50 protein-coding genes and 1 tRNA gene (1 of these 51 running past the window's edge) are annotated in these 57671 nt (G+C 57.1%); 27 read left to right on the forward strand and 24 right to left on the reverse strand.

Translation table 11 applies throughout. The features are described from left to right. Positions 1-273: 273 nt before the first annotated feature. Both NC979_RS13740 and NC979_RS13745 read right to left on the reverse strand, forming a co-directional pair. Positions 274-1920 (reverse strand): alpha-amylase family protein, encoded by a 1647-nt coding sequence (locus NC979_RS13740; RefSeq protein WP_190514935.1) that lies wholly within the window; start codon positions 1918-1920, stop codon positions 274-276. Positions 1921-2041: 121 nt separating this feature from the next. Beyond that, positions 2042-3001 carry a TIGR03885 family FMN-dependent LLM class oxidoreductase gene (locus NC979_RS13745; protein ID WP_190514936.1) on the reverse strand — a complete coding sequence of 320 codons (960 nt, stop codon included), beginning with the start codon at positions 2999-3001 and terminating at the stop codon, positions 2042-2044. 375 nt (positions 3002-3376) lie between these two features. On the opposite strand from NC979_RS13745, the gene NC979_RS13750 reads away from it, so the two are divergent. The 3 genes from NC979_RS13750 to NC979_RS13760 all read left to right on the forward strand — a co-directional run bounded on the left by NC979_RS13750 (position 3377) and on the right by NC979_RS13760 (position 6966). Continuing rightward, complete coding sequence (locus tag NC979_RS13750) at positions 3377-4717, forward strand: histidine phosphatase family protein (RefSeq protein WP_431191070.1); 1341 nt, start codon at positions 3377-3379, stop codon at positions 4715-4717. Next, entirely contained in the window at positions 4714-6036 is a 1323-nt protein-coding gene (locus tag NC979_RS13755; protein WP_347403885.1) for a dihydroorotase, read from the forward strand. Before NC979_RS13750 ends, NC979_RS13755 begins: the two co-directional genes overlap by 4 nt. 318 nt (positions 6037-6354) lie before the next feature. Then, the gene (locus tag NC979_RS13760; protein ID WP_348253712.1) at positions 6355-6966 is read left to right on the forward strand and encodes a hypothetical protein; all 612 of its coding nucleotides are present in this window, start codon (positions 6355-6357) and stop codon (positions 6964-6966) included. Positions 6967-7123: 157 nt separating this feature from the next. On the opposite strand, the gene NC979_RS13765 is transcribed toward NC979_RS13760, so the two are convergent. The 3 genes from NC979_RS13765 to NC979_RS13775 form a co-directional block, all read right to left on the reverse strand. Beyond that, entirely contained in the window at positions 7124-8566 is a 1443-nt protein-coding gene (locus tag NC979_RS13765; RefSeq protein ID WP_190514938.1) for a carotenoid oxygenase family protein, read from the reverse strand. Between the two features lie 109 nt (positions 8567-8675). After that, positions 8676-9485, reverse strand: a complete 810-nt coding sequence (locus NC979_RS13770; protein ID WP_190514939.1) for an anti-sigma factor — start codon at positions 9483-9485, stop codon at positions 8676-8678. Positions 9486-9556: 71 nt separating this feature from the next. Then, positions 9557-10114, reverse strand: coding sequence for a sigma-70 family RNA polymerase sigma factor (locus NC979_RS13775; RefSeq protein WP_242023851.1), 558 nt, complete (start codon positions 10112-10114; stop codon positions 9557-9559). Positions 10115-10339: 225 nt separating this feature from the next. Between NC979_RS13775 and NC979_RS13780 the strand changes: the two genes are divergently transcribed. Continuing rightward, positions 10340-11041 (forward strand): DUF4439 domain-containing protein, encoded by a 702-nt coding sequence (locus tag NC979_RS13780; protein WP_190514941.1) that lies wholly within the window; start codon positions 10340-10342, stop codon positions 11039-11041. Between the two features lie 165 nt (positions 11042-11206). Here NC979_RS13780 and NC979_RS13785 read toward each other — a convergent pair whose 3' ends face one another. Further along, the gene (locus tag NC979_RS13785; protein WP_190514942.1) at positions 11207-14905 is read right to left on the reverse strand and encodes a substrate-binding domain-containing protein; all 3699 of its coding nucleotides are present in this window, start codon (positions 14903-14905) and stop codon (positions 11207-11209) included. A 137-nt stretch (positions 14906-15042) separates the two neighbouring features. Here NC979_RS13785 and NC979_RS13790 point away from each other — a divergent pair, with 137 nt between their 5' ends. Together NC979_RS13790 and NC979_RS13795 are read left to right on the forward strand one after the other, a co-directional pair. Beyond that, positions 15043-15360 carry a hypothetical protein gene (locus tag NC979_RS13790; RefSeq protein ID WP_190514943.1) on the forward strand — a complete coding sequence of 106 codons (318 nt, stop codon included), beginning with the start codon at positions 15043-15045 and terminating at the stop codon, positions 15358-15360. 110 nt (positions 15361-15470) lie between these two features. Next, complete coding sequence (locus NC979_RS13795; RefSeq protein WP_190514944.1) at positions 15471-15926, forward strand: hypothetical protein; 456 nt, start codon at positions 15471-15473, stop codon at positions 15924-15926. Positions 15927-15993: 67 nt separating this feature from the next. Here NC979_RS13795 and NC979_RS13800 read toward each other — a convergent pair whose 3' ends face one another. Then, the gene (locus NC979_RS13800) at positions 15994-17850 is read right to left on the reverse strand and encodes a protein kinase domain-containing protein (protein WP_190514945.1); all 1857 of its coding nucleotides are present in this window, start codon (positions 17848-17850) and stop codon (positions 15994-15996) included. Between the two features lie 132 nt (positions 17851-17982). Then, positions 17983-18231, reverse strand: a complete 249-nt coding sequence (locus NC979_RS13805) for a Ycf34 family protein (RefSeq protein WP_190514946.1) — start codon at positions 18229-18231, stop codon at positions 17983-17985. A gap of 307 nt (positions 18232-18538) precedes the next feature. Between NC979_RS13805 and NC979_RS13810 the strand changes: the two genes are divergently transcribed. Next, on the forward strand, positions 18539-19798 hold the full coding sequence (locus NC979_RS13810) for a tRNA nucleotidyltransferase/poly(A) polymerase-related protein (RefSeq protein WP_347403886.1): 1260 nt from the start codon (positions 18539-18541) through the stop codon (positions 19796-19798). Between the two features lie 10 nt (positions 19799-19808). Here the strand turns inward: NC979_RS13810 and NC979_RS13815 are convergent, their stop codons facing one another. After that, positions 19809-20492, reverse strand: coding sequence for a hypothetical protein (locus NC979_RS13815; protein WP_206755235.1), 684 nt, complete (start codon positions 20490-20492; stop codon positions 19809-19811). A gap of 387 nt (positions 20493-20879) precedes the next feature. Between NC979_RS13815 and queF the strand changes: the two genes are divergently transcribed. Continuing rightward, a complete protein-coding gene (gene queF / locus NC979_RS13820; RefSeq protein ID WP_190514949.1) occupies positions 20880-21311 on the forward strand; it encodes a preQ(1) synthase in 432 nt (143 codons plus the stop codon). Positions 21312-21374: 63 nt separating this feature from the next. Here queF and NC979_RS13825 read toward each other — a convergent pair whose 3' ends face one another. Beyond that, a complete protein-coding gene (locus NC979_RS13825; protein ID WP_190514950.1) occupies positions 21375-23828 on the reverse strand; it encodes a coiled-coil domain-containing protein in 2454 nt (817 codons plus the stop codon). Between the two features lie 322 nt (positions 23829-24150). Between NC979_RS13825 and rsfS the strand changes: the two genes are divergently transcribed. The 5 genes from rsfS (at position 24151) to NC979_RS13850 (ending at position 27953) form a co-directional block, all read left to right on the forward strand. Continuing rightward, positions 24151-24591, forward strand: a complete 441-nt coding sequence (rsfS, locus tag NC979_RS13830; protein WP_190514951.1) for a ribosome silencing factor — start codon at positions 24151-24153, stop codon at positions 24589-24591. A 127-nt stretch (positions 24592-24718) separates the two neighbouring features. Continuing rightward, entirely contained in the window at positions 24719-25207 is a 489-nt protein-coding gene (locus tag NC979_RS13835; protein WP_190514952.1) for a CGLD27 family protein, read from the forward strand. A 48-nt stretch (positions 25208-25255) separates the two neighbouring features. After that, positions 25256-26218, forward strand: a complete 963-nt coding sequence (locus NC979_RS13840) for an asparaginase (protein WP_190514953.1) — start codon at positions 25256-25258, stop codon at positions 26216-26218. A gap of 220 nt (positions 26219-26438) precedes the next feature. Beyond that, positions 26439-26515 (forward strand) — tRNA-Met (locus NC979_RS13845). Positions 26516-26633: 118 nt separating this feature from the next. Then, complete coding sequence (locus tag NC979_RS13850) at positions 26634-27953, forward strand: four-carbon acid sugar kinase family protein (RefSeq protein WP_190514954.1); 1320 nt, start codon at positions 26634-26636, stop codon at positions 27951-27953. Positions 27954-28047: 94 nt separating this feature from the next. On the opposite strand, the gene hslO is transcribed toward NC979_RS13850, so the two are convergent. Further along, entirely contained in the window at positions 28048-28959 is a 912-nt protein-coding gene (gene hslO / locus NC979_RS13855) for an Hsp33 family molecular chaperone HslO (protein WP_190514955.1), read from the reverse strand. A 178-nt stretch (positions 28960-29137) separates the two neighbouring features. On the opposite strand from hslO, the gene NC979_RS13860 reads away from it, so the two are divergent. Beyond that, positions 29138-29524, forward strand: coding sequence for a hypothetical protein (locus NC979_RS13860; RefSeq protein WP_190514956.1), 387 nt, complete (start codon positions 29138-29140; stop codon positions 29522-29524). A gap of 24 nt (positions 29525-29548) precedes the next feature. Here the strand turns inward: NC979_RS13860 and NC979_RS13865 are convergent, their stop codons facing one another. Next, positions 29549-30022: an NUDIX hydrolase gene (locus tag NC979_RS13865; protein WP_190514957.1), complete on the reverse strand. Its 474-nt coding sequence runs from the start codon at positions 30020-30022 to the stop codon at positions 29549-29551. A gap of 322 nt (positions 30023-30344) precedes the next feature. Here NC979_RS13865 and NC979_RS13870 point away from each other — a divergent pair, with 322 nt between their 5' ends. After that, entirely contained in the window at positions 30345-30866 is a 522-nt protein-coding gene (locus NC979_RS13870; protein ID WP_190514958.1) for a zinc ribbon domain-containing protein, read from the forward strand. Positions 30867-30979: 113 nt separating this feature from the next. Here the strand turns inward: NC979_RS13870 and aqpZ are convergent, their stop codons facing one another. Continuing rightward, on the reverse strand, positions 30980-31747 hold the full coding sequence (gene aqpZ / locus NC979_RS13875; RefSeq protein ID WP_190514959.1) for an aquaporin Z: 768 nt from the start codon (positions 31745-31747) through the stop codon (positions 30980-30982). Between the two features lie 291 nt (positions 31748-32038). On the opposite strand from aqpZ, the gene glgX reads away from it, so the two are divergent. Further along, positions 32039-34192 (forward strand): glycogen debranching protein GlgX, encoded by a 2154-nt coding sequence (glgX, locus tag NC979_RS13880; RefSeq protein WP_190514960.1) that lies wholly within the window; start codon positions 32039-32041, stop codon positions 34190-34192. 4 nt (positions 34193-34196) lie between these two features. Then, on the forward strand, positions 34197-34559 hold the full coding sequence (locus tag NC979_RS13885; protein ID WP_190514961.1) for an MGMT family protein: 363 nt from the start codon (positions 34197-34199) through the stop codon (positions 34557-34559). Between the two features lie 9 nt (positions 34560-34568). Here the strand turns inward: NC979_RS13885 and NC979_RS13890 are convergent, their stop codons facing one another. The 4 genes from NC979_RS13890 to psbB all read right to left on the reverse strand — a co-directional run bounded on the left by NC979_RS13890 (position 34569) and on the right by psbB (position 38251). After that, positions 34569-35546, reverse strand: coding sequence for a 30S ribosomal protein S1 (locus NC979_RS13890; RefSeq protein ID WP_190514962.1), 978 nt, complete (start codon positions 35544-35546; stop codon positions 34569-34571). Between the two features lie 222 nt (positions 35547-35768). Next, on the reverse strand, positions 35769-36293 hold the full coding sequence (gene nrdR / locus NC979_RS13895; RefSeq protein WP_190514963.1) for a transcriptional regulator NrdR: 525 nt from the start codon (positions 36291-36293) through the stop codon (positions 35769-35771). A 211-nt stretch (positions 36294-36504) separates the two neighbouring features. Then, positions 36505-36603 carry a photosystem II reaction center protein T gene (locus NC979_RS13900; protein WP_073607450.1) on the reverse strand — a complete coding sequence of 33 codons (99 nt, stop codon included), beginning with the start codon at positions 36601-36603 and terminating at the stop codon, positions 36505-36507. A 115-nt stretch (positions 36604-36718) separates the two neighbouring features. Continuing rightward, positions 36719-38251 (reverse strand): photosystem II chlorophyll-binding protein CP47, encoded by a 1533-nt coding sequence (gene psbB, locus NC979_RS13905; RefSeq protein ID WP_190514964.1) that lies wholly within the window; start codon positions 38249-38251, stop codon positions 36719-36721. A 352-nt stretch (positions 38252-38603) separates the two neighbouring features. On the opposite strand from psbB, the gene NC979_RS13910 reads away from it, so the two are divergent. The 3 genes from NC979_RS13910 (at position 38604) to NC979_RS13920 (ending at position 40215) form a co-directional block, all read left to right on the forward strand. After that, complete coding sequence (locus tag NC979_RS13910; protein ID WP_190514965.1) at positions 38604-38942, forward strand: 2Fe-2S iron-sulfur cluster-binding protein; 339 nt, start codon at positions 38604-38606, stop codon at positions 38940-38942. 203 nt (positions 38943-39145) lie between these two features. Continuing rightward, on the forward strand, positions 39146-39256 hold the full coding sequence (gene psbM, locus NC979_RS13915; protein WP_017300174.1) for a photosystem II reaction center protein PsbM: 111 nt from the start codon (positions 39146-39148) through the stop codon (positions 39254-39256). Between the two features lie 182 nt (positions 39257-39438). Then, positions 39439-40215 carry a proteasome-type protease gene (locus tag NC979_RS13920; protein WP_190514966.1) on the forward strand — a complete coding sequence of 259 codons (777 nt, stop codon included), beginning with the start codon at positions 39439-39441 and terminating at the stop codon, positions 40213-40215. A gap of 62 nt (positions 40216-40277) precedes the next feature. Here NC979_RS13920 and NC979_RS13925 read toward each other — a convergent pair whose 3' ends face one another. Next, positions 40278-41054 (reverse strand): 4'-phosphopantetheinyl transferase family protein, encoded by a 777-nt coding sequence (locus NC979_RS13925; protein WP_190514967.1) that lies wholly within the window; start codon positions 41052-41054, stop codon positions 40278-40280. Between the two features lie 97 nt (positions 41055-41151). On the opposite strand from NC979_RS13925, the gene NC979_RS13930 reads away from it, so the two are divergent. After that, complete coding sequence (locus NC979_RS13930; protein WP_190514968.1) at positions 41152-42354, forward strand: NAD(P)/FAD-dependent oxidoreductase; 1203 nt, start codon at positions 41152-41154, stop codon at positions 42352-42354. A 7-nt stretch (positions 42355-42361) separates the two neighbouring features. Here NC979_RS13930 and NC979_RS13935 read toward each other — a convergent pair whose 3' ends face one another. Further along, on the reverse strand, positions 42362-42937 hold the full coding sequence (locus NC979_RS13935) for a TMEM175 family protein (RefSeq protein WP_190514969.1): 576 nt from the start codon (positions 42935-42937) through the stop codon (positions 42362-42364). A 210-nt stretch (positions 42938-43147) separates the two neighbouring features. On the opposite strand from NC979_RS13935, the gene NC979_RS13940 reads away from it, so the two are divergent. After that, positions 43148-44575 (forward strand): NYN domain-containing protein, encoded by a 1428-nt coding sequence (locus tag NC979_RS13940; protein WP_190514970.1) that lies wholly within the window; start codon positions 43148-43150, stop codon positions 44573-44575. 8 nt (positions 44576-44583) lie between these two features. Here the strand turns inward: NC979_RS13940 and purF are convergent, their stop codons facing one another. The 5 genes from purF to NC979_RS13965 form a co-directional block, all read right to left on the reverse strand. After that, on the reverse strand, positions 44584-46125 hold the full coding sequence (purF, locus tag NC979_RS13945; RefSeq protein WP_190514971.1) for an amidophosphoribosyltransferase: 1542 nt from the start codon (positions 46123-46125) through the stop codon (positions 44584-44586). A 283-nt stretch (positions 46126-46408) separates the two neighbouring features. Further along, positions 46409-48793: a phosphoribosylformylglycinamidine synthase subunit PurL gene (gene purL, locus NC979_RS13950; RefSeq protein ID WP_190514972.1), complete on the reverse strand. Its 2385-nt coding sequence runs from the start codon at positions 48791-48793 to the stop codon at positions 46409-46411. A 296-nt stretch (positions 48794-49089) separates the two neighbouring features. Next, complete coding sequence (locus NC979_RS13955; RefSeq protein WP_190514973.1) at positions 49090-49599, reverse strand: GNAT family N-acetyltransferase; 510 nt, start codon at positions 49597-49599, stop codon at positions 49090-49092. Positions 49600-49634: 35 nt separating this feature from the next. Continuing rightward, positions 49635-50612: an FHA domain-containing protein gene (locus NC979_RS13960; protein ID WP_190514974.1), complete on the reverse strand. Its 978-nt coding sequence runs from the start codon at positions 50610-50612 to the stop codon at positions 49635-49637. Between the two features lie 137 nt (positions 50613-50749). After that, positions 50750-51463 carry a DUF3120 domain-containing protein gene (locus tag NC979_RS13965; RefSeq protein WP_242023852.1) on the reverse strand — a complete coding sequence of 238 codons (714 nt, stop codon included), beginning with the start codon at positions 51461-51463 and terminating at the stop codon, positions 50750-50752. A 447-nt stretch (positions 51464-51910) separates the two neighbouring features. Here NC979_RS13965 and NC979_RS13970 point away from each other — a divergent pair, with 447 nt between their 5' ends. The 5 genes from NC979_RS13970 to moeB form a co-directional block, all read left to right on the forward strand. Beyond that, a complete protein-coding gene (locus tag NC979_RS13970) occupies positions 51911-52825 on the forward strand; it encodes an undecaprenyl-diphosphate phosphatase (RefSeq protein WP_190514975.1) in 915 nt (304 codons plus the stop codon). Positions 52826-52867: 42 nt separating this feature from the next. Next, positions 52868-54319 carry a TIGR03279 family radical SAM protein gene (locus NC979_RS13975; protein WP_190514976.1) on the forward strand — a complete coding sequence of 484 codons (1452 nt, stop codon included), beginning with the start codon at positions 52868-52870 and terminating at the stop codon, positions 54317-54319. A gap of 179 nt (positions 54320-54498) precedes the next feature. Then, the gene (locus tag NC979_RS13980; protein ID WP_206755236.1) at positions 54499-56181 is read left to right on the forward strand and encodes a TolC family protein; all 1683 of its coding nucleotides are present in this window, start codon (positions 54499-54501) and stop codon (positions 56179-56181) included. Between the two features lie 32 nt (positions 56182-56213). After that, positions 56214-56732 (forward strand): M67 family metallopeptidase, encoded by a 519-nt coding sequence (locus tag NC979_RS13985; RefSeq protein WP_190514978.1) that lies wholly within the window; start codon positions 56214-56216, stop codon positions 56730-56732. Between the two features lie 75 nt (positions 56733-56807). Continuing rightward, a protein-coding gene (gene moeB / locus NC979_RS13990; RefSeq protein WP_190515610.1) for a molybdopterin-synthase adenylyltransferase MoeB crosses the window boundary here: on the forward strand, positions 56808-57671 show its 5' portion. Its footprint extends 309 nt past the window's final position; 864 of the gene's 1173 nt are visible here — the first part of the coding sequence; the start codon lies at positions 56808-56810; its stop codon lies off the right edge, out of view.

The raw sequence follows: 57671 nt of genomic DNA on the forward strand, positions 1-57671 counted from the left end.
CTCAATGCGCTGGTCACCCAAGGCCAATCTTGGCGAAACCCGAAGGATACAGAACCCCCTCAGACGGCCACACCAGCTACAAGTGGTTGACAATTAAGATAATCGCTAAATCCTTCCCCCAGATCGGGAGAGGGACTTTTTCGCGATCAGCATCCACTGCTTGCGCCCAGCTCAAAAGAGCCTTAATTCTTTGATTTGACAAAGCACTAGTGCGATCGGATGGTGCGTCTTCACAAATTGGCAGATCCCCAGCAGGTCTCAAAAAAGCGTTCTCTAATCAAAGGAATGCCCTACCTGAAACCAGCGATAGCCATATGCGGGTAGGTGAATATCGTAGGCAGACTCTGAGATCTCCGCCTCCGGCTGATCTTCAAATAGATCGATCAAGCATTTACCCACGTCATCCTTCAGCGTTAGCGTCGCTTTGCAGTCAGACTGACTGAAATTGTGCACCGCGATCACTGCCTTGCCTCGCCACTCGCAGCGGTGGGCAAAAACGCTGTCATGGCCAGTGTTTAACAGTTGCAATTGACCCCAGCCAAACTCCGGACATTCCTTACGCAGGCGAATCGCCCGCTCCATCCAGTTCAACAGCGAATTAGGATTGCGCTGCTGGGTATTGACGTTTAGCTTTCTGTAGCTGTAGTCGCCCGTGGAAACCACCGGCAAAATCACTTGATCAGCAGGCGCTATAGAAAACCCGCCATTTGGTGCCTTTGACCACTGCATGGGGGTGCGGGCGGGCTTGCGTTCCTCTAGCGACAGATCGTCACCCATGCCCAGCTCTTCGCCATAGTTGACCACGGGCGTGCCGGGCAGGGTGAAGAGCAGACTGTAGGTGAGCTTGAGCCGTTGCAGGTTGCCGTCGAGCAGCGGCGCAAACCGACGGCGAATGCCACGATCAAAGATCCACATGGTCTCGCGATCGGGGGCAAAGGCCGCCGCAATTTCGTCCTGCTCATCGGAGGAGAGTTTATCTAGACTCAGCTCGTCGTGGTTGCGCACAAAGTTAGCCCACTGCCCGGCGGGCGGCGACGGGGGCAACTCCTTAAAAGCTTGGGCCAAGGGAGCGGCTGATTCTCTAGCGAGAGCCAATACCAAATGTTGGTTGCCCCAAAAGTTGAACAACATCTGCATGCGATCGCCATCGCCAAAATATTTAGGCAATTTTTCTAAAGACTCGTTGGCCTCGGCCAGCAAAATTGCATCTCCCCGCCGCCACGACAGAAAATCGCGCAGTTCATTGATATAGATAAAGGGATCTTCGACCTGCTCGAATACGTTATCGGCCTGGGTTAGCTCAATTAAGAAAGGGGCGGCATCAATGCGAAACCCAGACACTCCCAGTTCTAGCCAGAAGCCCATCATCTTTTTGATTTCTTCTCTGACTTTGGGGTTGGTGATGTTTAAATCTGCCTGGTGACTGTAGAACCTGTGAGCATAGTAAGCACCTACCTCGGGTTGATAGGTCCAGGTTGACTTTTGCAAACCGGGAAAAACAATGCCTTCATCAATATCTTCAGGTTCTTCCTTTGACCAGAAATAATAATCTAGATATTTTGAGTTTTTGTCTTTAATCGCCGATTGAAACCAGGGGTGCTGGTCAGAGGTATGGTTGACCACTAAATCGATCAGAATACGAATGCCCCGCTCCTTGGCGTGGCGGGCAAACTCAACAAAATCGCCCAGAGAACCCAGCCGAGGGTCGACGGTGTAGTAGTCCATCACGTCGTAGCCGTTGTCTTTGTTGGGTGATGGGTAAAAGGGCATCAGCCAAACGCAGGTAATCCCAAGGCCAGATATGTAGTCTAAACGCTGGGTTAGCCCCACAAAGTCGCCTATCCCATCGCCATCACTATCCATGTAGGTTTCTACATCAAGACAGTACAGAACCGCGTTTTTGTACCAAAGATCTAACATGAGAAACCTGGGTAAACCGATATAGATTTAGTTTTAGGCTACGCTTCGGCTTTTGGTCAAAGCATTAATATGATGGCTTGAGATTTCGCTCCACCCTGAAAACCATTAATTTCCCTCTCAATTATTTGAGAAAAGGCAGAACTTTCTCACCAAAAACTTCAATGAACTGCTGCTGCTCTCGATTGACGTTGTGTAAGGAGATGGTTTCAAAACCCAGTTCTATATCCTTTTGCAACCACTCAATATGCTGCTGGGGGTCAGCCGAAACGCGCACGTATTGGTACATGTCTTCTGGCTTGACAAAGGTGGCAGCGGCATCAAACTGGCTAGGAACCCTAAAATCGGACAGCACCTGGCTTTCAAAAATATTGGTGCGCCACTGGTCGTGGGCTCCGTGCAGTGCCGTTTCTTGGTCTTGGGCGTAGGAAAGCTGCACCTTTAAGTACATCGGCTTGTGCTCGCCGCCGCCGCGCCGAAAAGCCTCAACCATCTCCCGCAGTTTGTCATGGGGGTGAGAAATAGTAATTAAGCCGTCGGCCCAACTTCCCACCCACTCAGCGGTTTTGGGGGTAATGGCCGCCCCCATAATGCGGGGCGGGTTGGCGGGGCGGGAATAGAGTTTGGCCTCTTCTACCTGCACTAGACCGTGGTGGGTGACGGTTTCGCCAGCCCAAAGGGCACGGATCACGTCTACGCATTCTTTAAGCCGCGCATTGCGCTCGGCTTTGATTGGCCAGGGCTGGCCGGTAATCGCTTCGTTCATCGCCTGGCCGGTGCCTAGGGCAACCCAAAAGCGATCGCTGAACATCTCCCCCAAGGTTGCTGCCGCCTGGGCAATAATGGCGGGATGGTAACGTTGGCCAGGGGCGCAGACAACACCAAAGGGCAGCGAGGTCGCATGCATAGCCGCCCCTAGCCAAGACCAGGCAAAACCGCATTCTCCCTGGCGCTCGCTCCAGGGATGAAAGTGGTCGGAGGAGGTGACGGCGGTAAAGCCAGCCTGTTCTGCTTTTTGAGCCCAGCCCAGCAGCGCGCTGGGGGCAAACTGCTCGTGGGAAGCGTGATAAGCAAATTTCACCATGGATTTATCGCTCAGAGCTGGGTTCTGTCGGGCCGGTCTAACCTGGGATCTATGCCCAACAGTTTTGCAAGAGTGCGATTATTCAACATCTACCAAACGCGGTAATTCGAGGTTTCGGGAGTTAGCTGGCTGCAATGGTTGAATATTGATAACCTTCGGCAGTTCTGCTGGGCGAATAGCTTTGGGGGGTGAGCATAGGGGCGATCGCATCTACACCGAAATGTCTACCACGCCTGACGGTGCGTTACCGTCTCCATGAACCCAGTTGAGCTAAGTCAAGTACTCTGCAAAGCTGCGGTGCGGCTCCCCAACAGGGTAAAATCTGACGTTGGTTGAGCAACTTGAGAGGACAGACCCCTGAAAACCCGCGTTATTATCGTTCGTCACGGGCAGAGCACCTACAACCAGCTCAAACTCATTCAAGGCCACTGCGACGAGTCAGAGCTGACCCCCGAGGGCGAGGCCCAGGCGCTCCAGGTGGGGCAGGCGTTGGTGGGCATTCCCTTTGATGGGGTGTGGGCCAGCCCTCTCAAACGCGCGCGCAAAACCGCTGAGATTATCGCCGCCGAGCTGCGGACGCAGATTGCGGGCTTAACCCCCACCTTTACCGACGACCTCAAAGAAATTTGCCTGCCGCTGTGGGAGGGTGTCGCCTTTAGCGAAGCCGAGGCTCAGCACCCCGAGACCTTCCATCAGTGGCGCACCGACCCAGCTAACCTGGTGATGGCAGTGCCCCAGGCCGATGGCACAACGGTCGATTTTTACCCCATTCGCGAGCTGTATCAGCAGGCAGCGCGGTTTTGGCAGGGCTTGCTGGCCGAGCACCAGGGCAAAACCCTGCTCGTGGTCGCCCACAGCGCCATCAACCGAGCGCTGATTAGCACCGCCATTGGGCTGGGGCCAGAATATTTCAACAACCTGCACCAGGCCAATTGCAGCATTAGCGTGCTGAACTTTGAAGGGGGCTGGGGCAGCCCGGTACAGGTTGAGGCCATGAACCTGACCAGCCATATGGGAGCACCGCTGCCCGAGATGCGGCGCGGTCACAAAGGCCCCCGCATGCTGCTGGTGCGCCACGGCGAAACCGAGTGGAACCGCCAGGGCCGCTTTCAGGGCCAGATCGATGTGCCCCTCAACGACAACGGTCGCGCCCAGGGTGCTAAAGCAGCAGAATTTCTCAAACCGGTGGCGATCGATGCGGCCTACACCAGCTTTATGGCGCGGCCCAAAGAAACGGCGGAAATCATTTTGCAGCACCATCCGGGGCTGACCCTGCACTCGGTCAACGAGCTGCGAGAGATTAGCCACGGTGAATGGGAAGGGCTCTACGAATCTGAGATCGAGAGCAGCTATCCGGGGCTGCTGGAGCAGTGGCAAAGCGCTCCCGAAACTGTGCAGATGCCGGGGGGCGAGAACCTGGAGGAGGTGTGGATGCGATCGATCGCCGCCTGGAAGGAAATTGTCGCGGCCCACAGCGGCGGCGACGAGGTGCAAACCATTCTCGTTGTGGCTCACGATGCGGTGAATAAGGCGCTGCTCTGTCACGTGCTGGGCATGGGGCCAGAGTCTTTTTGGCGGTTTAAGCAGGGCAACGGTGCAGTCAGCGTGATCGACTACCCCAACGGCATCGACAGCGCCCCGGTGCTGACCACGGCCAATGTTACGATTCACCTCTCGGGCAGCGTGCTCGATAAGACCGCAGCGGGGGCACTGTGACGGAAGTGCCGGGAACTGGGGCGCAGCTGATTCAGCAGGTGCGGGTGCTGGATGCGGTCACCCAGACGGATCAGGTCGCTGATGTGCTCGTACAGGATGGCATGGTGACAGAGATCGCCTCGTCAATCACCGTCATCCCGGCCAGTGCAGACATGATCGACGGCCAGGGAAAAATTCTCTTGCCGGGTCTGGTGGACCTCTACAGTCACTCAGGGGAGCCGGGCCACGAACCGAGGGAAACCTTGGAATCGCTGCTGGCCGCTGGTCAGGCGGGCGGCTTTACTCGCCTGGGCATTTTGCCGAATACGGAGCCTGCGATCGACCATACGGCGATGGTGGAGAAGCTGCTGGCCCGGCGGGACTCGTTGGCCGCAGGCCAGTCTCGGACTATCGCGCGTACAAATGCTAGTCTGCCTCGCCTGTATCCCTGGGGTGCGCTGACCCAGGGTGCCCAGGGGCAGCAGATGGTGGAGCTGGTGGAGTTGTCCGAGGCTCCGATCGCGGGCTTTGCCGACGGTCGAGCGATTCAGAATCCACTACTGGTGCAGCGGTTGTTGCAGTACCTGCGACCCTTGGGTAAGCCGGTGGCGCTGTGGAGCTGCGATCGCACTCTGCGAGACAGCGGCGTGGCTCGCGAAGGCCCCTTCTCGCTGATCTACGGCCTGGTGGGCGACCCGGCCAGCTCTGAGACCGCCGCTTTGGCCGCGCTGCTGGAATGTGTGGCCGAGGTTGGCACCCCTGTGCACCTAATGCGAATTTCGACCGGGCGCGGGGTCGAACTGGTGCGTCAGGCCAAAGAGCGCGGGCTGCCCGTCACCGCCAGCACCACCTGGATGCACCTGCTGTGGAGCGCTAAGGATTTGCACAGCTATGACCCCAACTTGCGGCTGTCGCCACCGTTGGGAAACCCCGAAGACAAAGTGGCGCTGATTGAGGGAGTGAAGGCGGGGGTAGTGGATGCGATCGCGATCGACCATACGCCGCACACCTACGAAGACAAGACCGTGGGCTTTCCCTCTGCGCCTCCTGGTGCGATCGGCCTAGAGCTAGCGCTAGGGATTCTTTGGGATACCTTTGTGGCCCAGAGCGACTGGTCGCCCCTGCAATTAGTTCAGGCGTTGAGCACAAACCCTGCTGCGTGTTGGGGCCAAACGCCGCCAACTATTCAGGCTCAGCAGCCCACTGAGATGATTTTGTTTGACCCCGGTACTACCTGGACGGTTGAACCCTCAACTCTGTGCTCTTTGTCGGCTAATACTCCCTGGCTGGGGAAAGAGATCCCCGGTCGCGTTCTGCGTACTTGGGTGCCGTCGCTTTAGCCACTGATTGCCCACTCGCCCGCTCAATGACTATTGCATTGGGTACTGTCGCCTGGCATTGACAGGGTCGAGGCGCTGATTGAGTTTGTGCTGGGTTTCTTTGCGATCGCGCCTGTCTCTGGCCCTCATCTACTTCTCTCTGCAAGCGTGATTCCGCCCTACCAACGGGGGGCCTGATAGAGCTGGTTTAGAAACGTCAAAGCGTTGACGGCAGCGTTCGGAAGTGCGGAGTTTGAGGAACGATAAGGCAGAAGCTTTTGCAAGTGAGGCAATCCCGGTCATCAATGGCGCAAAGGCGACAATTTGAGGACCCTGATGATGATGCAATACGAGACCCCACAAATTTGGCAAAATGCTTTGTTTCACAGCTTTCTATCGGTGACCTCTGGAGCAGAAGGTGTCATGTTTGGTGGCACGATCGCTGCATTAAGAAACGGGGCCTCTCACGTGACAGAAGCCTGCGGCATGGGCATTGCGGGTTGCGGAGCCTCACAGCATTGGGCTGGGTGGAGTGTTGCACTTGCTATTCTCTTTTATGCCGGCCTTATTAACAGCCTGATTTTGGGGAGTACTTATCAGTCTGCAACTACCTCGACACGGGGTTCAGACCTATCAGCAGTACTGATCAGGTGGGTGAGACGTCATCTCAACGCGGCTAAAGCTTCACCCCGATTCAAACAGTGGGTGGTATTGACCTTGCTGCTTGGCGTGCTTGGGACCACTGCTAGTGCTGCGATCGGAGGAGCCGTTGGTGGGTTCTTGTACGGCAACTTTATCACTGCCCTAGGAGCCGCCCATGGGGTTCCTGCTATTGGCTGGTTCTTTGGTGTCACGTTTGGCTTAGGTGCCGCTGTACTCAGTGCAACGCTGTTTGGCGGCATTGCAGGAGTCGCTTCAGGAGTGACGCTGCGGCACTTGCTCCGAGGCTGAACACTTTTAGTAGCAAGTGGTGCCGTCTCAGCTTGAACTGCTGACAGAAATCATCAAGATGACAAAATAGCTCTTCTAGACCATCCGTAAGGGGCCTGCTGAACCAGTTAGTTGAGATCAGCTTACAAAGGCCCCCCTTTGCTGATCGTAAACTGAGTTACTCACTTGCCCAGGTGCCGTGAAAACTGTGGGGCACTACCTCCGGCAGCCCTAGCCGACAGATTGGCCCTTTCTCAAGCTCATTCCCTTCGTAAACCCACAGTTCGCTGCGGTGTTGAGTGCCGTCGTAGACCACAGTCAGCACCCAAGGCTGCTGGGGGTTCACCGGGTTAGCGACGACGATCGGTTCGGAAGGATAGCGGCCCTCTCCGGCATCGGCAACGGTGAGACCGGTTTTAGGATCAAGGCGGGCGATCGACCCAAACATCTCCCCCACTGGAGTAGGCACCGTGCGATGCACATTTAGATAGGTGGTGGCCGTCTCATCGTGGCCAAACGCGACCGGAAACTCGCAGTGGCGATCGACCAAACACTGCTGGTCGAGAATCTTGCCGGTTTTGGGGTCGATGCGGTACTGCCAGAGTTGGGCATCAGCGGTGGTGGTGACCTGGCCTGAGGCTACCTCTTTAAGCTGCTGATTGGTGGTGAAGTCGGGGTAGCGCACCACGTCAAACACAATCGAGCCGTCGAAATCAAGGTAGCTGTGGCCAAAGTGCCACTGATACCAGGGGTCAACGGGGTTAAGGGCGATTGCCTCTAGACTGTCGGCATCCACCACGATGATCTGGGTGCCCTGCTGGGGCTGCCACTGAAAAGCATCGCTGAAGCTAGACAGCGCAAACAGCGCAGGCAGCGGGCTAAGGCGCACAGGCGACACGCAAAACACCAAGTAGCGATCGGCCAGCACAAAGTCGTGAATCAGTGGAATCCCCGCCAGAGGAATGGTGCCGGTTTTCTCAACGGCTCCGGTAGCGCTACAGCGATAGAGCTTGAGGGTGGCGTTGCCTCCAGGGATAATGCCAAAGCTAAAAATCTCCCCAGTGCGAGGGTGGCGCTTGGGGTGGGCGGTGAAGGTATCGCTAGGCTGGAGTCCCGTTAGGTTGTCTAGGCCAACGGTTTCTAGGGTCTCTATATCAAGGCGGTGGGGCAGGCCGCCTTCCCACAGGGTCAAGAGGCGATCGGGCAGGGCCAGCACCGAAGTATTGGCCGCATTCTTCATTTGGGTCTGCCACCGCTGCCAGATAGAAACGGGCGGCAGGCTGCCATAGCCCCGATAGAGACATTGCTCAGCCTCTTCTTCCTCCACATACCCGGCAGAGCGCACGTAGCGGTAGTTGGCCACAGCGCAATCGCCGTCGAAATTCACCCGCAGCACCGCCCCATCGCCGTCAAACCAGTGGCCGACTCGGGTGCCGCCGCGCTCTAGGCGAGCCGGACCATTGCGGTAGAGGGTGCCCCGCAGACCAGCGGGCAACTGCCCCTCCAAGACGGATAGCGTGGTAGCGGCGAATTCGGTAGCGGGTTGAGCGATCGCCCCTGCCCACAGCGCTGAGGTGGATGCGGTGGCGGGTTGCGATCGCGACGGTGCCAAAGGAGCCATAGGTGCAGAGATAAACGTGCTTAATCTATTGTGACCCAGGACGCCCTAGAGGGTGGGGCGATCGCCCCCTCACCCCTCCACTCCCTTACCCATCTACCCCTTCACTCCCCTACGACTCACTCTGCAACACCAAATCCCCCGCTGGCACCGGTGGATCATCCGCCCGCTCGGCCGTGATCAACATCTGCACTGGAGCAGTGCCACAGGCAGCATCGGGCAGCGCCCACTGATTGGTGTCTTCCGCCGTAGCCGGGTTAAATTCTCCACAAAACACGGGATCGCTGTCGGCCAACGCCCAGAGACGATAGACCTGGTCGTCGTCCAGGGGCGGCAGATCGGTGGTGACAATTAGCGCGGTTTGGTCGGCAGGGTTGACCACCAGGCGGGCGTTGGCCTGGGGCTCAGCCTCGGTACCTGCCAGAGCGTAGAGGCGGTTGGCGGGCTGGCTAAAGCTAGCCACCACGGCTTCGGTTTGGCGCAGGGCCAGGCGCAGGCGCTGATTTTCTTGCAGGGTGAACGCCAGGGCCAGGGCGGTGGCGGCCCAGCCGCAGGCTAGCCCCACTCGCCCCCAAGGAAAGCGGCGGCGGACGACTGGCGCAGTGCTGGGCAACTGGCTTGGAACGAGTACGTCTGCGGAAGTTGTAGGCTCAGGCTCAGCGGTCGTGGGCACGGCGATGGGTGCAGCCGCGGCTAGGGCGGCAGCCAGGGTGCGATCGCGCAGGTTTGGCGGCGGCGCTACTGGCGTTGGCCCAAGGGCAAGGCTGCCCCAGGTGGCTTGCAGGGCAGCCAGTTCAGTCGCCACTTCGGGATATTGCTCGAGCCACTGCTCGACCTGGGCAGCTTCTTCAGCGGTGAGGTCGTCGAGCACATACCCCGCCAGCAGCGAGCGCCAATTGTCAGGAAGGGGAGGGGAGGTCATCGGTAGACGGGGAGGGTGAGGGGTAGGGAGTAGATGGGTGAGGGGGCGGGGAATGGATGGGTAGGGAGTGTCTAGTCTTTTTGGTGCTGGAGGAGATCGCGCAGGCGCAGGAGGCCTTGGCGGCAGCGAGATTTGACGGTGCCTAGGGGAATGCCGAGCTGGGCGGCAATTTCGACTTGGGTGAGGCCTTGAAAATAGGCGATTTCTAGGACTTCGCGCTCGGTAGGGGGGAGTTGGTCAAGGGCGGCGCGCAGGTGCTGATTTTGCTCGTGCTGGGTGGCGTAGTCGACGGGGTTGGGCGATCGCGCCGAGGCTTCGCTGATGCGCTGAAACCGCTGCAAAATTACCGCCCGTCCGCTGTTTATCCGCAGGCGATCGAGGGCGCGAGAGCGGGTATTAGTAGCCAGGTAGCTGCCCACGGTGCCCCGCTCGGCGTCATACTGTCGCCGCTGCCAAAAATTGACGAACACCTCCTGGGTGAGGTCTTCGGCCTCAGCAGGGTTAGACAGCATTTTGAGGGCCAGGGTATAGACCATCGACGAATAGCGGTCGTAGAGGGCAGCGAGGGCAGCGGTATCACCGGCCCACAGACGGGTAACCAGATCGCGATCGCTAACTGGAGAAGACATCTGGGGGTCGGGGGGCGGCAATGGGGGCATTAACTACACATCAGGAATACGACTCAGACCACCCTTATGGATGGCCGGGGGAGAAACAGATACAAAACACAGTGGATGTGCTGAACTCAAACATCAATCAGGAGCACTTGCCATCCATAGATCAAAGCTAGTCGTATTGTGGCGGGTTTGAGCGCAATTACGCTCGCCCACGACATTAGCGCAAAGGATACTGCAATGAATCATGATTTCATGTCTGACGATCTAGCTTCCCCCAAAGCAGGGGTTTCTCGTCGTCGGGTTATGGTTGGCGGCACGATCGCGGGTCTAGTTGGCACCCTCGGTTTCTCTGCCTTAACCAAGAGTGCAGCCCAGGCCGAGAGCCTTAGCGCGCAGAACCGCAACAGAGGGGGAATCCGCGGCAGAGCAGCCGCTAACGACGCTGCAATTCTCAATGGGGCTCTCTATTACGAGCATCAGGCTATTTGGGCCTATGGAGCTGCTGCCGAGGGTCTCAGCGATACCGACGTGGGCAAAGCCGTGCTGGCGATCGCCCTGGCCAACCAGGCCGACCACATGGTTCACCGCGATTTACTCGTTCAAGTTGTGAGCGACCTGGGCGGCACCCCCGTCATGGCCGAAGATAGCTACGACCTGTCGGCCTATCTGGAGCGGGGCGACGGCGGCCTCGACTCTGATGTCAACATCGCCAAGCTGGCCCTGGCCCTCGAAACCGATGCCGCGATCGCCTACGCCAGTGAGGTCGCCCGGCTCAGAACCCCCGATCTGATTACCGCTGGGGCATCCATTGCCGCTGCTGAAGCAGCTCACGCTACCACCATTCGCGCCGCCTTCATTTCGCTAGGGGTCGAGATTCCCTTCGTGCCTGCCCCCTTTGTCAGCGCCGACACCCGCGAACAGTGGGTGCTCAAGGTGTGAGCCACCTGATGGCGCTGTCCAACAGACTTTCCTGAAATCGTCACTATCTGGATCTAAAGTCACTCCTGACTTTTGCCCGGGGCTCCGCCTCGGGCTTTCTTAATTTTGGGTAGCGGGTTAGTAGGTTGAAAAGTTCGAACCTGCTAACCCGCCACCCAGTTTTGCTCAAGCGGCAGAAATCGCCGCTACCTCAATCGATTGCGCGATCGCCAGCCAGTCACCAGCCGCACTTAAATAACCCACCTCAACCACATAGATGCGATCCCACTGGGGAATCGGCAGGTACCAGTCTTGGGCAAAGTCGTCGCGGCAGCGCTGCTCCACTACCGCTGGGGGCAACGGCGCTTGGGTGGCCCGACCGGTGACATCGTAGAGGCGCAGGGTCATGGTTTCACCGCCATCGGCTTTGGCCCGGTCGCGATCGCCCTCATCGATTTGCCACACCGCGTAGAACCGTCCCCCATCCTGGTCAATGGATAGGCGAATCCAGCTGGCGGCAGCGGCATCGCCAGCGACCTCTGGCACCGGCTCAGGGCTAGTAGGCACCACTCCAAAGCTGTCGGGCGAGCTGGGCGGAATGCTGGCTAACGCCGCCACAACCTCGGGCGGCAGCCCCTCCAGCCCAGACAGATCCTCGCTCCCCGCCACCTCCGCTGGGGGTGGCACATAGTCGCCCGGCTCCACGGGCACCGGCGGCGGCACCGGCATGGGGGCCGGTCGCAGGGGCGGCATTGTTGCAGCAGCGGCAGTACTGTTGCTTTCCATTGGCAGCGCCATGGGTTCGGCCTCAACGGGAGGGGCATTCCCTAACCGCACCTGGCTGAGCAGTTCTTCCTCCAAGGTGCTGGGCATCGGCTCTGACACCGTGACCTCGGGGGAAACCGACGCTGGGATATCACCATCGGGAACAGAGCTAGGGGCAGCAGGCGACGAGCTAGGGGCGATCGCGCTGGCATCTTCGGCGCGATCGGGCAAATCAGCCGCCTCTGCCGCTAAGTCAGGGGGTACATCAAAGCTGCTGGCGATCGTAGTCCCGGCCATTTCCACATCGGCGGAGGGCAGCCCCTGCACCATCTGCTGTAGCTCCATGGGCACGTCGGGGTCGTAGCCATAGTCTACCGGAGGCGCATATTCAGGCACCACCATTCCAGACCCAGAGGTGCTGCCAATCCCTAAAGACGCTGGGTCGATAGATACCCCGTCTTCAGGTGGGGCAACATCCACCCCAGGTAGCTCCCAGGTAGAATCGCCGCTATCCAAGGCAGCGGCCCGATCGAGGCAGGCTTGTCCCTCACTCTGGCGCCCCATCGCTATGAGCGCTTGCCCCTTGCCCAGCTGAGCCGGCACCGACGCTGGGTCGAGTTCTAGGGCGGTGTCAAAGCAGAAGAGAGCTTCTCCGTAGCGGGTCATGGTGTTGAGCAACCGGCCTTTGCCAATCCAGGCGTCGATAACGCTGGCGTCGAGCCGCAGCGCTGCGTTAAAGCTATCCATCGCGTCGTCGGCCTGCCCGAGAAGCGCTAGGGCAGTTCCCCGCTCGCCCTGGGCTTGGGCAGCGATGGCGTTGATGCCTCCGGCTGGTGTCGCGGTAGCGTCGGTCTTGCGGCGCTCTACTTCGGTAGCTTCTACAGCCTGATTGAAATAGATTAGAGCGTTGTCGTAACGGCCCTCGCGCATCAGGCGGCGGCCCTCAGCCAGGTCGATGCGGGCCTGCTCTAGTTTGCCGGGCGGCACTGCTCCTAGATATTCGCCGTTGGGCACGAGTGCGGCCTCGGGGGGCACTCCCTCTACTTCGGGCAGGGGGGTTGGGGGAACCACTGGCCTGTCTGCCGGGGGCTGGCTACTTACCTTAGAAAAATCGATATCTGGACCAGGCACGAGACCCAACGCCGGGCCGCGATCGGCGTCGGCCTCTAGGTCATCCTCGTCGTCTTTGCCAAATAGTGACCCCGCAATGCCAACCAGCAGAAACAGTGCCGGAATCACGGCCAGCATCCACCAAGCGCTGGGAGGCAAGTTTCGCAGGCGCTGCCAGAAATCACCCAAACCAGTGATGGGACCGCCGGATTTTCCTGAGCCAGCCCCGTTACTGTTAGACACCAGCTCGCCCTGGTCATTGCGGAGCTCAACCTGGCGATCGCTCCCTCCCACCACCAGCAGCCCCGCTGGGGTATACCCCAGGGAAGCCGCAGGCTCATCGAGCTGCACCGGTTCCGCCAGCTGCTTGCTTCCATCCGCCGACCACAGCTGGAGGGTGCTGTCGGCCCCGGCGGTAGCTAGAGTGCTGCCGTCGGGGCTGTAGCCCACAGCGCTCACCTTATCGCCATGGGCTTGAATGGTATTTCCTCTGGGCTGAAGAGTGGAGCGATCCCAGTTTCGCAGGCTGCCGTCGCCGCCCGTGGTAGTTAAGACCTGGCCATCGGGGCTGCTGGTAATGGTGGTTACGCCCTCGGGGTGGGCGTTAGCGGTTTGGCCCGCAGCTGTGCCATCCGCATTCCAAACGCCCAGGTTACCGTCGCGGCTGCCCGTAATCAGCGTTTGACCACCTACCGGATAGTGGAGAGCCTGCACCGGCCCACCGGGGGCAGCAATGGGTTCACCCACACGGGTGCCATCGGCCAGCGACCAGCGCTCTACGGTGCCATCGGCGCTGCCACTAGCCAAGGTTTGACCGTCAGGGCTGACGGCCAGGGCCAAGATTGGGCCGCCCTGCCCTTCGATCGGCTCGCCGAGCGAGTTGCCAATGCGATCCCACCGGCGCAGGGTACCATCGGCTCCGCTAGAGACAACGGTTTGGCCATCAGGGCTGACAACTACAGCCGATACAGCCCCTCGATGGGCATCGGCTACCACTGTTTTTGTAAGATTGCCGTCAGCATCCAGCCATTGCAGCTGGCCGTCTTCAGTGCCGCGCACCATGAACTGGCCATCGGGGGCTAGGGCCACGCCGCCGGGCAGTTTATTGGCTCCCACGGTGACATTGGCGCGGGCGGTTTGCTGCGCCTCGGCCACGGCCGCCTGGCCTTCGTCGTTGGTGGCAAAGCCCAAAAATGCCTCTACGGGCAGGCTCGGCGTACCCTGATAGATGTAGTTGCGGGGTTGGGAATAGGGATAGCGGGGATCGTCGGGTAGGGTGCCATCTAGGCTCACCGGGCGCACGGCGTCTTGTCTTAGCACTTCAGAGGCGATCGCATAGCTAATGCCGTCGTTGCCCAGCTCACGCACCACCGCAGCGGTGTCATCCTCGTCTATTTGCACGGCGTTGTCGCCGGTCTCAAAGGGCTGAGTTTGAAAGATTTCGTAGTCGGCTAGGGCCAAACGGGTAGAGCTTTCAACGGGGCGATCGACAAACCGCAGCGGCACATTGGGGCCACCCAGCTGCGACCAGTTGGTGATTTCGCCGCGAAAAATGGCGGCAAACTCATCAAAGGTCAAATCACCTCGAAACGGGTTGTCGCGCCCCACGATAATGGCAATTTTTTCTCGCGCCACCGGAATTGACGTCAGGCTCGGGTCTTCCTCGTCGTCACTGAGCGATCGCCCCAGAGCCGCCAAGTCCACGTCGCCGCTCCGCAGCGCCTGGAGCGCCTGATCATCACCACTGGTTGAAGCCACCACATCGGTATTGGGGTAGCGGGCCTCAAAGCCTTCGCCCAGGCTCTCGTTAATCTCCACCATCGACGGTGATCCCTCGATGGAGAGGGTGGTGCCGGGCGGGACGCTCTCTTGCACGGTGAAAGTTGGTGTGGGTTTCTCAGTCACCTGAGCCAGCAGCCGAGGCTCAGACCTGAGCGCATTGATCGGCAGCGCAGCCAGGGCGCTGAGCAGCGCTAGCATGGCCAGAGACGGCTTAGGGAACTGATTCATGGCGGTACCCAGAGGTCAGTAAACGATCTGCTAAAGGATACACGCTAGGGCAGGGGTTGGAAGGATTTTTTGCCGGGCAGGAGAGGGAGGTTGGCCCATGCAGCGGCTAGAGTAGAGGCACTTCGTTGGGCGTGGCCATGGTCGTTGTTGTTTTTGCTGTGGCGGGTCTGCTTGCCTTTTGCCTGTCGTTCTGGTTGACTCGACGGCTCCAGCGCCCTCGCCCAGCCGCAGATCAAAAATCGACTGCTGGCTTGCAGGGGCAATCGCTGCCAGCCAAGTCTAGTTCTCCCTCCTTTCAAAACCCGCCCGCTGGCCCACCAGCGATCGACCTCGATCGCCAAGTGCGCGACCTGCTGGGCCAGGGCAGGCTAATCGATGCCGTTAAACGCGTCAGGGAGGTGAACGGCTGTAGCCTGGGCGACGCCAAAGCCTATGTCGAGGAGCGGCTGCCCTAAGCTGGGGCTACCTCTTTAACCAGCGCCAGGGCGAACCACCCTTGCCCTCCTGCTAGGGCAAATCGCGATAAGCTGATAAGGGCTTGATTTTGCTTACCAGCAGGCGACCTATGGCACTACGTGGGATCTTCACCGCTCTTTTAATCGCGGGCCTTTGGCTAATTAGCGGGGTCGGGCTAACGGCTCAAGCCTTGACTCCCGTTGAAATCAGCGACCTCAGCTACGCCCCCTGCCCCCCCGACTACGCCGAGGGCATGGTGGCCGCCGGCTCAATTCAAGAGGCGAAGTGTTTTTTAATTACCGGCAAAGCAATTAACCGCACTGGCAAATCAGTAATTGACGCCGACATTTTTGGCCGCATTTTTGACGCCGACGACAATCCCATCATGCAAAACCGAGGGCGATTGGGCGGTATTCCAGAAGTGCCCCCCGGCGAGAGCCCCTTTGAACTGCGAATTTCCGTGGCCGCCAGCCAGCCCGAGCCGCTCAAACTCAAGCAGTTCAAAGCATCGGGGTTTAGTGCTACCGTGCGGCAGTTTTCTGAGACTCCCTCGGCGCAACAGTAGCCTCTGCTTGACATACCACACTGATTTGGGCTGATCCCGACTTCCCATGGGAATGCGATCGCCCCTGCTAGGCGGACTCAAAGCACCAAAAGCGAATGGTTTCGTCGGCGCTGGTGCTAACCAGCATGCGGCTGTCAGGAGTAAATGCGACCGCCCGTACGCCCCAGGCATGGCGCAGCTGGCTAGTTTGGCCCAGCCCTTGCAGGCTCTTTAGGGTCAGGTGACCATTATCTGCCCCGATCGCCAGCCAGTACCCATTAGGGCTAATCGCCAACGCCGTAATTGGGCTAGGAGCCTTGTGAATTACCATTCCCTGGTCAGGATGCTCGGCGATCCAAACCTGCACGTGGCCTTCGCGATCGCCGCTGACAATGCGACCATCCTGGGGATGGCAAGCAAGGGCTGTGATCGAAGCCTTGGGGGCCGTGAGGGTGCGAGTCAGCCGCCCCGAGGGCAATGACCAGAGGCGAATGGTGCGATCGCGCCCCCCACTCACCAGCAGATTCCCTACGATATCTACCGCCAGTGCCGTTACCTGGTCTTGGTGATGCACCAGCATCTTTGGCGCATTCTCCTGGGCCAAAGACCACAGATGAATGCGCCCGTCGCCGCTGCCCACCGCGAGGGTATCGCCAGGTGGAGCAATCAACAGTGAGGAAATCTGCCAGCTCGACACCGGCAATTTCTGGCCAGTGTAATCGTCTAAATTCCACCGGATCAGCTGACTGTCTTCACCACCGCTGATAATCGCATCTCCAGCGTGGGTAAACGCCACCGCGTTAACGGCACCACGATGGCCCACGCCCAGTAAGCCCAGCGATCGGCGAAAGGCGTGAATCAACTCTCCGTTGGTGCAGTCCCACAGGCGCACAGAACCATCGGAACAGGCAGTGGCGATCGCCCTCCCATTTGGACTCATCGCCAGGCCGTTAGCCACAACCCCCGGCAGGTTGAGGGCAAACCGCTGCTCCCAAGCCGGTGTAGCATTCAACGATTTAGTTAAGACCTGAGGCAATTTTGAGTCTTGGGCACCCAGAGCTAAACCGCTCCAGCGCAGGTCGGCTAGCACCTCTTGGGCATTGCTGTAGCGCTCTTGCAGGCGGCGGTTGACCATGCGATCTAACACGCGCCCTAGGGCGAGACTGATGGGTGCCATCACGTACGGTCGCCACACCCAGGCATCGTCGCTAACAGAATAAAGGTCGAAGGGATGCAGCCCGGTGAGCAGGTGCAGACAGGTCACCCCTAAGCTAAAAATATCGCTGGCGTAGACCGCCTTGCCCAGGGCTTGCTCGGGGGCGGCGTACCCCGCACTGCCGATCACCGTAGCAGTGCGCTTAAGCTGTTCAGGATCAGCGATCGCCTTGGCCGCCCCAAAATCCACCAGTGCTAAGGGTTGCGGTGCCGGCGGCGCAACAATGTTTGCAGGCTTGATATCGCGATGAATCACGCTGTGGTCGTGAATGTAAGCCAGCACGGGCAACAGTTCGTAGAGCACCCGCTGCACCAGGGCTTCACCACTCGGGTTGGAGGACTGTTGAATCAGCTGGTCGAGGTTGGGACCAGGAAGGTATTCCTGCACCAAAAACTGCCCCTGGGTACTGTCAATCACATCCAGCAAGGCGGGAATTTGAGGATGCTGGCCCAGGGTAGCCAAGCGATCAGCCTCACGGTGAAAGCGCTGGTGGCGATCTGGTCGATTTTCCCCAATTGCCAAGAACATTTGCTTGACGACACAGAGCAAGGGTGGCTCGCCGCCTTCGTCCACCGCCAGGTAGGTACGCCCAAAGCCACCCTGCCCCAGATAGCGCTGGCAACGGTAGCGATCGCCTACCCACAGAGGTTGACCACAGGCGGTGCAAACCCTCGCCCTATCCTCATTCTTCGGCTGTGGACAAGTGGGGTTGACGCAAAGACTGGTCAAAGAATGGCTCTATTCACTATCCAACAATCTGCGATGTTAGAGATTCTATGCCGCTGGGCATTGCCCACCCTACCGTGGACATGAATAGGGAGGCTCACCCACCTACCCATCCACCCGCCTACCCATCTACCTCTAAGTCGGCACCAACTCGCCCGGACGCAGCTTCGCCCACTTACCCTGTTCTGCAACAAAGCTGTCGCAGCCGACTACGTCAAACTCCTGTTCAACCCCGTCATCGAGCATACGAATGTTGGCGTTGACCGTAGGATTCACTGCCTCGAAGTTGGGGGAATCAGTCAAATGAGGTTGTCTGTGCAGCTCTTCCACCGCGTGGTAAGTGGTGCAGCGATCGACGTAGTGGCAGTTTACACAAATGCACATAGCACGCCCCCGGCAGGAACACAGCAAGGTCAAAGCCGACATCTCCAGTCTAGCCAGCCCTCAGCTAAATGGCCGTCATTCTTAAGGCAGTCAAGGGCTTTTGCCGTAAAGGCGATGCGTTTTCTGGTAGTCTAGCTCAAGTTTTTTGAATGTCCCGGGCGGCCCAGCCCAGATGTTGCAAACTGAAAACCCAGCTTGGGTTTTCAGCTGTTCTCTGCGGGGCCAGGGTGTCAAGACTAAAAAACCCTGTTGTAATGAAAGAAATGAGGGTTCATTGAATCCAACGCTATCACCCTTCTCCCTCGCAGTGGCTTCTGAAAAATCGGCGCTTTCGCCAAAAACCTGGCCTTTCAGCGTGTCGCTACTGCCACAGCAAGCCTACCTGGTGGGGGGAAGTGTCAGAGATGCCCTGCTGCATCGCCAGGCCGACTATTTAGACCTCGACTTTGTGCTGCCTGAGCGGGCGATCGCCACCGCGAAGTCCATTGCCCAGCACTACAGCGCCGGTTTTGTGGTGCTCGACACTGAGCACCAGATTGCGCGGGTGGTGTTTCCCCATGCCACGGTTGACTTTGCCCAACAGGTGGGGCCAACGATTTACTCCGACCTGCATCGGCGCGACTTTACGATCAATGCGATCGCCTACAGTCCCCATAGCGAAACCCTGCTTGACCCCCTAGATGGCTGCGCCGATCTGGCCCGCAAAACCCTCTGCATGGTCGCTGCTGAAAACCTTAAAGACGATCCCCTGCGGCTGCTACGGGCCTACCGCCAGGCCGCTCAGCTAGGCTTTAGCCTCGATCCCACAACTCAGCAAACCATTCGCGGGCTGGCCCCGGCACTGGGGCGCATGGCGGCTGAGCGAGTGCGCGGCGAGCTAGACTGCCTGCTCAGTCAACCCGAGGGGTCTGTCCTGCTGGGTCTGGCCTGGCAGGACGGCCTACTGCAAGCCTGGCTGCCCGAGGTCGATCGCCTCCATCTGGACCGCCTGGCCACCATCGATCAACTGGCTGCCCAGTACCACGAGCGCTGGCCCGATTTTTCGTACCTGCTGCACAGCTGGGTCAAGGAACAGACCACCCCCGGCCTGCACCGCAGCTGGCTAAAGGCGGTCAAGCTCAGTCAGCTGCTGCCCCCTGACCTGACCAGTGCCGAGACGACCCTGGCAAAACTCAAATACAGCCGCGCCGAGCAGCAGGCGGTGCTAAGCATTCTTAGGGGCTGGCAGTACCTACATCAGCACCAGAGCGATACCCTCCTACTTCCTGGCCAGCAATATCAGTTATTCAAAACTGCCGGGGCGGGCTTTGGCGGCGTTGCCCTGCTGAGTCTGGCTTACGGCATGCCCGAGGCCTTGATTTTGCCGCTGGTGGAGCGATACCTCACTCCCAACGACCCCGTTGCTCATCCCCAACCTCTAGTTACAGGCAAAGACCTGGTGCAAGGACTTGCCCTCAAACCAGGTCCTAAAATTGGTGAACTGCTAGAGGCGGTTCATCTTGCCCAGGCTGAGGGGCTAGTGAGCAGCCGCGAAGAGGCCCTAGAGTGGGTCAAGCGGCAGCTCTAGCCCCAGGCGTTTAGCTACCTGAGGTAGCGTCAGAGGCAGGCTCAGCCGCTTCTTCAACGCTGGTTTCGGCTTCAGAGGCGTCAACTGCGTCGGGGGTCTCTTCAACGGTTACTTCGGGATCGGCCTTTTCAACAGCAGCTTCGGCGTCAACCTCTTCGCTGGTGGCTTCGGCGTCAGCAGGAGCTTCTGCCTCGGCGTCAACGGTGCCAGTGGTCTCTTCGGCGGCCGCTTCAGGGGCAATATCTTCGGCGCTAGGCTCTTCGGTTACCGCTTCAGAGTCGGCTTCTTCAACGGCAGTTTCTTCGGTCGCTGCTTCGGAGTCAACTTCTTCAGCGGTGGTTTCTTCAGTCGCCGCTTCAGCGTCAGATTCTTCGGTCAGAATGTCAGGGGTGGCGGCTTCGATCCCAGCCTCACGCTCGGCATCGAGTTCAGCTTCGATCGCCTCGACATCAACTACGGGAGCAGCATCAGGGGTGGCGGCTTCGATCCCAGCTTCGCGCTCGGCATCGAGTTCAGCTTCGATTGCTTCAACGTCAACCGTGGGGGTAGCGGCTTCGGTCTCAGGGGCAACGGCTTCAGTGTCTTCAGTTAACGTTTCGGCCTTGGGGTCTTCGGCCTGGACAGGCAGGCCTATTGCCAGGCCAGCGAGGGTGAGGCTACCGGCAGCGAGGGCAAGCTTACGGTAAATCGTCATCATGTCTCTCCTGAAAAAGCGTCTTCCAATGCGATGGGAGGTCAGCACTACAAATGTGCTACAAAAACTACTCCCAACGCTTGGTGAACTTATCACAGGGTTTGGGGCACAGCCAAAGGTGTTAAGAAAGAAGTATGAAGTTTTGATTAAGCGATTGGAATATCTTTGATTAAGGCTCCGGTCGGGAACTTCTGCCGCAGTCAAACCATCTAAGGGTGATCGTCTGCCGTCGCTTTAGTTAAGAAACATTAAAAAAGGCTACATTACCCAAGAAGGCAGTCTAAGCCGCAACCGCATTTTTTTGGGAATGCTGAGCATTGGTAAAGCTGGTTTCAACCGTTCTTTGATCAGCCTGAACTAACCCCGTCTACCCATTTCTTGCCACCCATGACTATTGCTTCAACTTCGACCCCTCAATACGGCGATCGCGCCATTCTTCAAGCCAACGTAGACCCGCTGGAGAAATGGCCCAACCCCTCGGAGAATGTTTATGTCATTCACCTAGAGCACCCAGAATTTACGGCGCTGTGCCCACGATCGGGCTACCCAGACTTTGGCACCATTGTGGTGGACTATTGCCCAGGGCCTTGGGTGGTGGAGCTAAAGGCGTTTAAGCTCTATATCAACAGCTTTCGCGATCAGCGCATCAGCCACGAAAACGCAGCCAACCAGATCGCCGATCGCCTGTGGAATGAGCTACAGCCCCAAGGGTTGCGGGTGATTGGCGACTACACCCGTCGCGGCGGCGTAAAGACAGTGATTACGGTCAAAAAGGGCAGCTGTGAGGAATTTGGGCCTTATACCCCCAATATGCTCTAAAGCTTGATCGGGCAGAAGCTAGGATTTTGAAGGCCGAAGCGTTCTGGGGGTATAGGGCGACAATTAGCTCAGATTGCTTAGGTCGTCGAGATCGTCAAGCAAGTCGTCAGAGTTGGATTTTGGTGCAGGCGTGTTGAGCAGGGCGTCAAGATCGAGATCGTTGGCGTTAAAGTCGTCGTCCAGGCTAAATTCATCGACTTGACCGCTGTCTGCTTCACCTTCTAATAGAGCAGCCAAGCCAAATTCCTCCTCACCTAACCCAGACGAGGCCGTCTCAGGAGCAAACTCATCTAAAGCAAACTCCGGGCTGGGTTCTGAAACAGGTTCGTTGAGTAGGGCGTTGAGATCGAGACTGTCAGCGCTAAAGTTGTCGTCTAGACTAAGTTCATCGATTTGACCGCTATCGGTTTCGTTTTCGAGCAGACCAGCTAAGCCAAAGTTACTTTCGTCTGATGTTGGTGCTGCCTCAGTCGTAAGCTCGTCTCCAACAAACTCGGAACTGGGTTCTAAGACAGGTTCATTGAGTAGGGCATTTAGATCGAGACTGTCGGCGTTAAAGTCGGTGTCTAGACCCAGATCATCGGTTTGACCACCGTATGTTTCATCTTCGAGCAGGCTAGCCAAGCCAAAATCGCTTTGATCCGATGACGGTGCTGCCTCAGTCGTAAGCTCATCTACAGCAAACTCGGAACTGGGTTCTGAGACAGGTTCATTGAGCAGGGTATTGAGATCGAGACTGTCGGCGTTAAAGTCGTTGTCTAGATCCAGAGCATCGGCCTGACCACCGTATGTTTCATCTTCGAGCAGGTTAGCCAAGCCAAAATCGCTTTGATCCGATGACGGTGCTGCCTCAGTTGCAAGCTCATCTACAGCAAATTCGGAACTAGGCTCTGAGACAGGTTCATTGAGATCGAGACTGTCAGCGCTAAAGTCGGTGTCTGGACCCAGAGCATCGGCTTGACCACTGTATGTTTCATCTTCAAGCAGACCAGCTAGGCCAAAGTCGTTGGCGTCTAGTGTCGGTGCTGCCTCGGGACCCAACTCGTCCACAACAAACTCGGAACTGGGCTCTGAAGCGGGGTCGTTGAGTAGGGCATTGAAATCGAGACTGTCAGCGTCAACCTCAGGCTCTAGGCCAAAATCGTCGATTTGGCTGTTGTCTGCTTCGCTCTCTTCGAGGCTGGCTAGGCTAAAGTCGCCCACTGCTGACCCTGGCGAGGGCGGCTCGGGGGAAAATTCGGCAGCGTCATCAAAATTCAGCTCAGATAGATCAGAGATGGTGTCTGGCTCTGATGTATTGAATGCATTTACGTTGAGCTCATCGCTGTCAATGTCAGTGCCTAGGCCCCAATCATCAACTTGATCACTAGCTGTCTCACTTTCCAGCATTACAGCCAGAGCTGGGTCTTCTTCATCTACTGCCGGTGAGGGCACTGCTGAGGAAAACTCGTTCATATCTAGGCTGATCTCGCTGTCCGCTATCAGAGCAGCTTCGTCGGCGATCGCAATTTCTGGCGGCATAGCCTCTTCGAGCATGGCCATGTCCAAATCAACCGCTGGCTCAGCAGCCATGGGGGCAGTCGGCTCCGGAAAAGGTGCGACTTGTAGTTGCAGACGGGCTTCGTAGGCCTGCTCAAGCTCCAGGGTGCGCTGGGTCAGCTCATCCTGGTAGTGCTCGATCTTCTCAGCTAGCTTTTGCTCGTACTCGACTCTGAGACTGTCCTCTAGCTCTCGGCGCAAATTGAGTTCTAGCTCTGCGGTGGAGGGGGCTAGATCAGCGGGCACTGAGTCACCGGATTGGGCCATCTGAAGCCGAGCCTCGTACTCTTGCTCCAATTGGGCCAGGCGTTGGGCTATGTCATCTTCGTATTCGGCTAGACGCTGGTCGTACTCAGCCTGAAGCCGAGCTTCGATCTCAGCGGTGTCAGGGGTACTCACGCTGGCTACAGCTGTCGGCTCTGGCACTAAGGCACCCAGGGAGAGCGCGCCAGGGGCCTGGGTCTGGCGAGTCTGCTCTTGGTCTTGGTAGTGGGCGATCGCCTCTGCCAGCCGCTGGTCATAGTCTTGCTGGGCCTGCGATCGCGCCTCCACCAGCTTGTCTTGTAGGTGCTGTTCGTAGGCTTGCTGAATCTTGGTAGCCGCTTCTTTGAGGCGGGTCTCGTACTGTTTGCGAATGCGCTGTTCAGTGGTGCTATCGGCATCGACGGAGGCACCGCCCATCACGCTCTGGCGGGTGCGGTACTCAGACTCTAGCTGGCCACGGCGCTCCTCAAACTGATCCTGATACTGCTCCATTTTCTCAGCAAGCTGAGCTTCGTAATCTTTTTGCAGCTGCTGAGTGGCGTTGCGTAGCCGCTGCTCGTGGGCTTTTTCTAACTCTTCTTGGCGCTTTTGGCTCTGCTGCAAGGCCTCGGTCAACTCATTTACCTGACTCTGGCGCAGGTAATACCCCACGATGATCGCCAGCAGCAGGCCGATTAAAGCAGCAACGATGAGCCCTTGCGTAAGTTGAGGCATGGTGTATCTTCCCCTGTAGAGTTCAAAGACGAGCCGTAGAGTATCCACGCCTGAGGGGCAGAAAACCAGCCGCCACCCCGCCTTTGCAGCCACTTTTCAGCCGCTAAATATTGACGATCAATGATATACGCTGCGCCCCGTTTGGGATCTCAGACTTTGCCCCACCTCGTGCAGGGCTAGGACTTTCCATAACAGATTATGACCGTGGAGAGAGCCACTCTGCGACCCTCTAGAGTCATCCTCTAGAATGAAGCTACGGTGTGTCGGTGGTGCAGTAAATATGAACCACAGCCACCGTAATTGTCCCATTACGTCTTTGCGTATGACCCAGTCTTCCCACCGCCCGCCTGCTGCTACCGATACCCCTGCGCCAAATCAAACTGAGGACGACGCCCTCAAGCTGGCCTACGCCATTGCGGCCGCCGCCGATGAGCGTAAAGCAGGCAACATCACGATTCTCCAGGTGGGAGATGTGTCGTACTTAGCTGATTATTTTGTGGTGGCCACCGGCTTTTCGGCTGTTCAAGTGCGCGCCATTACCCGCTCCATTGAGGCCACTCTCGAAAGCGACCACAACCGCCGTCCCCTGCGGGTTGAAGGTCAGGGTGAGGGCAGCTGGATCGTCATGGACTATGGTGAAGTCATTGCCCATATCTTCATGCCCGAAGCCCGAGACTACTACGATCTAGAAGCGTTTTGGGGTCATGCTAACCAAATTCTCTACCAGCCCTCAGGCCAACACTTTAGCTCAGCCCAGTTCTAAAACTGAACTGGGATTACCGCTTCACCCTTGCGGCCATTGTTCGTTGAGACACAAATTCCCGGTCAGCGATTCCTATTGGTAGGCAATTCGTTTAGGCTATAGCTAGATTTGCGTGTTGTCGGTGGCCATGCCTCAACGATGTCCAGTACCGGCTGAGCAACAGCCCATCAACGAATATCAGGACGTGCGCGAGTCCTGGTTTTATGGCTGGGGCAGCCGAGATCTAACAGGCTACCTCAAACCCGTTGCGATTCTTTGGCTTGTAGGCTGGGTTGTGGCTGGGCCTATGGCTGCCGCCAGCTTTGCTCCAGCAAAACATCCCCTTTCCTTCGGCCTCAGTGGAGCATTGGGGGCTATGGTACTGCCCGTGCTGGCCCTCCTTCAGCTCTATGTGGGGTGGGCCCACGTGGGCGGACGCCTGCGGCAGACCACCGTACCCTACGAAGAGTCGGGCTGGTACGACGGTCAGCTCTGGGTCAAACCCGAAGAGGTCTCAAACCGCGATCGCCTGATCGTCGATTATGAGGTACAGCCCGTCCTCCAGCGCATTCGCCGCACGCTGGGAGTCATGGCCCTGCTGCTCGCCCTGGGGCTAATTGCCTGGCCCCTGGTATAGTTGTCATCGCCGCTACATCACCGTTGTACACCACCTCAGAGCGTCCCTATGACCAGCAGTCGGGTTAATCGCCACCAAACCAAAGAGCTAGAAATTCAGCTGCTGCGGGAGGGCATTGTAGAGGCTACCCACCTGGCCCACGTAGCAGTATGCGACGATCGAGGGCGCACCTTATCGGTGGCGGGCAATGGCGAGCTAGGTACCTTTATTCGCTCTGCCCTCAAACCATTTCAGGCCCTAGCGGTGACTGCAGCCGGAGCGCTAGAGCGCTACAGCCTTGGCGATCGCGACCTAGCCATCATGTGCGGCTCTCACCAGGGGACCATCGAGCAGGCGCGTCAGGCCTTCCACATTCTCTGGCAGGCTGATCTCGACCCCACGGCCCTGCGCTGTCCAATTCCGGCCGGTAAGAAAAGCCCCCTTGAGCACAATTGCTCAGGCAAGCACGCCGGTATGCTAGCCGTCTGTCAGCAGCGCAACTGGCCCCTAGCAACCTATCTCGATCGCAGCCACCCAGTACAAAAGCTGATCCTGACCCGCATTTCAGAGCTGCTGGGCATGCCCTCTGACGAGTTTATCTGCGCCCATGACGACTGCGGTGCTCCCACCTACTTCATGCAGCTGAGCCAGATGGCTTCCCTGTTTGCCATGCTCTCCTCGGGCAACAGCCTCGACATGGAGCGCATTGTCCGGGCCATGATTAGCCACCCCGACATGGTGGGCGGCCCTGGCAGCTTCGACACCACGCTGATGAATCTTACCCATGGGGCTCTGGTCAGCAAATCGGGGGCCGAAGGCATTCAGTGCATTGGGCGGGTGGGTGAAGGTCTAGGCCTGTCGATCAAGGTAATCGACGGGGCGAAGCGAGCCAAGTATGCTACCGCAATCTTTACCCTGCGGCAACTCGGCTGGATCACCCCCACAGTGGCCGACACCCTGGCCGAAACCTATATGAAAGTTGGCGATTTTACGCGGCTTGATGTTGTCGGCGATCTGCCTATGATGTACTAGCTAGCCGCAGTCATGTCCTTTCGCCTCTGGGGACATTACCTAGTAGGGCAGCTTACCTGTGAGGACAGACGACTGCACTCAGGAAACGACTCTGTGCCGCTATTCAACCGCCTCAGCCGCCTTAGAGAACAGACACGCAAACAATTTCTGAAGAAATTTGATTGAAAAAGAAAATTAGATTGTTATCCGAGAACATTTAGCGCTATATTGAATAAGCCGACGCGGGGTAGAGCAGTCTGGTAGCTCGTCGGGCTCATAACCCGAAGGTCCATGGTTCAAATCCATGCCCCGCCACCAAAACAAAAATAGGGTTCCTAGCTATAGCTAGGAACCCTATTTTTGTTAGAGCCACCTTGGCCAACGCGTCCTCAATGGGCGATAGTGATTTTTGTTCATCCCGTCGAGGCCGGCACCGATGGCTCAGCCCAAGATTATTGTTTTAGACGACGACCCTACCGGTTCTCAAACGGTGCATAGCTGCCTGCTGCTGATGCGGTGGGACGTAGACACTCTGCGCCAGGGGCTGCGCGATGACTCACCAATTTTCTTTGTGCTGACCAACACCCGCGCGCTCACTGCCGCCGCTGCTGAGCAGGTGACCCGCGAGGTTTGCCAGCATCTCAAGCAGGCGATCGCCCTCGAAGGCATTCAGGATTTTCTTGTTGTCAGTCGCTCCGACTCAACCCTACGGGGCCACTATCCGGTGGAGACCGATGCGATCGCCCAAGAACTTGGCCCCTTCGACGCCCACTTCTTGGTGCCCGCCTTTTTTGAAGGAGGCCGCATCACCCGCGACAGTGTCCATTACTTGATGGTGGATGGCGTACCCACTCCCGTGCACGAGACCGAGTTCGCCAAAGATTCGGTGTTTGGCTACAGCACCAGCTATCTACCCGACTACGTCGCCGAAAAAACCGCTGGGCGCATCCCGGCTGCATCTGTAGAACGCTTTACCCTTGAGAATATTCGGGGGGGTTCGCTAGAGCGGCTGATGACCCTAGAGCACAACGTCTGCTGTGCTGTGGATGGCGAAACCCAAGCTGACCTAAACCAGTTCGCCCAGGATTTGCTTGCGGCCGCTGCCCAGGGCAAAAAGTTTCTGTTTCGCAGCGCTGCCAGCATTCTCACGGCCCTAGCCGCCCTACTGCCCCAGCCCATCGATGCTAGTCACATGCGTACCTACGTGCGCGGTGGCCGCCCCGGAGCCATCATTGTCGGCTCTCATGTGAAGAAAACTACCCAGCAGCTTGAGCAGCTCTTACAGGAACCCGGAGTGACCGGTATCGAAGTGGACGTGGCACAGCTCCGAGACGGGGAGCCTGGTCATCACAAAGCGGTGCTAGAGGATATTCTTAACCAGGTAAACAAGGCCCACGAAGTTGGCCAAGTGCCCGTGGTCTACACTAGCCGCCAGGAACTCGCCTTCGACACCGTTCAGGCCCGGCTCGACTTTGGTGTCGAAGTCTCTTCCTTACTAATGGATGTAATTAAAGGATTACCCAGCGATATTGGGTTCCTCATCAGCAAGGGCGGCATCACCTCCAACGACACCCTCAGCACTGGGTTAGCGTTGCGTACCGCCCGGCTACTTGGCCAAATTCTACCTGGAGTCTCTGCCGTGCGCACCCCCGCTGATCACCCCCAGTTTCCTGATCTGCCAGTGGTGCTTTTCCCCGGCAATGTGGGAGACGAGAGGGCTCTGACGCTGACCTATCAACGATTGGTGGGCCAATAGGAGAGAAGAGGAGATACTGCGGTAAGGAGCAGTTAAGCCCGATAGGAAGGCAATCTGATAACAGAATTCTCCATCTTTCTCATCTCCTGAGCCCTCAACGCCCCGCCTCCTGGCGCTCCTCCCGTAGATCAACGATTAGCTGTGCTAGCTGATCGCTGTTGGTGTGGTAGACCTCATTGCAAAAATGACAGATGGCTTCAGCCCCGTTATCTGTTTCAATCATGTCTTGCAGCTCATCTTCGCCCAGCATCTTGAGCGCCCTCAGCATGCGATCGAACGAGCAGGGACAGGAAAACTGCACCATTTGAGTTTCAGGCAAAATTTCTAGGCCCAGATCGCCTACCAGCTCATCAAAGATCTGAGGCAACGTCTTGTTGGCTCGCAGCAGGGGGGTAAAGCCGGTCAATCCGGCCAGACGACTTTCAATTAGAGCCACCATTTCGGTATCTTCGGCAGCACGGGGCAAAATTTGCAGCAGCAGGCCCCCGGCTGCCTCAACCCCATTGGCGCCTACAAATACACCTAGTATCAGGGCCGAGGGGGTTTGCTCAGAACTCACCAGGTAGTGGGTGAGGTCATCACCAATTTCCCCTGAGACTAGCCCAACGGTGCTGGAGTAGGGGTAGCCGTAGCCCATATCGCGAACTACATAGACGTAGCCGTTGCGGCCTACAGCCCTGCCGACATCGAGTTTGCCCTGGGCATTGGGGGGCAGCTCCACAGCAGGGTTGTCCACATAGCCACGGGCAGTGCCATCCATACCGGCATCTACCAAAACGCCGCCTAGGGGACCATCTCCCCGCACGCGAATGTTTACCCGGCCCTGGGGTTGTTTCATGCTGGAGGCCAACAGCAGACCCGCCGAAAGGGTACGACCCAGGGCAGCGGTCGCTACGTAGGAGAGGTTGTGGCGCTGCCGAGCCACCTCAGTGAGTTTAGTCGTGATAACGCCTACCACCCGTACACCGCCATCGGCGGCGGTAGCCCGAATCAGTTGATCTACCATGCGCTGCCCCAGTCTTCACTTAATATTGCTTATTAATTATTGTAAGAGGTTTGGGAGGGCGGGTTTAGGGCAGTTTACCCACCTCTAGGAGAGAGCTTGTTTGCCGCCTCTGTGCCCACATCCCATCGGGTTTCTTTTGGCATACTGAGAGGTGTTGTTTGCGGGCCACCGTCACTCTATGCTAGGCACATTTCAGCACAGCCACCTCCGCATCGAAGTCAATGCCAACCACGAGCATATTCAGGCCAGCTTGGTGCAGCCCAGTCAGTTTCGCCGATGGCTTTGGCCCCAGCAGTTTAGCCAGGGATTGCCCGGCAAGATCCATAGTGGGCTGAGCTTTAACAGTTACCTTGGCCCAGTCGAAATTCACCACGACGTCAAACAGGTAGACGACCACAGCCTTTACATGGTGCTATCTGGCGGAATTGATGGCTTCCATGAATGGTACTGGGGTGATCAGTGGGTGCAGTCGCGACTGGAGGGTGTGTCGGCTCTGCCTTTGAATCTCGGTCAAAGTCTGGCGATGGCGCGGCTACGGCAGTTTTTGCAGCAGTCTGACCTTTGACGCCTGCTAAGCACCCAAAAGCAATCACGCTAAAGGCACCTGCCCCAGCACTTGCACTAGTTCGTCTAAAAACTGGCCTTGGGCTTTAATGATGCGTCTCTTGGCCTCTTCTAGTTCAAACCAGGCGGCTTGGTCCACCTCGGGAAACTCCCGTAGCACGCCAGAGTTGGGTGGCCATTCTAGAATGAAGGTATTGCTGTGCAGATCTGCAGGGTTGAAGTTGCCCTCAAAGGCCCAAGCAAAGACTAGCTTACCCCCAGCCTGGCGTACCGGCTGTAGAGGGCGAAAGCTGCCGGTCGGAACTTGCCCAGTTTCTTCTAAAAACTCGCGCTTGGCGGCTTCAAAGGTGTCTTCTCCAGGGTCAATTTCGCCCTTGGGAATTGTCCAGGCTTGCCAACGGCGATTAGCCCAGTAAGGTCCACCTGAGTGCACCAACAGCACCTCCAGCTGGGAATCCTGGGTTCTATACATGAGTAGCCCTGCGCTTTTTTTAGCCATGGCAGCGATCGCGCCACACCTCAGCCCACCTAGCCAGACTTGGGCATGTCTTCCTTAAATGATTAGCAGTTACAACCTTAGACAAGGAACTCATTGGACTATCCGATTTTAGCTGGCGAGTCCAAAAACACTTACTTTGGCCCGTCATTAGTTTTCCCAAAGTGCCCTGGGGCAGCCTTAAACCAGCTCTAAACCGAGTCAATGAACCAAAAACATTTTGGAAAACCGGCTAGAGGTCAGTGGCTCGCCCTAGCATATTTATAGCCCAGGTCCAACGAATTAAAACTGCTTTAGGTTCTTAACAGAATTAGCAACGTTAACTATGCCTTATCACTGCGATCTTAGCCCTGGCCAAAAGATATATCTTGACAACCCCGGTTCCATCACCCTCATTACCCTAGCCAGCGCTGGTGCTGGCCAACAGCAGCAGTCCAGCACTCAGGTGCATACGGGCCCATGGACGGAGATACCCCAAATAGTTAGGGCAGGCAACGGGGCGCTCCTGCGCTGTGTTACGGCCCAGGGCACGTTTTTCTGGCAAATCCGGGGTATGCAGATTGAAGTCGCATCTGCCACGGATTGGGCTACCGACCAGGCCACTCCCATGCAGGCAGCCGAGGTTGGTCCTTCTCCAATCACCTCAATGCCGCCCATGCCACCCATGGCTCCAATGCAGATGGGCGACATGCAGATGTCACTCAACCCTATGACCCTGCGCATGGGCAAGATGACCCTCGGGTTGGACACGTCGACGGTTAACACCCGGAAATTTTGTACTCAGTGCGGGGCTGCGATCGCCTTGGGCGATCGGTTTTGCGGCAGCTGTGGCCATCAACTGCCTTAGCCTTTTACACCATTAAAAAATGGGGGAATGCTTCCTCCATCTACGTCAACAATCCTGATAATGGAGTCTAGACCCTAAACCACCAGCTTGTCCCGGTGGTTTGGGGTTTTGCGCTAGACGACTGTCTTGGCATTTTCAACTTGGGCGGCTCGCTCACGATCGACAGCAAAGAACGTGGCATAAAACCACCCTGCTAGCAGCGCCCCTAGAATAGGTGCTACCCAGAATAGCCACAGCTGGGCAAACAGCGGACCACCGACAAACAGAGCCGGACCTGTGCTGCGAGCGGGATTCACAGAGGTATTGGTCACCGGAATACTAATTAGGTGAATTAGCGTCAGCGCCAGACCAATCGCCACTGGGGCTAGGCCTACTGGAGCACGAAGGTCAGTGGCCCCCAAGATGATCATCAAGAAAAAGAAGGTCATTACCACTTCACACACGAAGCAGGCCAATAGGCTAAAGCCACCGGGCGAGTGAGCCCCAAAACCATTAGTCGCCAAAGGATTGCCCACAGAGGGGTCAATGGCAAATCCCGGCTGCCCAGTGGCAATAATGTAGATGATGCCAGCCCCCAAAATGCCTCCCAACACCTGGGACACAATATAGGGCAGCAGTTCGCTACTGGGAAACCGTCCCCCGGCCCACAGCCCAAAGGACACTGCCGGATTGAGATGACAGCCTGAGATGTGGCCAATTGCGTAGGCCATAGTCAGCACTGTCAGGCCAAACGCCAGTGAAACGCCCAAAAAGCCGATGCCTAGGTTAAAGGCACCGCTGCTGTCTAAAAACTTACCTGCCAGCACGGCACTGCCACAACCGCCCAGCACCAACCAAAACGTACCAAAAAATTCAGCTACACAACGCTTTACGAGAGGCATTGCTTACCACTCCTACCAGTGAAGTTTACCAAGCCGATTGGTATTGTTCGATACAGATCGCGATCGGCAATCCAATCTCTGTCGGCAAGACTACCGCAAGACTATAAAAGTTTGATAAGGCCAAGGAGCACCAAACCCCTCTTGCAATTGCCACGCCCATTCCCGTAGCCTGTTACCCTGGGATAGGCACGACGCCTTGGCGCCGCAGATGTTTTCAGTGGGGGCTCCCCAATAGGTCACCGGTCTTAGCGTCGTTAACCCTCAGGATCGTTAAGCAACACAGCACTCGCCATGGGAATGCAAGTTTGGCCAGGTCGTCCCCATCCCCTGGGTGCCACTTGGGATGGCATGGGCACCAACTTCGCCCTATTTTCAGAAAATGCCACAGGAGTTGACCTTTGTCTATTCGATGCGGCTGATCAGGAAACCCGCATTCCTTTAACTGAGGTTGATAACTACGTATGGCACAGCTATTTAGTTGGGGTGGGGCCTGGGCAGCGCTATGGCTTTCGGGTACAGGGACCCCATCATCCTAAGGGTGGGCAGCGGTTCAACCCCTACAAGCTGCTAATTGATCCCTACGCCAAGGCCGTAGACGGTGATGTACAGTTTGACCCTGCTATTTTTGGCTATGACCTAGATGCAACCAACAATCTCGAAAACCTCGACTTGTCGTTTTCTGAGGTCGATAGCGCCCCGTTTATGCCTAAGGCTGTGGTGATTGACCCAAGCTTTGATTGGGAGGGCGATCGCCCCCTCGACACCCCTTGGCATCGCACTATCATCTACGAAATCCACGTCAAGGGTCTCACCCAGCGCCATCCAGACATCCCAGAACCGCTACGAGGGACCTACGCTGGGCTGGCTCATCCAGCCATGATTGACCACCTCAGTAGCTTGGGCATTACCGCCGTAGAGCTACTACCTGTCCACCACTTCCATGCTTATCCAGGGCATCTAGCTAACACAGGGCTGCGCAATTACTGGGGCTACGACTCACTCAGCTACCTGGCTCCCTACGGCGGCTATAGCAGCGCTGGGCAGACCGGTGGGCAGGTCAACGAGTTTAAGCAGATGGTTAAAGCGCTACATCAGGCCGGCATTGAAGTCATTTTAGACGTGGTCTACAACCACACCGGCGAGGGCAGCCACCTAGGGCCAACCATCAGTCTGCGAGGCATCGACAACGCAGCTTACTATCGCCTTGTCGAAGATGCTCCCCGCTACTATATGGACTTCACCGGCTGCGGCAACTCCCTCAATGTGCGCCATCCTCAAGTGCTCAAGCTGATTATGGATAGCTTGCGCTATTGGGTGCTGGAGATGCACGTCGATGGTTTTCGCTTTGACCTCGCCTCAGCCCTGGCTCGAGAACTGTACGAAGTTGACAGCTTGGCGGCATTCTTCGACATCATTCACCAGGATCCGGTGCTGTCCACTATCAAGCTGATCGCCGAACCTTGGGATTTGGGGGAGGGGGGCTATCAGGTGGGCAACTTTCCGCTGCTGTGGTCGGAGTGGAACGGCAAATACCGCGATTCAATGCGCGACTTTTGGCGCGACCACGACTGTCGCCTGGGCGAGTTTGCCTTCCGGGTTACCGGCAGTTCTGACCTGTACAAGGCCAATGGCAAACGTCCCCACGCCAGCGTTAACTTCATCACCTGTCACGACGGCTTTACTCTACGAGATTTGGTGAGCTACAACGAGAAGCATAATTTGGCTAACCACGAAAACAATCGCGACGGCGAGAGCTATAACCGCTCTTGGAACTGCGGGGCCGAGGGTGAAACTGACAACCCAACCATTCTGGCCCTGCGGCACAAGCAGCAGCGCAACTTGCTGGCTACGCTGCTTCTCTCCCAGGGGGTTCCCATGCTGCTCGGTGGTGATGAGCTCGGCCGTACGCAGCAGGGCAACAACAATACTTACTGCCAAGACAGCGCGTTGTCCTGGTTCGACTGGAACTTAACTCCCTTAGGACATGAGCTGCTGTCGTTTACCAGCCAGCTGATTCAGCTGCGCCAAACCCACCCATCCTTTGCCCGGCGTCACTGGTTTCAGGGGCGGGCGATTCACGGGTCAGGGGTTCACGACATCGGTTGGTACAATCCTGACGGCAGCGAAATTACAGACAACCAGTGGTACGGCGGCTCGGCCAAGGCAATTACGGTGTTCCTCAACGGTGAAGAGCTAATGGGCTTTGAGGCCCAGGGTCAGCGGCTGGAGGACGATAGCTTCTTGCTATTTTTTAATGCCCAATCGGATGCTCAAGATTTTTGTGTGCCACCCATGCTCAAAAACCAGTCTTGGTCAATGGTGATCAATACTGAACAGCCTACTGGCTTCGTGAACGATAGGCAGATTTACAAACCCGGAGAAGCGATCGCCGTGGCTGACTTCTCGCTAGTCGTACTCACTAGTCCCAAACCCACGTTGGGTTAAGACTATGCTGACCTACGAACGCATCTACTCTGTGGTCCGCCAAATTCCTCGGGGTCAGGTGGCCACTTATGGCCAGGTGGCTGAGCTGGCAGGGCTCATTGGCAAACCCCGCCTGGTAGGCTACGCCCTTTACCGGGTTGATATGACCACCGACGACGTGCCCTGGCAACGGGTGATCAACGCCAAGGGAGAAGTCTCTGAGTCACCGCTGCGTCATGGCAGCGACTATCTTCAGCGCGCCATGCTAGAGGACGAAGGCATTGAGTTTGACCACCGAGGCCGTATTGATCTGGGCAAATATAAATGGCGCCCGCCCGATAGTGTTATCGAGCAGGCGCTGGCAGCATTTGGAGAGAACTTAGGCTAGACAAAGGGTCTAGTCAACGGCCACGGCCACTTCTTCCTCTTCATACAGCTCTTCAGGTTCGTCAATCACCTCACCGGCTTGCTCAGCAGCCTGACGACGCATGGCTTCGCGGTACTTAGCAGCCATTTCCTCGGCCTTGTCATAGACCAGGTCAGGGTTCTTGACCATGTCACCCGGCTCGGGCTCTAGCTGCTTGGTCGAAAGGGAAATCCGACCTCGCTCAGCATCAAGGTCAATAATCATGACCTTGATTTCGTCATTGACGTTGAGCACGCTGTGAGGCGTGTCAATGTGGTCGTGGGAAATTTCAGAGATGTGCAGCAGACCGCTAACGCCGCCGATATCGATGAAGGCGCCGTAGGGTTTGAGGCCACGCACTGCGCCCAGCACCACTTCGCCCACTTGCAGACCGTTCATCTTGCGCTCAACCAGAGCACGACGATGGCTGAGCACCAGACGGTTGCGCTCTTCGTCAACTTCTAGAAACTTGAGCGGCAGGTCTTCGCCCACCAGGTCTTCCTTCGGCTTGCGGGTGCTGATGTGAGAGCCAGGGATAAAGCCGCGCAAGCCCTCGATGCGCACCAGAGCGCCACCTCGGTTGGTAGCAAACACGCCGGAACGGACAGTGGCGTCTTCCTGCTGGAGTTGACGCACCCGTTCCCAAGCGCGCATGTACTCAATGCGACGAATGGAAAGAGTTAGCTGACCGTCCTCATTCTCGTCGGTGAGAATAAAGAACTCGCGAGTTTCATTGGAGCGCAGCACCTCTTCAGGATGATCAACCCGGTTGATAGACATCTCCTGAATAGGGAGATAAGCGGCGGTTTTAGCACCGATATCAATCAGGGCGCCCCTGGGCTCAAGGCTAAACACGGTACCAGAAACCGTATCGCCTGGGTTGAAGTGATAGTCGTACTTATCTAAAAGTGCGGCAAAGTCTTCATGTGTAAACCCGATGTCAGCGTCCTTTACGTCCTGATTGAGCATGCTAGTGTTGTCCTATTATTTCTCCGTAATACTGCGGTTTCCGTGTAGACGTACAAAACAATCAACTCAGATATGTGACAGTCAGCCCCCACGCAACAGCGTGCCGACGTAGACAGCCCGATAAACCCACAGGATTAAAATTATAGCTGAATAGGCGGTGTTGTTGATCTACACCGACAGGATTGGTTTGGGTTTAGCGTCAACTTCACTGCAACTACTGGCTTACAGAGATTGGGCGGAAACCACGTAGGTTGAGGACTGGCCGTTTTCCGTACCATCCTCATGGCGATCGCCTCGATCACCTTGAAGCTGGCTCAGGGTTTCGGCAAAATCGCGAATGCCTTGAAACTGACGATATACCGAGGCAAATCGCACAAAGGCTACTTCGTTCATGGCCTGGAGCTTAGCCAATACCATTTCGCCGATTTCAGCGCTGGTCACCTCTCGGGTGGCGCGCTGCTGAAGTTCAGCCTCAATGTCGTCGACGATCGCCTCCATTGCGAGAGACGACACTGGAGTTTTCTCGCAGGCCCGCACTATACCCCGCAGCACCTTGGAACGCTCGAACAGTTCTCGGTCGGCGCTACGCTTGATCACCGTAACGGGCACATACTCAATGCGCTCGTAGGTAGTGAATCGGCGCTCGCATCTCAGGCATTCCCGGCGCCTGCGAATGCTGCGCCCCGCCTCCGCCGATCGCGACTCTAAGACTCGATTGTTCAGATGCTGACAGAACGGGCAATGCATAGACACACTCCCAATGGGAGAAAAAGAACCAGGTCAAAATGCCTTGAGGTCATTGCAACCTAGCAAAAATAAAGGCAAACCTTCCCATGGACGGAAAGGCTTGCCTCTATATTAATTAAATTGTGAGAAAACAATCGAAATGAGTCGAAAGTCCTGCCAGATTTGCGTAAACCTCAAACCATCGTTGGTCTAAGTGACTAAGTCGTTGGGATTAGTCCTTAGAAATGCGAGGGGGTTCGCGAAATGCGATCGCAAAGAAGAGGGTACCAATGATGCAGGCAAAAATGAAGATGTAAGCGACAGCTTCCATGGTGAAAAAGGCTCCTATCTCAACCGGGTCATCTTTAGTTTACAAGGATTAGATATAACGTGCCCGACGGGTGACGTTCTAAAATCAACCGCCGGGCACCTTAACTCACGGGAAACTAAACAGTCTCTTCTTTGCGAGTGGAGGTATCTCCCACCTTGGCGAAGAAACCCCATTCCACCTGCTCGGGAGACAGGTCGGGGTCTACACCCGCAAACACATCGCGGAACAGAGTACGAGACCCGTGCCAGATGTGACCAAAGAAGAACAGCAGCGCAAACACCGCGTGACCGTAGGTAAACCAGCCGCGAGTGCTGGTGCGGAATACTCCGTCAGAGCCGAGGGTTTCGCGATCGAACTCGAAGGGTTCACCTAGCTGCGCCTTGCGGGCGTAGCGCTTGACCAGAGCTGGCTCAGAGATCGTTTGACCACCTAGCTCACCACCATAGAAGGTAGCGGTGACACCAGTCTGCTCAAAGCTGTACTTGGATTCAGCCCGACGGAAGGGAATGTCAGCGCGAACGACGCCGTCTTTGTCGACCAGCACCACAGGGAAGGTCTCAAAGAAGTTAGGCAAGCGGCGGACAAACAGCTCGCGGCCTTCCTTGTCTTTGAAGACGGGGTGACCCAGCCAACCCTCAGCGATACCATCGCCTTGGACCATGGGGCCAACCCGGAACAAACCACCCTTAGCAGGGCTGTTGCCGACGTAGTCGTAGAAGGCCAGTTTCTCAGGAATACTGGCGTAGGCTTCATCCAGGGATGACCCAGAGTTGACATCGGCCTGAACCCGGCGCTGAATCTCTTGCTTAAAGTAGTCACCATCCCACTGGTAGCGGGTGGGGCCAAATAGCTCGATGGGGGTAGCGGCACTGCCGTACCACATGGTGCCTGCCACCACAAAGGCCGCAAAGAACACCGCTGCAATACTGCTGGACAGTACCGTCTCAATGTTACCCATGCGCAGAGCCTTGTAGAGGCGCTGGGGTGGGCGCACCGTCAGGTGGAACAAGCCTGCAATAATGCCCACAATCCCCGCGGCGATGTGGTGAGCCACAATACCACCGGGGTTAAAGGGGTTAAAGCCTGCGGAGCCCCATTCGGGAGCAACTCCTTGCACGTGGCCGGTGAGGCCGTAGGGGTCAGATACCCACATACCAGGTCCCCAGAGACCGGTCAGGTGGAAGGCCCCAAAGCCGAAGCAGAGAAGCCCGGACAGGAACAGGTGAATACCAAACATCTTGGGCAAATCCAGCGCCGGCTCTCCGGTGCGAGGATCGCGGAACAGATCTAGATCCCAATAGACCCAGTGCCAGCAGGCTGCTAAAAATAGCAGACCTGACAGGACGATGTGAGCCGCAGCCACACCCTCGAAGGACCAAAAGCCAGGGTTAACGGCAGATGCGCCGGTTACACTCCAGCCGCCCCACGACTGGGTTACACCCAGACGAGACATGAAGGGTAGGACAAACATGCCCTGCCGCCACATGGGGTTGAGCACAGGGTCACTGGGGTCAAAGGTGGACAGTTCAAAGAGAGCCATCGAGCCGGCCCAGCCAGCTACCAGGGCCGTATGCATTAGGTGTACAGCAATCAGTCGCCCGGGATCGTTAACGACGACCGTGTGTACCCGGTACCAGGGTAGTCCCATTGACTACGCTCCTCCTCTAGGTAAAACAATGTTGTTTTGGGAATTGTCTTAAGCATGCCAGTACTGATTAGCCTATCAGAATCAGGCTCTCAGTAATGCCCCAATTGCCCCGTCATCCCGCCATTGCCTGAGGGGGCGATGTCATTGTTGGATGCGGAACCATTTGGTACAGATGAGATGTAACAATGAAATTACTTAACGAAGTGTAACCAGTCCCAAATTCCCTCGCAACCAGCTTGAGCCTCGGCCGGGGGCGATCGCCAGGGGTTGTGGCCTAAAAACACCTCGGCCCAGTGGCCAAAGGCTTGATTTGCCGCCGCTAACGACGCAGAACGCTAAGGAGATTCCCGCAATGGCTAATGTTAAGTTTGTTAACGAAGACACTGAGATTGTCGTTGCCGACGGGGCTAACCTGCGTTTTAAGGCATTAGAAAACCGGATTGACATCTATACCTTTAGCGGCAAGCTGATGAACTGCGGCGGCTACGGCCAGTGCGGCACCTGCGTCGTCGACATAGTGGCGGGGGGCGAAAACCTGTCGCCCCGCACCCAGGTAGAAGAGCGCAAACTGAAGAAGTGGCCTGAGAGCTGCCGACTGTCTTGCCAGACCACGGTACACGGGCCGGTTTCGGTGGTTACAAAGCCTAACCGCAAGGCGCTGGCTCAGGCTAAGACTTCGAAGAGCGCCTAGCCCTGATCGTTTAATATCGGCTTAGGGGCTTTGACGCAGCGCTGCATTCTCACCGAGTAGAGTGATATTCTGAAAGCGTCGGGTTTTTAGCGCAGCCAGTCTTTGGTGAGTCGAGCTAAAGCAGGTTTGACAAGGATAGAGACGGTTAGCGTTGAAAGCTTGATGCGACGTTGTTGGGTTGAGAGTAGTAGAGGCAAGCACTGATGGAAGTCAATAAGCTTGGTTTTGTAGCCAGCATTCTCTTTGTTCTGGTACCGACGGTTTTTCTGCTAATTCTGTACATTCAGACCTCTAGCAAACAAACGGGATCGTAAGATCGCGGCTGGGGGCTGCTGCGCCGGATGCCGTTGCGCCGGCTAGATGAGCAGCGGATCGGGCTATGGGAATTAGGTGTATTCTTAGGGCGCTGGGTTAACCGGCGCTTTTTTGCGGTTTTATGGGTTGCGGTGCCTGCCCCATGGGCTATGTGGCCGCCATGACGTACCGTGGGAAACCAATGACCTACTGTTTGGGCATTTTGGTGAAAGAGGGGTTGGTGCTAGCCGCCGATTCTAGAACCAATGCTGGGGTTGACTATATTTCGTCGTACCGCAAGCTGTTTGATTTCTCTAAACCGGGCGATCGCGTCCTTTTGCTGTGCACTTCGGGCAACCTATCGATTACCCAGGCGGTGGTGCATCAGCTCGGTCAAGACATTAAGCACGATCGCGAGCCCAATCTGCACAGCCTGCACAGCCTCTACGATGTGGCCCGCTACCTGGGGGAGCAAATTCGCACCCTACAGGAGGCCGATCGCGCCTGGCTGGCCCAGGACAAAATTGACTTTAAGTGCAGTTTTTTGCTGGGCGGTCAGGTGCAGGGAGAGGTGCCCGAGCTGTTTTTGATCTATAGCCAGGGCAACTGCATCAAGGCCACCCCAGAGACACCGTTTTTGCAGATTGGCGAGACCAAGTACGGCAAGCCCATACTCGATCGCACTCTAGGGTTTGACATGCCCCTCGATGCGGTGGCCAAGTGTGCGCTGCTGTCGATTGATTCGACGATGCGATCGAACCTGTCGGTGGGGCCACCGATTCACATGACCATGTACCAGACCAACAGCTTTGAGATTCGCCATCAAGCCCAGTTTCAGGCGGGGGATCCTTACCTAGTTAAAATGCGCAAACACTGGGAAGTAGCCCTGCGGGAAGCCTCAAACAGCATGCCGGATATTTCTTGGAACCAGGACGATACCCTTTCGCCCTTGGGGATTCCCGATCTGGGCAATAGCTAAACATTTTGGCGAACGCTTAGGCAGTAACTGGGCTCACCGATGCGGGCTAAGAACTGGTGAGATTAAGCATCAGCTAGTAGGGCAGCGGGGGTCGTTTGCCAAAAGCGCAGCCGCTCTGGCTCTAGGAAAGAAATTTGCACGGCGATCGCACCCATGTAGCCTGGCTCTGGGTGCCACTGATAGAGCTGCCCTGGATGGTCTAACCTCGGTGCCGTCACCACTTTCACCGAGGTCGGCACCGAGGTTAGATCTGGAATCTCTAAGCGCAACTCTAGGGCCTGCATGGAGTCGACTATGCCAATGCCGAGGGATTTTAGGCAGGCTTCTTTACCCGTCCAGTAGCGCAAAAAATGGTAGTCGGCCTGGGGATGCGGCACAGCCAGCACGGTTTCAGCCTCAGCGGCGGTGAGGTAGCGACGACACAGACCCGCCAAAGATTTTACCGGGCGCAGGGCTTCAATATCCACACCGATCGCACTTACATCATCGGCGGTGCTGATGGCTACGAGCAACCGCTGCCCGCTGTGGGACAGGTTGAATTGTGGCACCACGCAAAATTTACTGTCATAGGGGCTGAGGGCTGGCTTGCCCTTAGGTCCATAGACAAAGGTAAGCGCGGCGGGTGCTTGACCGGTGTAGCGACTCAGCAGGTGGCGTAGGCAGCCTCGGCTGGCTAAAAACTGACCCTGGATTGTAGGCCGAAGGCGCTGTAGCTGAGCTTGTTCTGTCGACGATAAACAGGCTTTGAAGGCCTGCTGGGTGGTCGGCTCAAGGATCTCGGTAGAGAGCAGCCAGAGGTCAACAGCGGGTGAGGCACAGCCCTGGCAAAACTCAGACATAGAGTTAGAGATAACGGGTTTAGAGCAGCATGGGCCAGCCTAGCGCTATTGTGCAGTAAGCTGGGCACCCTTGGCACAGCCCCCGCGTTCCTTTCCTATGCCTTCGAAGCGTTCTCTCTCTGCTAACTCAGAACCTGCGACTGGCGCTGTGCGAGTCTGCATTTTGGGCGGCGGATTTGGGGGGTTGTACTGCGCCCTATCCCTGCACCAGCGATCGCGGCGATCGCCACGCCCCATCCACATTACCCTGGTCGAGCCGCGCGATCGCTTCAACTTTACCCCGCTGCTCTACGAACTGCTCACCCAGGAACTTGCCCCCTGGGAGATTGCCCCCCCCTACCGAGAGTTGCTCCAGCACACTGCTGTTGACCTGCGCCAAGACTGGGCCGAGCACATCGACCTGGCCCAGCAACGCGTCACTTTGCGCCATGGCGAACCAATCGCCTACGACTACCTGGTGGTCGCGCTAGGTAGCCGAATGCGGCCCCCCGCCACCCCCGGCAGCCAGGCTCACAGCCTGCCGTTTAACACCTTGCAGGATGCCGAACAGCTGGAGCGGCGGTTAAACGATCTCGAACAGTCACCCCAGGTGCGGGTTGTGGTGGCCGGGGCCGGACCCAGCGGTGTAGAGTTGGCTTGCAAACTGAGCGATCGCCTCGGTAGCCGGGGCCACGTCACCGTGGTTGACCGCCGAGGCGAAATTTTACGCTCCTATCCCCAGCAGATCCAGCGGGCGGCGGCAAAGGCCATGGCAAAGCGAGGGATAGAGGTCTATCTCAATGCTGCGATCGAGGCGGTAGATGCCAGCGGGTTGACCTTTGGCTACGAGGGCCAAGCCCGCCACTGCCCAGCCAACATTACCCTGTGGACGGTGGGTACAGTGCCCCATGTTTGGTTGGGGGATGATCTCAAGCCGACCATTTTTGGCCAGTACCAGGTGCTGCCTACCCTACAGCTGCTGGATCATAAACATGTTTTTGCATTGGGGGACATGGCCGCCATGCCTGCCCCCGGTCGTGACCGGGCTCCCACTACGGCCCAAGCGGCCTATCAGGCTGGCCCTGCGGTCGCCTCCAATCTGCTAGCGCTGATCGCCGATCGCCCCCTCAAACCGTTTATCTACAACCATCTGGGCGACATGCTTACCCTGGGTCAGGGGGAGGCCGTGGTCTGTGGTTTTGGGCTGTGCATCACTGGGCGGCTGGGCGGCCTGTCGCGTCGCTGGGCCTACTGGTTGCGGTTGCCCACCTCCGCCCACCGCTGGCGAGTGCTCAAGCACTGGCTGGGCTTCAAGCCTTAGACTCCGCTCAGGACAGTAAGGCACGTTCAATGCGGCGATCGGGTATGAGCCACATCACCGCAACGAGGACGTACAGCCCCAGAGATAGCCATGAACTTAGGAAGGCGAGGGAAATGGCGATCGCGTAGATCACCACTGAAATTTTGCCCTTCCAGTCGCGCCCCACAGCAATCGCCAGAGCCGAGTCGCGGCCCTCATAGGCAATCAGCACTTGGGTGAGGATGTAGTAGGCGATCGCCGCAAAAAACAGGACACCCCCATAAAACGCCACCGGCAGCGCCGCAGAGTGGTTTTCTCCCGTCCACCCAGTGACGAAGGGAATCAGCGACAGCCAAAACAGCAGGTGCAGGTTAGCCCACAGTACATTGCCATTCACCTGGCGCACCGCCTGTAGCAGGTGGTGGTGATTGTTCCAGTAAATGCCGATGTAGACAAAACTGAGCAAGTAGCTCAAAAACACCGGAATCAGCGGTTGCAGCGCCGTCAGCTCAGCCTCGTGGGGTATCTTCAGCTCTAGCACCATAATTGTGATGATGATAGCGAGCACGCCGTCGCTAAAGGCTTCTATTCTGCCCTTGCCCATGGTGTCAACGCTCCATTGCGCCGATATGGCGATCGTTTACTACAGCAAACTGCTTAGACATGCTGAAGTTTACCCTGAGTAGACCAGCAGCGGGGTGTAGCCGTCGCAACAGGGGTAACTTGAACCTGAAAAGCCGGCGTTGCTATGCTTTGCGAAAAGCTGGATTTTCCATCGTGTAGACTAAGCCATCAACTGTTTAGGCCCCCTGGTATGACTCGCTCCCCTGAGCCGCCTACCCCAAAGCACTGTGAGAAGATTGCTCGTTTTCTACACGCCACACTCTTGAAAACGCAGCAGCAGCGGCTTGACCTGCTCACGGAGGCTGGTGGAGCTTGGTTGCAGACGACCTCCGCAGAGGTGCAGGTTGCCAGGCTGACAGCGCTGCTTGAGCAACAGCCCGCCCTGCCGGGGCCGATTGTCGAGCGTATTCTAGCTAAGCTTTTGATCCCAAATTTCCAGGGATCTAAGCCCTACAGCCAGATTCTGCAGCGGGTGCAGCAGTTGGCGATCGCAGCCCTCCCTAGCGAACCCATCCAGCCCGAGTCAGCTCACATTCCCTACGTCGGGCTGTTGCTGGTGGATGCCGAAAACATGAACCCGCCCGAGGCCTTAGAGGCGTTTCTGCAAACCGTGGGTCGATACCCCATCCGCCACCGTCTGGCCTTTGGCAACTGGCGCAGACTGGGCCGCCGCGATCGCGATCTGTATCGGCGGGGCTATCAAATGGTGCATGTGCCCTCAGGCAAAAACAGTGCCGACATCAAGATGGCTGTGGACACGTCCCTAATTACCTTCCAAACCCCATCGATCCGCGAGGTATTTATCTGTTCTACGGATACCGATCTGCTTCACCTGGGCTACGCTCTGCTCAACCTGGGGGTCAGCGTTCACTGTGTTAGACACCGCGACGACGGCTGGTTCGAGGTGCTCAATCTGGCGCAGCAAACCACTCAGAAGGTCTACTTCGACGCTAGTGAGGGGGCTGATTCGGCACTCGAGTTAGCCCACCAGGTGACGAAGGTGCCCACCCTAGCAGAAACGGCGCGATCGCTCAAACAGCTGCTGGCTCAAGCCCACGAGGATGATCCCGATCAGCCAATTACTATGGACCGGCTGGGCAAGCTATTTCGCGATCGCCACCACCTTTCCGCCAGCGAGGCGCTTCAGGCCAACTCGGGCTATAAAACCCTGGGGCAATTTCTCAAATCCCACACCACCTTTGTCCTTTCCCCTTTACCTAACAGCAAGCAGATTGCTGTCACCCTTAAGACCGTCGCCAACGACAGCCCACCTCCAGAGCCAGCGATCGCGATCGCTGTTCCCCAGCCAGAAGGATTCCTCGGAGCCGAGGGGGCAATGGAGGCAGTAGCTATACCACCACCCATTACCGACGCCCACAGCCTAGAGCAAGCGCTGATCGCTCTCCTATGGCGGCTATCCTCTGGTCAGGCAGATAGCCAAATTCAGCTCTCAGTGCTGGCGGCCTATTTTGCCCACATCTACAAAGAATCCATGAGCGCAGCACTAAAGCGCATCGGCGAACCCAAGGGTCTGCCGAAACTTTTAACCAAATGCCGCTCTCTAAGAGTGCAACAGCAGGGCCAAGACTGGCGGATAGCCTTGGCCTGTGTCAGCTAGAGCAACCCTTAAGTCGCCACCGGTTCTTTAGCCTCAAACTTGAGCTTGGCCCGCTTAAAGGGTTCAGGAATTTCTACCGGGTAGTTGCCCGTGAAGCAGGCGGAGCAGAAGCTGCCTGGCTCCTGGTTTGTCGCGGCCAGCATGCCCTCCCAGCTTAGATAGGCTAGGGAATCGACATTGATTTGATCAGCAATTTCTTCTAAAGACTTCGTAGCCGCGATCAGCTGATCTTGGTTGTCGGTGTCAATGCCGTAGAAACAGGGGTGGGTGACCGGTGGCGACGAAATCCGCATGTGCACCTCGGTCGCCCCTGCATCGCGCAATGCCTGCACAATCTTACGGCTGGTGGTGCCTCGCACAATCGAGTCATCCACAATCAAAATTCGCTTGCCCTCCAGCACATCCTTGAGGGGGTTCAGCTTCATGCGAATGCCCACCTCCCGCATCGACTGGGTGGGTTGAATAAAGGTGCGCCCCACGTAGCGGTTCTTGATCAGCCCCTCCGCGTAGGGAATTTGGGACTGCTGGGAAAAGCCGATCGCCGCTGGCACCCCAGAGTCAGGTACCGCCATAATCAAATCCACATCGGCGGGGGCTTCTTTGGCTAGCTGATGGCCCAAGCGGCGGCGGTAGCTGTAGAGACTCTCGCCGTTGACAATGCTATCGGGTCGCGAAAAGTAAATCATCTCAAACACGCAGAGCTTGCGTTGGGTCGCCTCTGCCCACTGACGAGAAATAATTCCCTCGGGGGTAATCCACACCAGCTCACCTGGCTCAATATCACGGACGTAGGTTGCCCCAATGATGTCGAGGGCACAGGTTTCCGAAGCCAGCACATAGTGAGCCGGTTGCCCCACTTCAGGAATGTCATTGCCCAGTACCCCCAGCACCAGGGGCCGAATACCTTGCTGGTCGCGGGCACCCAAAATTCCATTAGGTGTACCGATTACTAGGCTAAAGGCCCCATAACAACGGTTAAAGGCCTGCTCAGCGGCGTGGACCCAGTCGGCCCCGTCGTTGACGGCCTCGGCTAAGGCAAAGGCGATCATTTCTGAATCGGTGGTAGTCACCAAGTCATGGTGGCGGTCTAACAGTTCTTCACGCAGATCAGCCGCGTTGACCAAATTGCCGTTGTGGGCCAGGGCCAGATCCCCCAGGCGGGTGGGCACCACAGCGGGCTGGGCATTGCACACATGACTGGAGCCAGTGGTGGAGTAGCGGGTGTGACCAACGGCAATGTGGCCAGTGAGATCTTTGAGAATTTGGTCATCAAACACCTGTGACACCAAGCCCATGTGCTTGTAGCAGTGGCTACCCGATGCGTTGAAGGTGGCAATGCCCGCCGACTCTTGGCCTCGGTGTTGTAGGGCAAATAGGCCAAAGTAGGCTAGCCGAGCTACCTCTTCGTCGGGAGCATAAAGCCCGAAGATGCCACAGGCCTCTTCGGGCTTATCGGGACGTTCGAGCAACGACTCGGAACGAGTATCCGCAACATGATCCTGAGGGGAATCGTAGGACTCGTCTAGGAAAGATTTAGAAGGGAACGTCATTGGTGGTGCAGGGTGGCTTAAGAACGCAATTGGCAAAGGAGCAAGACTTCTCAACACATTCGGCTGCCGCATTTTGCCCTCAATGCGAGCCCAGCTTCATCATAGGGTCAGGAATTTCGAAGTGGTATTAGAAACTACCGAACTCCCCTAACCTATTTAATAGTTCCTTAACATATGCCCGATCATAACACCTGCAGTATTCTCCGCAGGCGACGCCCTAAACCCGATGTAGAAAGGATTATCGGGCTGTCATGTGGATGATAAGGAAAGTTCCAAGCCCGCCCTAGCTCTCCCCAGCTAACCGCTGCTCGATCGCGGTGTTCCAAGTGGAAGCCAAAGATTTAACCGCATCGGCAATCAACGTTTGACCATCCCGAGTAGCAAGGGTCAAGGTGTCGCCCTGCACGGTGCCCAACCATTGCCACTCACTCGCCAGGTGTTGATTCAGGTAAGCCTCCCAAGCGGACTGATGCTCGCGGCTCACCGAGACGACAATTCTTGCGCCCCCTTCCCCAAACAGCAGCCGATCCCACCGCTGACTAGGTTGATCGGCCTCCAGGGAAAGATGCACCATAGCCCCAAGCTGGCCGCTAATGCACGATTCTGCCAAGGCCACAGCCAATCCACCCTCGGCACTATCGTGGGCCGATCGCACCCAACCCTGGCCAATACCGTGGCGGCAGGCGGCCTGCACTCGCTTCTCAAGCGCCATATCGATCGCCGGGGGTTGTCCAGTCGCCTGACCGTGGACCGCTGCCAGGTACTCCGAGCCGCCCAGGGTAACTAGGGGCTTGCCATCAGCGATCGCTGTCCCGGTCTGCTCCACCGGCACACCCAGCAGGTAGATCAAGTCACCCTCTTGCTGCCAGCCCTGGCCGCAGGTGCGGCTCAAATCGTCAATCAGCCCCACCATGCCAACCACAGGGGTGGGGTAAATGGGCTGAGGGATGCCCTGGCTATCCACCGTCTCGTTGTAGAGCGAGACATTGCCCCCGGTGACCGGGGTCTCAAACTCGCGACAGGCGTCGGCCAGGCCCCGGCAGGCGTTGGCTAATTGCCAGTAGCCAATAGGCTTTTCGGGGCTGCCAAAGTTGAGGTTGTCGGTCACCGCCAGGGGCAAAGCCCCAACACAGCTAAGGTTGCGGGCGGCCTCGGCCACGGCGGCTTTGGCGCCTTCGTAGGGGTTGAGGTAGACGTAGCGGGCGTTGCAGTCTACCGTAGCCGCCAGCCCTCGGGTGGTACCGCCTGGTTGATACCCAGGGACCGCTTCCTGGGGACGTAGACGAATGACGGCGGCGTCGCCCTGGCCAGGGCGACGTACGGTATTGTTTTGCACCTGGTGGTCGTACTGGCGGTAGACCCAGTTTTTAGAGGCGATCGTCGGCTGGCCTAGCAGCTTGTGAAGTACCTCAGTCCAGGAGGTATTCTCTGAACCGGAAAGCGCAATGCCGGACCCAGAGCAGGCTGGCAGGCTGTCTTCGCTCCAAGCCCAGGCTTTTTGGGCGTAGTCTGGCGGTTCGGCCAACAGCTCACGGTGGTAGATCGGTGTATTTTCCGACAAAGCCAGGGCAGGAATTTCGGCGGCAACATCACCCTGGAACAGAATCCGCACAATTGGATCTGCAATCACTGTTCCGGCCACCACGGCGTGCAGCCCCCAGCGCTCGAAGATCTCGATCACCTCGGCTTCACGGCCCTTGGCAACCACAAACAGCATCCGCTCTTGGGATTCCGACAGCAGATACTCATAGGGCACCATGCCGGTTTCCCGCACAGGGATGAGGTCGAGATCTAGCTCGATGCCGACGCCCCCCTTGGCCGCCATCTCGGCGGTGGAACAGGTCAGGCCCGCCGCCCCCATGTCTTGAGCGGCGACGATCGCCCCCGTCTTAAATGCCGCCAAACAGGCCTCCACCAAGGACTTTTCGAGAAAAGGGTCGCCCACCTGCACGGCAGGGCGGTCTTGCTCAGACTCGTCGGTCAATTCCGCGCTGGCGAAGCTGGCCCCGCCCATGCCATCGCGCCCAGTGGTAGAGCCCACGTACACCACTGGGTTACCCAGGCCCGCCGCCCCAGATTTGACGATGTCGTCGGTTTCCATGATGCCGATCGCCATCGCATTCACCAGCGGGTTACCATTGTAGGCGGCGTCAAAGTACACCTCACCACCCACGGTGGGCACTCCAAAGCAGTTGCCGTAGTGGGCAATGCCCGACACCACCCCCTGGCACAGGCGGCGAGTGCGGCTGTCGGCCAGATCCCCAAACCGTAGGGAGTTGAGCACGGCGATCGGTCGCGCCCCCATGGTAAAGATGTCGCGCAGAATGCCGCCGACCCCGGTAGCAGCCCCCTGGAACGGCTCAACGGCAGAAGGATGGTTGTGGGACTCAATTTTGAAGGCCACCCGCAGCCCATCCCCGGCATCGATCACACCCGCGTTTTCCCCTGGTCCCACCAGCACACGGGGCCCTTCGGTGGGGAACTGTTTGAGCAGGGGGCGCGAGTTTTTGTAGCAACAGTGCTCTGACCACATCACCCCAAACATGCCCAGCTCAGCGCGGTTGGGGTGACGACCCAAGCGCTGCACAATGTCGTCGTACTCCTCGGGCTTGATGCCTTCAGAGGCGATTTCTGCGGGGCTAAAAGGGGCGGTAGAAAAGGCTGTCATGCTGGCAGGGGGGAAGTTGCCTACCGATCTTAGCCCTAAGTTGTCTCTTGGAGCGGGGAAAGAGGGTAGATGGGTGGATGGGTGCGGGAGTAGGGTGTTGTGGAAGTTGATGCGATTGCATCAGTAGCAATTCACGAATTGCAGCATCTTCTGATTGCCCAGCTTGGTAGGCGGCTTAGCGACAGGTTGATTGAGATTTTGCAGCAGCCAAGCCTTGAACGAATTCAATGGGGCTCTTCTGGCTTTCCTTTTGTAGAACCGGAGTGGTGTGCGGATTTGGTCTCTCAACTCACTTCCTACTCGCAGTCGGCAAACTCCGGGCGATACCGCACCAGTCCCCGGCAATTCTCCAAGATCCCCGGCTTCAGTTCCAGCACTCGAAACGCGCCCTCGGGAACGGTGTACTCACACCGCAGTGCCCTCTCTTTGGCAGGAATGAAACCAAACCGAGCATAAAACTGCGGGTCGCCTAGCACAACCACTGCCCCGCTGCCGATCTGACGGCATTGCTCTATTCCCTGGCGAATGAGTTGTGTCCCAATGCCCTGGTGCTGGTGGTCTGGCAGCACAGCCACCGGCCCCAGGCCCAAAACCATTGGACTCTTCGTATCAACGTTCTCAAAGGTGACCGGGCTGAAAAAGATGTGGCCCACCATCGCATCCCTCACCACCGTCACCAGAGATAGCGTATGGGGCAACCCCCGCAGCCGATCGACCAGCTTGGCCTCATGCTCGCGACCAAAGGCGATCGCATTGACCTGGTAAACCGACTCAAGATCCGCTGGATGCTCAGCTCGAATCATCATTTCGCAGCGCGTGAGACGGGCTAGTGACTAGGGAGTCAAGAGTATGCAGCTAAAAACTTGTTCAAATCGACAAAGGTGCCAGCACGGGTGGTGATGGGCGCTTCGTAGCCTTTCAGCTCTACGGTAAAGTGCTTAAAGCAGGGGTCATCTACCCCAGATTGCAAGTATTTGTAGGTAGTTTCGCCAATGGCGATATCTAGGCCTAGGGATTTAGTCGCAGACTCTAGGCGAAAAGCTGCGTTGACAGTGTCGCCTAGGGCGGTGTAGTCGGGGCGATCGCCGCTGCCGGTGTTGCCAACCATGGCGTGGCCCGTGTTGATGCCAGCCCCAATGCGCAGAGGGAACGGCAGCGGAAACTGCTCGTGGAGCTGACTCGTCATTTCGGCCAGGGTGCTGACAGCCTGCAAAATCTTGATCATGCTGGCCTGGTCGGCCCCCTCGGGGCCATGAACCCATACCGTCATCACAGCATCACCGATGTATTTATCGACCCAGCTGCCGTATTGACCAATGATTTCTCCAGCGCGGCGAAACCAGGTGCCAATGGCTTCGGAGAGAATTTTTTCGTCAATCTGGCGGGTCAGTACGGTGAAGTCGCGAATGTCGACCACCATGACCGAAATTAGCTGGCGCACGTGGAGCATGGCCGTAGCGGTAGCATCCCCGTGGATTCCAGCCAGGGGCGCCTCTAACGCCACAGCGGCATCTTGAGGTGAGAAAAACCGCAGTTCGGTCTGACCAAAGGTGAGCAGATCGCCGTCGTGGAGAATGACCGGCACGCTGACCCGACGCCCGTTGACAAAGGTACCGTTGCGACTGCCCAGGTCGATTAGGTAAAACCGGCCGCTATCAGCATCCTGAAGCATGGCGTGGTTGCGCGATATCCACCGGTCAGGCAGCACAAAATTATTGTCGTCGCCCCGCCCTACTGTCCAGCAACTGCCACCCGCCAAGGAAAGCTGGCGATCGCCGGAGCCTGTTTTAAGCGCAAGGTAGGGGCCAGATGAAGTCACAGCGGTAAAGTTAGGGCACAAACTTAAAGACGATTGAGCGCGACTGCGCCAAAACTCAATCTGCGATCGCGGCAAACAATCTCAAACTATCCCTGAGCTCACCCTATTATGCCAGAGATGCAAACCCAGCACCCGCTCTAAGCTAGCGCCGCCGTCAGAAAAAATAACCCGTCAACGACAAGCGTGCTAAACACGGCTCCCCCAAAGGCCCACCAAGCAAGCTGACGCGAGGTGCTGAGGGCGATCGCCGTCGCCACGAGCAAAAACAGTACCAAAATCACGGCTCGACAGGCTGCCACATCCGTTTGCAGGGTCGCGCTAGCTGCTCGCAGCACCAAAGGTGCCGCATCTGGGCTGGTTAGCATCAGCTGTTGCCAGGTGGGAAACAAATGCATCCAGTTGATGTAGAGGTCTGTGACTGCCGTACCTAACAAAGACCCCAAGAAGAAATAGCTGCCCACTCGGCCCCAGCCTTGACATAGGCAAACCAGGGCGATCGGCAAGCCCAGAGCCTCAATCGGTAAATGAATAACCGGATCCCATCGAAACCAGCCCCAGTACAGCGAGCCGGTCAGCCAAATCCATCCAAAGCCCACAATCAAGTCACCCCAAAGGCTCCAGCGAGGACGCCGCATTAGCCACGCTCCCAGCACCAGCCACAGAGGGGTAATAGCCAGGCTCACCCAGGGAAAGTAGCGCACCAGGGGGGCCTGCACAAACACCGGCAGAATCACCAGGCCCAGCGCTGCCCCAAAGACCTTAATTTGAAGACCTGAACGTGCTATCCAGCCCTGGATGAGGGCCAGCCACGGCAACGTCTTATCGGAAGCAGAACTGTAGGAAAGGCTCAAAATAGGCTCAACGTAATTCTGAGTGTTTGATTAATCATTGTTAACATAACATGCCCCAGGGGGGGATAGGGGAGCTAGGCCAGAGATCAGACCAGTATTAAGGTTGTCTTCAGATTAAGGCTGCCCTCAAATTCACACTTAACCCAAGCAGGGGTTAAGTCTGGACGAAGAATCTAACTACCTCAGTTCCGGATACTCTGGTCGCTCCGTAGAATAGTCAACGTAAAGATAGTTGATGGAGACTACCTAAAATTAGGCAGCTGCCCATGAAAACAGTGTACTTATTTTAAGATTCTAGGGAAGTCTCCTAGGGAGGGGTCAGAGCAATGCAGAGCTCATCCCTATGGCCGGTGACCTGGCCATGGTAGAGACCGCCTAGGCCTCCCTGTCACCTTTAGCAGGTGCCTCTGGCTTGCAAAGCTATATCCATTACTATGGTTACCCCTTATGAATAGTGTGTTCCTTGGTCTAGTAGCTACGGTAGTCCAAGCGGGCAGCGGCGCGACCACGCCCCCCACGGAGACGATGAACCTGTTCCAAGCCATTGTGATTGGCATTGTGCAGGGGCTAACAGAATTTTTACCGATCAGCAGCACAGCCCACGTCAAGATGGTGCCTGTAGTGCTGGGCTGGGGAGACCCAGGGGTGGCGTTTACCGCAGTCATTCAGCTGGGCAGCATTGCAGCCATTCTTTACTACTTTTGGGATGACCTCCGCCAGGTGACGATGGGCATGGTCAAGGCCACAACGACTCGACAGTTTGATTCCTCAGAATTTCGCCTAGGGTTGGGTATTTTGCTGGGCACAATTCCTATTGTGGTGGGTGGACTCTTAATCAAAGCCTTCATTCCAGATTTTGATAATTCGCCCTTGCGCAGTGCCTCCACCATTGCCATGGTCTCTATTTTGATGGCCCTGATCCTAGCTGCTGCTGAGATTGTGGGCCGCCGCAAGCGCACCTTTGAGGCGCTCACCTTGAAGGATGGCGTGACTATGGGCTTTGCCCAGGCTCTAGCGCTGGTTCCCGGCGTATCGCGATCGGGGTCTACCCTAACTGCTGGCCTGTTTATGGGATTAGAGCGATCGACAGCGGCGCGGTTCTCCTTTTTGCTGGGGGTACCGGCTATTACGCTATCGGGGCTAGTAGAGCTGAAGGGGTTTCTAGACACTGGATTTGGGGCGGCTGGCCCGTTGCCGCTGCTCGGCGGCATCGTAGCGGCGGTGGTGTCGTCTTATCTAGCAATTTTTTGGCTAATTCGCTTTTTGAAGCAGCACAGCACCTGGGTGTTTGTGTGGTACCGTCTGGCCTTCGGAGCAGCCATTCTGCTGGCGTTGGCTACCGGAAAAATGCAAAACATCTAATATAGGAAAGCACATTTTGCTTCTCCAAGGCTTTCCTCAGCTATGGCTGCCTCGGCTATTCGCCCTGCTCGCATCACCCGGGTGATGCCCGATTCTATTGCAGACGAGATTGGTTTTGAGCCCGGCGATGCCCTAGTAGCCATCAATGGCCAGAAACCTCGCGACTTGATCGACTATCGCTTTCTCTGCGCTGACGAAGACCTCACCTTGGAGGTGCTAGATACTCGGGGCAAGACTCACCACGTTGACATCGAAAAAGAGATCGATGACGATCTGGGCCTAGAGTTTGACACAGCCCTCTTTGACGGGCTGATGCAGTGCAACAACGCCTGCCCCTTTTGCTTCATCGATCAGCAGCCCCCCGGCAAGCGCGGCACGCTTTACCTCAAAGATGACGACTACCGCCTCAGCTTTCTCTACGGCAGCTACTTGACCCTCACTAACCTGCTGCCCCAGGAGTGGGATCGCATTGCCCAGATGAGGCTATCGCCCCTGTATGTGTCGGTGCATGCTACAGAAGCGGAGGTGCGATCGCGCCTGCTCAAAAATTCCCGAGCTGGTCAAATTCTCGATCAGCTGGCCTGGTTCCGCGACCAGCGATTGCAGATTCATGCTCAGGTGGTGGTCTGTCCCGGCATCAACGATGGTGACCACTTGGACACCACCCTACGAGATTTAGCCCAGTTTCACGAGGGTGAAGTGCCTGCGGTAGCTTCGACAGCCGTAGTACCCGTGGGTCTCACCCGGTTTCGCCCTGCCGACGATGAGCTGACTCCGGTAACTCAGGCCCAGGCCCAGCAGGTGATTGCTCAGGTGCAAGCCTTCCAGCAGGATTGCCAGCGGCGGTTTGGCACAAATTTTGTCTGGCTGGCTGACGAGTGGTTTTTAATTGCCCAGCAAGAGGTGCCCGAGGAGAGCCACTATGAGGACTATCCCCAACTGGGCAACGGGGTAGGGTCGATTCGTCAGTTTCTCAAAGATTTTCAGCAGTCAGCTGAGGACTACTTGCCAGAGGCCGTCAGCCCACCGCGTACTTTGACTTGGGTAGTGGGCAATGCGGTGGAGCATGCCTTTCAACCCATCGTCGATCGCCTCAACACCGTCCAAGGTTTGACGGTTCGCCTAGCCGCCCTAGCCAGCGACTACTGGGGACGCGAGATGACAGTAACAGGCCTGCTGACCGGCCACGATCTGCTGCTGGGACTGCAGGATTCGCCTGACCAGCTACTGCGCTGGGATGAGGCTTCCAACCATCGCCCCCTAGGCGATGCCCTACTGCTGCCGACGGTCATGCTGAAGCCCAGCGATTCAGGCCAAGCCAGAGACACTCTGTTTTTAGACGACCTCAGCGTTGCCGAAATCAGCCAGCGCCTTGGTTGCCCAGTCATTCCTGTAGACGACACCGACGCTTTGGTGCAGGCCTGCTGCGGCGAGCTACCCGCCCACAGCTTCGCTGATTTGCAACCCGCCGTTGGCTATTGGACACCGTCGTGATTGTACTAAACCGTTTAGTTTGCTAAGCTGGTGACTGAAAATTTGTGGCTGATCTTCTCCCACGAGAGGATAGATCGGGCTTCGGCGGGTCTAACTTTGGTTAATGCCGATATGCTAAAAAACTGTGGCAGAAATTTTCGTTTTTCCCGTTGGTGACTCAATTTAGGTAGTGATAGCCCATGGTGTCTATGCTTTACTCTTATTGCCGTTGCCTCATACCGCTAAGCCTAGGCATTACCCTATCTAGCTGGTCCGCTGCGGGGTTAGCTAACTCTGAGCCTCGTCCCCTAGCCGACGAGAGCCCGGGAATAAGCATTACCCAGGCCGAAACCGAAGCCCTAGAGGCATCCCCAGCCGCTATTGAAGAAGATGTGCCTGCCCCCGAGGCAGGTGCACCAGGACTGGAACCCGGCGAAGAGGCCGTGCCTTTGGATGCTGACGAAAATACTACGCCCTCTTCCACAGTGCAGACTGGCCCTTTGATACCCCAGTCCGATCGCCCCACAGAGCAGGGTTTTGAGACCCCGCCCGACTACCTAACTCCCAACGCCAATCCTCTGCTGGTGCCGACTCAGCCCGAGGAGGTAGAAATCTTGGGTACCCAGCCGTTGTCATTGGAAACGGCCCTGGAACTGGCCTACCGCAACAGCGAAGAACTGCGGGTGGCGCAGCTGCGGCTGGAGCGCAACCAGGCAGGTTTGAGAGTTCAGCAAGCAGCGCGGCTGCCGACGGTAGATTTGGGAGCCAACGTGCAAACCGCTAACCAGTCGTCATCGGGCTCGGGGGGAACCTTTGACTCTACTAGCACCACCGCTGGCAGCACCCTCAGAACCGACTATGACCTGGGCCTGTCGGGGGAGCGATCGGCCCGCATTCGAGCGGCAGAACGTCAGGTGCGAGTCTCTGAGCTTCAGGTGGAACAAACCCGTGAAGATTTGCGGCTCAATACCACCACTGATTATTACGCGGTGCAGGAGGCGATCGAGCAAATTCGCATCAACCAAGCCTTTTTAGAGGCTGCCGAGCGTAATCTGCGCGATACCCAGCTGCGGGAAGAAGTCGGTGTAGGCACTCGATTTGACGTTTTGCAGGCGGAGGTGCAGGTGGCCAACGCGCGCCAAACCCTCACCCAGGCCATCAGCCAGCGACAGATTTCCCAGCGACAGCTGGCCCGACGGCTCAACATTCAGCCCTCGGTCGATCTAACGACCCTGGCCGTCAACATTGCCGGAGCCTGGCCGCTCTCACTAGAGGAAAGCATTGTGCTGGCCTTCCAAAACCGATCAGAGCTAGAGCAATTCTTAGTCGAGCGAGAGTTCAACGATGCTCAGCGTCAGGCTAGCCTGGCAGCGGTTCGCCCTAATCTAGGGGTATTTGCCCAGTACGGAGTCCAGAGCTTGCTGAGCTCATCGTCGGGGGCATCATCTAGCATCGACGACGGATTTTCCTTAGGAGCACAGTTCAACTGGCGGCTATTTGATGGCGGGGCTGCTCGAGCCAGCGCCGACCAGAGCGAAATCGACATTGAAACCGATGAGTCGGAGTTTGAGAGCGCCCGCAACGACATTCGGGTGCAGGTGGAAGAGGCCTACTACACCCTGGTGTCTAACCAGTCAAATATTGATACGGCTTCGGTAGCCGTCAACCAGGCTGAGGAAGCGCTAGAGCTGGCCAATCTGCGGTTCAATGCTGGGGTGGGCACGCAGCTAGAGGTAATCAATGCCATTCGAGATTTGACTGAAGCCCAGGGCAACTTGGTGACCGCAGTGCTCGAATACAACCGCGCTTTAGCCCGTCTAGAACGAGCCGTAAGCAATCTAGACACCCCGGCCGACGATACTCCAGAAACTGTTCAAGAGTAGGTACTGGGTGATGCTGGCGATGATCTTTTGCTATGGCTGATCTTTACCTTGATGCCGACTGCTATCAAGCCATAGTTGAGGCGGCTGTCGCTGGCTACCCCAAGGAATGCTGTGGGCTGCTAGTGGGCCGGCGTAGGTCTGGGGAAGAGTCGCCCGGCGAGGTCGCTCGCACTGTGGTTGAGGTTGTCACCTTAAACAATGCCTGGGATCCGTCGCTGCTGGACTATACCGACCCCACAGGCGATGGGGCCCACAGTCTGCGCGATCGCTACTGGATCGACCCCGCTGATATGTTGGCCGTACAGCGATCGACACGGGAACGAGGGTTAGAGATTATTGGCGTGTTTCACTCTCACCCCGACCATGTAGCGGTGCCGTCGGAGTGCGATCGCACCCTTGCCTGGCCCGTCTATTCCTACATCATTGTTTCGGTGATGGCAGGGCAAGTTGCCGACTTCAAAAGCTGGCAGCTCAATGACCAAAACCAGTTCGAGCCCGAGCCTGTGAAAATGATTGGATCATCTGCCAACAAAGCTTCATTCTTGTCCTAAGCTTAAATGATGTAAAAAACGGTCGTGCCCCAGACCGTTTTTTGTTTTTACCGCCACAGTTTCTCTGCCGAGGCCATGCTCAACCCAAACCTGGACGACATTCAGCTCACCAAAGAGGAGTACGAGCGCTACTCCCGCCACATCATTCTGCCGGAGGTGGGTCTCGATGGGCAGAAGAAGCTCAAGGCCGCTAGTGTGCTCTGCGTGGGCACCGGAGGATTAGGTTCACCCCTGCTGCTGTATCTGGCCGCCGCTGGCATTGGCCGCATCGGCATTGTCGACTTTGACACCGTCGATCAGTCGAACCTCCACCGCCAGGTGATCCACAGCGAGTCGTGGGTGGGCAAACCCAAAATTGAGTCGGCCAAAAGCCGCATTCTTGAAATCAACCCTCACTGCCAGGTTGACCTCTACGAAACCCGTCTCAGCGCCGAGAATGCCCTGGGCATCTTTGAACCCTACGACGTGGTAGTTGACGGCACCGACAACTTTCCCACCCGCTACCTAGTCAACGACGCCTGCGTGCTGCTGGGCAAGCCCAACGTCTACGGCTCCATCTTTCGCTTTGAGGGCCAGGCCACAGTCTTTAACTACCAGGATGGTCCCAACTATCGCGACCTCTACCCCGAACCGCCGCCGCCGGGGCTGGTGCCCTCCTGTGCGGAGGGTGGCGTGCTGGGCGTACTGCCCGGCATCATTGGCGTCATTCAGGCCAACGAAACCATTAAGGTGATTTTGGGCACGGGCAGAACGCTCAGCGGCCGCCTGCTGCTCTACAATGCCCTCGAGATGACCTTTAGAGAGCTGAAGCTACGGCCCAATCCCGTCCGCCCAGTGATCGACAAGTTGATCGACTACGAAGAGTTCTGCGGCATTCCTCAAGCGCGTATGGAGGCAGAGAAAGAGTTGGCTGAAATCTCCGAAATGACCGTTACTGAG

The sequence above is a fragment of the Leptolyngbya subtilissima AS-A7 genome (genome assembly GCF_039962255.1).
GTDB lineage: Bacteria > Cyanobacteriota > Cyanobacteriia > Phormidesmidales > Phormidesmidaceae > Nodosilinea.

Coding starts and splice junctions, on each gene's coding strand:
- NC979_RS13760 (WP_348253712.1), top strand. CDS start 6,355: ATGATGCAATACGAGACCCCACAAATTTGGCAAAATGCTTTGTTTCAC.
- glgX (WP_190514960.1), top strand. CDS start 32,039: ATGGGAATGCAAGTTTGGCCAGGTCGTCCCCATCCCCTGGGTGCCACT.
- NC979_RS13775 (WP_242023851.1), bottom strand. CDS start 10,114: ATGTCTTCTCCAGTTAGCGATCGCGATCTGGTTACCCGTCTGTGGGCC.
- NC979_RS13975 (WP_190514976.1), top strand. CDS start 52,868: ATGGCTGCCTCGGCTATTCGCCCTGCTCGCATCACCCGGGTGATGCCC.
- NC979_RS13805 (WP_190514946.1), bottom strand. CDS start 18,231: ATGTGCATTTGTGTAAACTGCCACTACGTCGATCGCTGCACCACTTAC.
- purL (WP_190514972.1), bottom strand. CDS start 48,793: ATGACAGCCTTTTCTACCGCCCCTTTTAGCCCCGCAGAAATCGCCTCT.
- nrdR (WP_190514963.1), bottom strand. CDS start 36,293: ATGCATTGCCCGTTCTGTCAGCATCTGAACAATCGAGTCTTAGAGTCG.
- NC979_RS13970 (WP_190514975.1), top strand. CDS start 51,911: ATGAATAGTGTGTTCCTTGGTCTAGTAGCTACGGTAGTCCAAGCGGGC.
- NC979_RS13795 (WP_190514944.1), top strand. CDS start 15,471: ATGGCACTACGTGGGATCTTCACCGCTCTTTTAATCGCGGGCCTTTGG.
- NC979_RS13890 (WP_190514962.1), bottom strand. CDS start 35,546: ATGCTCAATCAGGACGTAAAGGACGCTGACATCGGGTTTACACATGAA.
- NC979_RS13770 (WP_190514939.1), bottom strand. CDS start 9,485: ATGACCTCCCCTCCCCTTCCTGACAATTGGCGCTCGCTGCTGGCGGGG.
- NC979_RS13840 (WP_190514953.1), top strand. CDS start 25,256: ATGACCAGCAGTCGGGTTAATCGCCACCAAACCAAAGAGCTAGAAATT.
- psbM (WP_017300174.1), top strand. CDS start 39,146: ATGGAAGTCAATAAGCTTGGTTTTGTAGCCAGCATTCTCTTTGTTCTG.
- NC979_RS13835 (WP_190514952.1), top strand. CDS start 24,719: ATGCCTCAACGATGTCCAGTACCGGCTGAGCAACAGCCCATCAACGAA.
- NC979_RS13785 (WP_190514942.1), bottom strand. CDS start 14,905: ATGAATCAGTTCCCTAAGCCGTCTCTGGCCATGCTAGCGCTGCTCAGC.
- NC979_RS13885 (WP_190514961.1), top strand. CDS start 34,197: ATGCTGACCTACGAACGCATCTACTCTGTGGTCCGCCAAATTCCTCGG.
- rsfS (WP_190514951.1), top strand. CDS start 24,151: ATGACCCAGTCTTCCCACCGCCCGCCTGCTGCTACCGATACCCCTGCG.
- NC979_RS13985 (WP_190514978.1), top strand. CDS start 56,214: ATGGCTGATCTTTACCTTGATGCCGACTGCTATCAAGCCATAGTTGAG.
- NC979_RS13955 (WP_190514973.1), bottom strand. CDS start 49,599: ATGATGATTCGAGCTGAGCATCCAGCGGATCTTGAGTCGGTTTACCAG.
- NC979_RS13825 (WP_190514950.1), bottom strand. CDS start 23,828: ATGCCTCAACTTACGCAAGGGCTCATCGTTGCTGCTTTAATCGGCCTG.
- psbB (WP_190514964.1), bottom strand. CDS start 38,251: ATGGGACTACCCTGGTACCGGGTACACACGGTCGTCGTTAACGATCCC.
- NC979_RS13940 (WP_190514970.1), top strand. CDS start 43,148: ATGACTCGCTCCCCTGAGCCGCCTACCCCAAAGCACTGTGAGAAGATT.
- purF (WP_190514971.1), bottom strand. CDS start 46,125: ATGACGTTCCCTTCTAAATCTTTCCTAGACGAGTCCTACGATTCCCCT.
- NC979_RS13765 (WP_190514938.1), bottom strand. CDS start 8,566: ATGGCTCCTTTGGCACCGTCGCGATCGCAACCCGCCACCGCATCCACC.
- NC979_RS13925 (WP_190514967.1), bottom strand. CDS start 41,054: ATGTCTGAGTTTTGCCAGGGCTGTGCCTCACCCGCTGTTGACCTCTGG.
- NC979_RS13870 (WP_190514958.1), top strand. CDS start 30,345: ATGCCTTATCACTGCGATCTTAGCCCTGGCCAAAAGATATATCTTGAC.
- hslO (WP_190514955.1), bottom strand. CDS start 28,959: ATGGTAGATCAACTGATTCGGGCTACCGCCGCCGATGGCGGTGTACGG.
- NC979_RS13935 (WP_190514969.1), bottom strand. CDS start 42,937: ATGGGCAAGGGCAGAATAGAAGCCTTTAGCGACGGCGTGCTCGCTATC.
- NC979_RS13860 (WP_190514956.1), top strand. CDS start 29,138: ATGCTAGGCACATTTCAGCACAGCCACCTCCGCATCGAAGTCAATGCC.
- NC979_RS13900 (WP_073607450.1), bottom strand. CDS start 36,603: ATGGAAGCTGTCGCTTACATCTTCATTTTTGCCTGCATCATTGGTACC.
- queF (WP_190514949.1), top strand. CDS start 20,880: ATGACTATTGCTTCAACTTCGACCCCTCAATACGGCGATCGCGCCATT.
- NC979_RS13780 (WP_190514941.1), top strand. CDS start 10,340: ATGAATCATGATTTCATGTCTGACGATCTAGCTTCCCCCAAAGCAGGG.
- NC979_RS13745 (WP_190514936.1), bottom strand. CDS start 3,001: ATGGTGAAATTTGCTTATCACGCTTCCCACGAGCAGTTTGCCCCCAGC.
- NC979_RS13790 (WP_190514943.1), top strand. CDS start 15,043: ATGGTCGTTGTTGTTTTTGCTGTGGCGGGTCTGCTTGCCTTTTGCCTG.
- NC979_RS13920 (WP_190514966.1), top strand. CDS start 39,439: ATGACCTACTGTTTGGGCATTTTGGTGAAAGAGGGGTTGGTGCTAGCC.
- NC979_RS13865 (WP_190514957.1), bottom strand. CDS start 30,022: ATGGCTAAAAAAAGCGCAGGGCTACTCATGTATAGAACCCAGGATTCC.
- NC979_RS13850 (WP_190514954.1), top strand. CDS start 26,634: ATGGCTCAGCCCAAGATTATTGTTTTAGACGACGACCCTACCGGTTCT.
- NC979_RS13930 (WP_190514968.1), top strand. CDS start 41,152: ATGCCTTCGAAGCGTTCTCTCTCTGCTAACTCAGAACCTGCGACTGGC.
- NC979_RS13740 (WP_190514935.1), bottom strand. CDS start 1,920: ATGTTAGATCTTTGGTACAAAAACGCGGTTCTGTACTGTCTTGATGTA.
- NC979_RS13910 (WP_190514965.1), top strand. CDS start 38,604: ATGGCTAATGTTAAGTTTGTTAACGAAGACACTGAGATTGTCGTTGCC.
- NC979_RS13980 (WP_206755236.1), top strand. CDS start 54,499: ATGGTGTCTATGCTTTACTCTTATTGCCGTTGCCTCATACCGCTAAGC.
- aqpZ (WP_190514959.1), bottom strand. CDS start 31,747: ATGCCTCTCGTAAAGCGTTGTGTAGCTGAATTTTTTGGTACGTTTTGG.
- NC979_RS13815 (WP_206755235.1), bottom strand. CDS start 20,492: ATGACGATTTACCGTAAGCTTGCCCTCGCTGCCGGTAGCCTCACCCTC.